Source organism: Nonomuraea glycinis (assembly GCF_014646515.1).
Lineage (GTDB): Bacteria > Actinomycetota > Actinomycetes > Streptosporangiales > Streptosporangiaceae > Nonomuraea > Nonomuraea glycinis.
This window is the reverse complement of record NZ_BMNK01000008.1, coordinates 1-56,179: the sequence shown is the minus strand read 5'-3', so window position 1 is coordinate 56,179 and position 56,179 is coordinate 1. Positions and strand designations below refer to the sequence as shown.

Genomic DNA, 56,179 nt, shown 5'->3' with positions numbered 1-56,179 from the left:
TCGCCCTGGCTCCCGGACCCGCCCGGATCGACGTCGCCACCGGCGAGGTCACCGACCTGCCCTCGCCCGCGCCGCGCCCGGAGGTGCCCGGCACGCTGACGGAGATCTCCGCGACGGCCGACGACGGCGCCACCGTCCGGGGCTGGCTCATCCTGCCCGAGACCGCCTCCGCCGCCGAGCCGGCGCCGTTCCTGCTGTGGATCCACGGCGGTCCGGTGGCCTCGTGGAACGACTGGCAGTGGCGCTGGCAGGCGTGGATCATGGCCCAGCACGGTTACGCCGTGTTGATGCCCGACCCCTGCCTGTCCACGGGTTACGGTCAGGACATGATCGACCGGGGCTGGGGCGACTGGGGCCCGCGCACCATGGCCGACCTCGACGCGATCGTGGACGTGGCGCTGGCCAGGGACGACCTCGACAGCGAGCGGACCGCCGCGATGGGCGGCTCGTTCGGCGGCTACATGGCCAACTGGGTGGCCGGCCACAGCGACCGCTACAAGGCGATCGTCACCCACGCCTCGCTGTGGAACCTCGACCAGTTCGCCGGCACCACCGACATGGCCGCCTACTGGCAGCGGGAGTTCGGCGCCCCCGGCTCCGAGCGCTACACCAAGCTCTCCCCGCACCACGGCCTGGACCGGATCAGCACCCCCATGCTCGTCATCCACGGCGACAAGGACTACCGGGTGCCGATCGGCGAGGCGCTGCGCCTGTGGTGGGACCTGCGCCGCTCCGAGGTCGAGTCGAAGTTCCTCTACTTCCCCGACGAGAACCACTGGATCCTCAAGCCCGGCAACACCGTCGCCTGGTACGAGACCGTCCTGGCCTTCCTCGGCCGGCACGTCCTCGGCCAGGAGTGGAAGCGCCCGGACTCGGTGGCGTGATGACCGACTTCGCGCGACTGGCCGAGGACATCGCCCGCGAGGCCGGCGACATGCTGCTCGCCAAGCGGCCCACCATGTCCGTGGCCTCCGCCGACGTGCTGACCAAGTCCAGCCCCACCGACGTGGTCACCGTGCTCGACAAGGCGTCCGAGGAGCTCATCAGGCAGCGGATCCTGGCCGTCCGGCCGGACGACCGCGTCCTCGGCGAGGAGGGCGGCGAGGCGCCGGGCGTGTCCGACGTCCGCTGGGTCGTCGACCCGATCGACGGGACCGTCAACTTCCTGTACGGCCTGCCCGACTGGGCGGTGTCGATCGCCGTCGAGGTGAACGGCCGGGTCGTGGCGGGTGCGGTGAACGTGGCGCCGCGCGGGGAGATGTTCACCGCGGCGCTCGGCGATGGCGCCTGGCTGGGCGGTGAGCGGCTGCGCGGCAACCCGGCCGTGCCGCTGGCGCAGGCGCTGGTGGCGACCGGGTTCGGCTACGACGCGGCCAGGCGGGCCGTCCAGGCGGAGGTGCTCACCGGCGTGCTGCCGAGGGTGCGCGACATCAGGCGGGGCGGCTCCTGCGCCGCCGACCTGTGCTCGGTGGCCGCCGGCCGGGTGGACGCCTACTACGAGCGGGGCATCAACTACTGGGACTACGCCGCGGCGGGTCTGGTGGCCAGCGAGGCCGGGGCCAGGATCGGCGGGCTGGACGGCAGGCCGTACAACAGCGAGCTGACGCTGTGCGCGGCGCCGGGCCTGTTCGAGGAACTGCACGACCTGCTCGCGTCGCTCGATCCCGAGCGGGACGCCTGACCCTGGCAGGACGGACGGCCGGAGCCCCGCACGGGGGCTCCGGCCGTGTCACGCTCAGCGGGGAAGGGGAATGCCGTGATCGTCGGCCAGGCGGCGCAGATCCTCGATCTCGGCGGTGAGGGTGTCGGCGAGGTAGTCGTCGCCGGTGCTCCGGGCCTCCCGAAGGCTCTTGTAAGCCTGGTCGAGGCGGCTTTCGATCGTGGTCGTGAACTCGCCCATCTCACCTACTCTCTCAGGGGTTCGTGCTCGTGCGGGGCGAAGAGTGGCCCATCGCCCGCGAACGCCGAAGCCGGCGTACGGGTCTTGGGTGTTTCGCAGGTGTACCCAGACTGTTCCGCTTCCGAAACATGAAATCTTCTGTGCCTTGTGGCACGGGAGTCAGGGCGCGGGTGAACATGCCTTACCGTGCGCTTATCGCTGCTGTGGGCAGAATTACTCAGTCAGAATCGGAGAGAGGTGTACCAGGGTGCGAGTGCTGGTGGTCGAGGATGAGCGGGTGCTCGCGGACGCGATCGCGACCGGACTGCGGCGCGAGGCCATGGCCGTGGACGTGGCCTACGACGGCGGCGGCGCGCTGGAGCGCACCTCCTACATCGACTATGACGTGATCGTCCTGGACCGCGACCTGCCGGTGGTGCACGGTGACGAGGTCTGCCGCCGCCTGGTCGAGCAGCGCACCTCCTCGCGGATCCTGATGCTGACCGCCTCCGGCGACGTGGACGACAAGGTGGAGGGGCTCGGCCTCGGCGCCGACGACTACCTCGCCAAGCCGTTCGTCTTCATCGAGCTGGTCGCCCGGGTGCGCGCGCTGGGCCGCCGCTCGGCCCCCGCCCTGCCGCCGGTGCTCGAACGCGGCGGCATCCGGCTCGACCCGGGCAAGCGGCTGGTGGAGCGCGAGGGCAAGGAGGTCGTGCTGACCAAGAAGGAGTTCGCGGTCCTGGAGGAGCTCATGCGGGCCGAGGGCGCCGTGGTCAGCCAGGAGGACCTGCTGGACAAGGCCTGGGACGAGAACATCGACCCGTTCACCAACGTGGTGCGGGTGACCATGATGACCCTGCGCAAGAAGCTGGGCGAGCCGCAGGTGATCGAGACCGTGCCGGGAGTTGGGTACAAGTTGTGACGGAAAGGCCGGACCGTGAGTCGGTGCCCACGCACCCGATGATCAGCCCGCACTCGGAGCGGAAGGCGGTGCGGGCCGGACAGGGGCCGCCGCCGCCCAGCGGGCCGCCCGTCTGGGACGGCCCGCCACCGCCGTCGCACCCGCCGGATCCGCGCGGCACGATGGAGCGCATGAGGGATCTCCCGGGCAAGGTGAGCATCCGCTGGCGGCTCGCGCTGACCTACAGCGGCATGTTCTTCCTGGCCGGGGCGCTGCTGCTGGTGGTGATCTACTTCATCGTGCGCTCGGTCCTCTACACGGGCTTCGTGTACGAACTGAAGCTGCCGAACGGCACCCCCTCCGACCTCGCCGCCTACCTGGAGACGCAGGTCAAGCTGCTGCGCGTGAACGGCATCAACGAGGTGCTGGACACCCTGGTCAGGCAGTCGATCCTGGGGCTGCTGGGCGTCGGCATCCTCGCCGTCATCTTCGGCTACTTCGTGGCCGACCGGGCGCTGCGGCCCGTCAGCCAGATGACCTCCACGGCCCGCAAGCTCTCCGAGAGCACCCTGGCCCACCAGCGCATCGACCTGCAGGGGCCGAACGACGAGCTCAAGGAGCTGGCCGACACCTTCGACGACATGCTGATCCGGCTCAACGTCGCCTTCGACGCCCAGCGCCGCTTCGTCGCCAACGCCTCGCACGAGCTGCGCACGCCGCTCACCATCAACCGGACGGTCCTGGAGATCGCCCTGTCCGACCCTGAGGCGTCCGAGGATCTCAAGGCGCTGGGCCGTACCCTCCTGGAGGTCAACGCGCGCAACGAGAAGCTCATCGAGGGGCTGCTGCTGCTCGCCAGGAGCGAGCGCGAGCTCGCGGTGCGCAAGCCGGTGGACATCATGGACGTCGCGCAGACGGCGGTGGAGCAGGTTACGCCTTTCGCGGAAGAGCACGGCGTCACGTTGACCACCGAACTGGTCAGCGCGCCTACCATCGGCGATCCCGTGCTCTTGGAGCGCTCCGTCAGCAACCTCCTTGAGAACGCCGTGAAGTACAACGTTCCCGAAAACGGAAAAGTATGGATCCGAACGGGAATGGCAGACGGCGCCTTGGTTGTTCAGGTGGCCAACACGGGGCAACATGTCCCGGCGTACGAGGTGAACAGCCTGTTCGAGCCGTTCAGGAGGCTCAATGCCGACCGCGTGGATTCGGCCAAGGGAGCGGGTCTCGGGCTGTCCATCGTCCGTGCGGTGGTGCAGGCTCACGGCGGCACCGTGAACGCGGTGCCCCGGGAGGGTGGAGGACTTGTCGTCACCATTAGGCTTCCCAGACGCTGATCGGCGTGTTGTCCCGGCGTGTTGTCCAACGGGGGGCGTCTCGTTCTCGTCGCACATGTGGTTGGATGTGCCGTCGAACACGGTGGCGCATGACGCCAAGGCTGTGGGTTTCGCCATATTTGGCTAACCATTGCCGACGGCAGCAGGCCCTGACGTGTTGGGAGGTTCGTGGTCAGTTTTCTTGGGGTACCGATGGGAAATCTCCCCGGCGGAACGGGCACAAGACGGACCTCCTGGACGTTAGAAGACGCGCGATGAGCGCGAAGACATATTGATGAGGGGGATGGAGTAATCACCATGGCTACCGACTACGACAGCCCGCGCAAGACAGACGACGATCTGGGGGAAGACAGCCTTCAGGAGCTTCAGGCGCGGCGCACCGACAAGTCCTCAGGCAGCATCGACATCGACGAGACCGACCTCGCCGAATCGCTCGAGCTGCCCGGTGCGGATCTGTCGAACGAAGAGCTCAGCCTGCGGGTCATCCCGCGCCAGGCTGACGAGTTCACCTGTTCACGATGCTTCCTCGTGCATCACCGTAGCCAGCTGGCCTCCGAGAGGAACGGTCAGCAGGTCTGCCGGGAGTGCGCCGCCTGACAAGGAGGCAGACGCGTGGCCACACCTGACAAGGATTCTCGACCAGGTGACGAGATCGCCACCTCCGAGTCGGAGGTCGGCGAGCTCGTAGGCAGGCTCACCGAGCCCGGTGAGCTTGAGCCGGCCGAGCGGCGCAGGCTGCTCGGCCGTCTAGCCCGCGCCCTGACGACGGGCGCGAGCAAGGCCAGGAAGAACGGCGCCGGTCGCGGCCGCTGGCTGGCGGACGTCTTCCTGAACATCGCACCCCGCATCCCGATCAGGGATCTGCACACACTTTCGCAGCATCACCAGGGACTGACCGGCGAGGAGCTCGCCGACGACCTCGTCCGCACCGCCCAGAAGGCCACGATGACCGTCGGGGCCATCGGCGGGGCGCTGGCGGCGGCCGAGTTCGCCGCTCCTCCCCTCCTGCTGTCGGCGCCCGCCCAGCTCGTCGCCGAGACCATCGTGGTGGCCGCCATCGAGGTCAAACTGCTGGCCGAGCTGCACGAGGTCTACGGCGTGCGCGTCCAGGGCACCGGCGCCCAGCGTGCCGTGACCTTCACCGCCGCCTGGGCCAAGCAGCGCGGCGTCGATCCGCTCGCCCCCGCCTCCGTGACCCTCGCCCTCGGCGCGGCCACCAAGACCGCGCTGCGCAACCGGCTGATGCGGACGCTCGGCCGGCACCTGACCACGCTCGGCCCGTTCCTCACCGGGGCCGTGGCCGGCGGCGCGCTCAACCGCATGGCCACCAAGAAGCTGGGCGAGACCATCCGTAACGATCTGCGCGTGAAGACTCCGCTGCCGCCCGGCGGGCGGGCTCCGGAGCTGGATGCCTAGCTAGCTCCGCAATCCGTCGAACATCATCGTGACCAGGAGATCGGCCAGGGCGTCCGCCGACCCCCCGGACGCCGGGCGATCCCACTCGGCGATCGAGCCGACGGCGCCGAACAGCAGCTTGGTCACCAGGGCCGGATCGAGGTCCGGCCGGATGCCGCCCTCGGCCGCAGCCTGCCCGACCAGGTGATGGACGAACGCGTCGAACTCCCGCCGCCGCTCCAGCGCGCCCTGCTCGGTCGTGCTGTTGCCGCGCACCCGCAGCAGCAACGTCACGTACGGCAGGCGGTCCACCAGGGTGCGCACGCACTGCCGGACGACCCACTCCAGCCGGTCGATCGCCGGGCCCGAGGTGGCGCGCTCGTCGCCGATCAGGACGAGCAGGCCGTCGAGCGCCCGGTCCAAGGCCCGTGCGAGCAGCTGTTCCTTGCCGGGTACGTGGTAGTAGATGGCGGACTTGGTGACGCCGAGCGCTCTGGCCAGATCCTCCATGCTCGTCCCGTCGTAGCCGCGCTCGTTGAAGACGCCGACGGCGATGGCGAGCACGGACTCCGGGTCGTGTCCGCGTCTCCGTTGCCGGGTTGGGGTGGACATATGGCCAAGTATCTCGCTTGTTGCTGATATTGCCGTCCGTCCCAGGTCAGGTTGGCGACACCGGCAGAGGGGTCTCTTGCCAACTGACCGAATGTTCGGTAGATACTGCAACCGTCCGGCCCGTTTTCTGTCTAGAGGGTGAACCCGATGTTCGAGCGCAATCGCCAGACCCTGGACGAGGCCCTGACCGCGATCGCCCAGCGCGGCTACTGGAGCGCCTATCCCGAATCGCCGAGCCCGCGCGTCTACGGGGAAGGGTCGGCCGAGCGCGGCAAACAGGCGTTCGAGGACCATCTCGGCAAGCCGTTCGAGCTCGACCAGCCGGCCACCGGGGCCTGGATCGGCGCTGAGCGCTCCCCGTACGGGATGGTCCTGGGTGTGACCTACCCCGAGCCGTGCCCGCCGGGGCTGGCCGCGGCCGCCAAGGCGGCGCTGCCCGCCTGGCGCGACGCCGGGCCCGAGGCCCGCGCGCTCATCTGCGTCGAGATCATCAACCGGCTCAACGAGCGCAGCTTCGAGATCGCGCACGCCGTGCAGCACACCACCGGGCAGGCGTTCGTGATGGCCTTCCAGGCCGGCGGGCCGCACGCGCAGGAGCGGGCGCTGGAGGCCGTCGCCTGCGCCTACGCGGCCATGACCGCCGCCGCCTCCGCCGTCCGCTGGGAGAAGCCGGGCAAGGGCGACCCTCTGGTGCTGGACAAGCGCTTCACCGTGGTGCCGCGCGGCGTCGGGCTGGTCATCGGCTGCAACACCTTCCCGACCTTCAACGCCTATCCAGGGCTGTTCGCCTCCCTGGTCACCGGCAACCCGGTGATCGTCAAGCCGCACGCCCGCGCCATCCTGCCGCTGGCGATCACCGTGCGGGTCGCCCGCGAGGTGCTGGCCGAGGCGGGCTTCCACCCGGCGCTGGTGCAGCTGGCCGCCGAGGAGGGCAGAGGGCTGGCGGTGGAGCTCGCCACCGACCCGGCCGTGCGCGTCATCGACTTCACCGGCTCCACCGAGTTCGGCGACTGGCTGGAGGGCAACGCCGGACAGGCCCTCGTCCACACCGAGAAGGCCGGGGTCAACACCGTCGTCGTCGACTCCACCGACTCCTGGCGCGGGATGCTCGGCAACCTGGCGTTCTCCCTGTCGCTCTACAGCGGCCAGATGTGCACCGCCCCGCAGAACATCCTCATCCCCGCCGGCGGGATCGCCACCGACGAGGGGCACAAGAGCTTCGACGAGGTGGCGGAAGGGCTCGCCGCCGCGGTCGGCGAGCTGCTCGGCGACGACGCGCGGGCGGTCGAGGTGACCGGCGCGATCGTCAGCCCGGACGTCCTGTCCCGACTGGACGGCGCCCCGAAGCTCGGCAAGACCGTGCTCGCCTCGCGCTCGCTGCGGCATCCGGACTTCCCCGAGGCGGTGATCCGCACCCCCGCGATCCTCCGGGTCGCGCCCTCGCGGAGCGACGTCCACGGCCGCGAGCACTTCGGCCCGATCTCGTTCGTCATCCCGACGGGCTCGACGGCCGAGAGCCTCGACGCGCTGCGCCGCACGACCGCCGAGCGCGGCGCGTTGACCGCCTTGGTCTACTCCACCTCGCCCGCGGTGCTGGAGGAGGCCGAACGGGCGGCGCTGGAGTCAGGCGTCAACCTGTCGTGCAACCTCACCGGCGGCGTGTTCGTCAATCAGGCGGCCGCGTTCTCCGACTATCACGGCACCGGTGCCAATCCCGCCGCCACGGCCTCGCTGACCGACCCCGGCTTCGTCGCCGGCCGCTTCCACCTCGTCCAGTCCCGCCGCCCCGCCTGATCCCGGGCCCATGACGGTCCCCGGCGTGCCGCTGCCCCGGGGGGGGCGGCTGCGCGAACTGTGCCGCGATGGATTCCTGCTGCTAGTGGGCGAAATGTGCGATTCGGGTTTGTTTGCCCAGGTCCTGGGCAAGGTCACTACGGCGCCGCTCGCCGTTCGCGGGCTCGCGGAGATGGACGGGACCGGCACGCTCGCTGAGAGGCTCGGCGCAGGCCCCGATGAGGCACGGCTCATCAGGCCGGATGCCCACATCGCCGCGATCATTCCCCATGCGGGGCCGGAACAGGTGAAGGCCGCTGTGAGACGCGCGTCGCGTCTTTCGAAAGAATGAGGCGAGGAGGACTTGGTGGTTGGCCGTAGCTCGTTTCTGATCGTCGCGAACCGGTTGCCGGTGGACCGGAACGTCGAGCAAGACGGAACGGCCTCATGGCGCAGAAGCCCCGGCGGACTGGTCACCGCCATCGCGCCTGTCATGCAACGCCGCCACGGAGCCTGGCTCGGCTGGCACGGCGCGGCGGACGAGGAGCTGGAGCCGTTCGAGCAGGACGGCATGAGCCTGATCCCGGTGCCGCTGTCGGCCACCGAGGTCGAGCTGTACTACGAGGGATTCTCCAACGCCACACTCTGGCCGCTCTACCACGACGTGGTCGCGCCGCCGGTCTTCGAGCGGCCCATGTGGGAGACGTACCGGGCCGTCAACGAGCGCTTCGCCAACGCGGCCGCCGAGGCCGCGGAGGAGGGCGCGGTCGTCTGGGTGCAGGACTACCAGCTCCAGCTCGTCCCCGCGATGCTGCGCAAGCTCAGGCCGGACCTGCGCATCGGGTTCTTCCTGCACATCCCGTTCCCGCCGGTGGAGCTGTTCTGGCGGCTGCCGTGGCGCAGGGAGCTGGTCGAAGGGCTGCTCGGCGCCGACCTGGTGGGCTTCCAGCTCCCGGGCGGCGCGGCCAACTTCCGGCGGCTGTGCCGCAGACTGCTCGGCGTGCCGTACAAGGGCAACGAGATCTTCCTGGAGGACCGGGTGGTCACCACCCAGGCGTTCCCGATCTCGGTGGACTTCGGCGAGCTGGACTCGATGGTACGCGAGCCGCAGGTGATCTCCCGGGCCAAGGAGATCAGGATGGAGCTCGGCGACCCCGAGCACGTGCTGCTCGGCGTGGACCGGCTTGACTACACCAAGGGCATCGGGCAGCGGCTGGAGGCCTTCGGCGAGCTGCTCAAGGAAGGACGGATCGGGCCCGGCGAGGCGGTGTTCGTCCAGATCGCCACCCCGAGCCGGGAGCGGGTGGATGAGTACCGGCGGCTGCGCGACGACATCGAGCTGCAGGTGGGCCGGATCAACGGCGAGAACTCCGTGCTGGGCAACCAGCCGATCCAGTATTTCCACCAGTCCTACGGCAAGCAGGAGCTCGCCGCGCTCTACCTGGCGGCGGACGTGATGCTCGTCACCCCCCTGCGCGACGGGATGAACCTGGTCGCCAAGGAGTATGTCTCCTGCCATCACGACCTGCACGGCGCGCTGGTGCTCAGCGAGTTCGCCGGGGCGGCGGACGAGCTGCGGCAGTCGTTCCTGGTCAACCCCTACGACGTGGAGGACGTCAAGCGGCAGATGCTGACCGCGATGCGGGCCACGCCGCACGAGCTGGCCCGGCGGATGCGCACGATGCGCCGCCGGGTCGCCACCTACGACGTGGACCGCTGGGCCAGCGAGTTTCTCACTGCTTTGGAGACACCTGCTTCAGCGCCCGCCACGAGTCATAGCGCTTCTTGGCGGTCCGGTTGACCACGATCTGCGCCACCGACATGCCCACGCCCATCACCACGGCATAACCGATCGCCTCACCCATGCTGACCTCGGGCGAGTCCGGGTCGAGAGGCGGCTCCTTGCCGGTCGCCTTCACCCAGGCGAGCCCGAGGAGCTTGCGCGCCCCCCATGCGGTCACCAGCCCCACCGCGGCGCCGATCACCCGCCAGGCGACGTCAGGCCTGTCATCCGCCATGAGAACTTCTCCCTTCCCCTAGATAACGAACCCTAGTCTCTAACGCTTGCCGGGCCCGGCAAGCCGTACCATAAGGAGGCATGACTGAACAGCGCCTACGCCATCCGCTCATGCCCGAGAAACCGACTCTCGACGGCCTGGAGCAGGTATGGGTAGCCCGCTGGGAGGAGCAGGGGACCTATCGGTTCGACCGGTCCCAGCCGCGTGAGCGGATCTACTCCGTCGACACCCCGCCGCCCACCGTCTCCGGATCCCTGCATGTCGGCCATGTCTTCTCCTTCACCCACACCGACATCATGGCCCGTTACCAGCGGATGCTGGGCAAGTCGGTGTTCTATCCGATCGGCTGGGACGACAACGGCCTGCCGACCGAGCGCCGCGTGCAGAACGTGTACGGCGTCCGCTGCGACCCGTCACTGCCCTACGACCCCGACTTTGTGCCACCGGACAAGCCCGGCAAACGCGATATTTCCATCTCGCGGCGTAATTTCGTGGAGCTCTGCCAAAAGCTGACGAAGATCGACGAGCAGGCGTTCGAGGAGGTGTGGCGGCGGGTCGGCCTGTCGGTCGACTGGTCGCTGCTCTACACCACGATCAGCGACGACTCGCGCCGCGTCTCGCAGCGGGCGTTCCTGCGCAACCTGCGGCGCGGCGAGGCCTACCTCGCCGAGGCGCCGACGCTGTGGGACGTCTCCTTCCGCACCGCCGTCGCCCAGGCCGAGCTGGAGGACCGGGAGTGGCCCGGCGCCTTCCACCGGATCTCCTTCTACGGCGAGAAGGGGCCGGTCTGGATCGAGACGACCCGGCCCGAGCTGATCCCCGCCTGCGTCGCCCTGGTCGCCCACCCCGACGACGAGCGCTACCAGGCGCTGTTCGGCACCTCGGTGCTGACGCCGCTGTTCGGCGTCGAGGTGCCGATCCTGGCCCACCACCTGGCCGAGCCCGACAAGGGCTCGGGCATCGCGATGATCTGCACCTTCGGCGACATCACCGACGTGACGTGGTGGCGCGAGCTCAACCTGCCCACCCGGCCCGTCATCGGCTGGGACGGCCGGCTGCTGCCCGAGCCGCCCGAGGGCGTCGAGCCGGAGCCGTACAAAGAGCTGGCGGGCAAGACCGTGCACAGCGCCCGCGAGCGGATCGTGGAGCTGCTGCGCGAGTCCGGCGACCTGGAGGGCGACCCGCGGCCCGTGCAGCGCACGGTGAAGTTCTACGAGCGCGGCGACAAGCCGCTGGAGATCGTCACCACCCGGCAGTGGTACATCCGCAACGGCGGGCGCGACGAGGCGCTGCGCGAGCGGATGCTGGCGCGGGGCGGCGAGCTGGCCTGGCACCCGCCGCACATGCGGGTGCGCTACGACAACTGGGTGCAGGGCTTGGCGGGGGACTGGCTGATCTCCCGGCAGCGGTTCTTCGGCGTGCCGTTCCCGGTGTGGTACCGGCTGGATGAGTCGGGCCTGCCGCGCTACGACGACCCGATCATGCCGGCCGAGGAGCTGCTGCCGGTCGACCCGTCCTCCGACACGCCGCCCGGCTACACACCGGAGCAGCGGGGGGTGCCCGGCGGCTTCGTCGCCGACCCCGACGTCATGGACACCTGGGCCACCTCGTCGCTGACCCCGCAGATCGCCGGGCGTTGGGGGACCGACGACGACCTGTTCCAGCGGGTCTTCCCGGCCGACCTACGGCCGCAGTCCCACGAGATCATCCGGACCTGGCTGTTCGCGACCGTGGTCAGGTCGCATCTGGAGTTCGGCGACGTGCCGTGGAGCGACGTCGCCATCTCCGGCTGGATCCTCGACCCCGACCGCAAGAAGATGTCCAAGTCCAAGGGCAACGTGGTCACCCCGATGGACCTGCTGGAGCAGCACGGCTCCGACGCGGTCCGCTACTGGGCGGCGGGCGGCCGCTACGGCGTCGACACCGCCTTCGACGCCGGTCAGCTCAAGATCGGCCGGCGGCTGGCGATCAAGATCCTCAACGCCTCCAAGTTCGTGCTCGGCATGGGCGAGGGCGGGGAGGTTCAGGGCGAGGAATCCCAGGGCGGGGAGTACCAGGGCGCGGTCACCGAGCCGGTCGACCTGGCGATGCTGGCGGCGCTGGCCGGCGCGGTGCGCGAGGCCGGCGAGGCGTTCGACGCCTACGAGCACACCCGGGCGCTGGAGGTGATCGAGCGGTTCTTCTGGTCGTTCTGCGACGACTACCTGGAGCTGGTCAAGGCCAGGGCGTACGAGCCCGGCCCGGCGGCGGCCTCGGCGCACGCGGCGCTGCGGCAGGCGCTCGACGTGCTGCTGCGGCTGTTCGCGCCGTTCCTGCCGTTCGTCACCGAAGAGGTGTGGTCCTGGTGGCGCACGGGCTCGGTGCACCAGGCGCGCTGGCCCTCGGCCGAGCCGGGGACCGGCGACCCGGCGGTGCTGGAGGCGGCCTCGGAGGTGCTGCGCCAGATCCGCCGGGCCAAGTCCGAGGCCAAGGTGTCCATGCGGGCCGAGGTCTCGTGCCTCAGGGTGATCTCTCCGCAGGCCGCGCTCGTCCGGCTCGCGCAGGACGACCTGTGCGCCGCGGGCAACGTCGAGGAGTTCGTACTGGAGCACGGCGAGACGACGGCGATCACGGTGTCGCTGACCTGACGCCGGCGGCAGGGCACGGCCGCAGCGCCGTGTCCTGCCGATACTCGATCATTCATCCGCGCGCGTCAGCGGCGATGACGTGCCAGTCTGGAACAGTGCTGAGCGACCGCGGAACCAAACTCGTGCCACCGGTGCTGGCCCGGATGGCCGCCTGGAGCGCCTGCCTGATCCTCGTCGGCATCGTGCTCTACTACTTCGCGGGAGCCGTGGCGAGGCTCAGCTTCGTGGCGCTGCCCGTGGCCATCGCCCTGCTGCTGACCGCGCTGCTCTTCCCGCTGACCAGGAGCCTGCGCCAGGCGGGCATGCGCTCCATCTGGGCCACCTGGCTCACCATGCTCGCCGCCCTCGCGGTGATCGCCGGCACCGGCTGGCTCGTCGGCGCGCGGGCCACCGAAGAGTTCCCCAACCTGGTCAAGCAGGTTCAAGCCACCGTCGCCGAGGTGCAGGAGTGGCTGGTCACCGGGCCGCTGCACCTGCAGCAGACGCAGATCACCTCCTACGTCAACAACGTCGTGTCGATGATCGACGCCCAGCGCACGGCCATCACCGGCACTGTGCTGAGCGCCGGAGCCGTCGCCGTCGAGGTGCTCGCGTCCATCGTGCTGCTGCTCTTCGTGACGTTCTTCCTGCTCAAGGACGGCGACCGGATCTGGGAGTGGTTCCTCAAGGGATTCGGCCGGATGTCGCCGCGGGTGGACCGGGCGGGGCGGGCCGCCTGGACGACCCTGTCGCACTATGTGCAGGGCAGCGTGATCGTCGCCGCCGTGCACGGCGTGGTCATGGGCATCGTGCTGGCGGGCATGGGCGTGCCGCTCTGGGCGCCGCTCGCCGTGCTCATCTTCTTCGCCAGCTTCATCCCGATCGTCGGCATCTTCTTCGCCGGCACCGTCGCCACCCTGGTCACGCTGGGTGCCAAGGGGATCGTCTACGCCCTGATCTTCGTCGGCATCCTGGTCATCGAGCAGCAGCTCGAGAACCACGTGCTCCAGCCGCTGATCGTCGGCAGGGCGCTCAGGTTCCACCCGCTCGCCATCATCCTCGTGCTGGCCATCGGCGGCATCCTGGCCGGCATCGCCGGAGCCGTGGTGGCCGTGCCGGTGGCCGCGGTGATCTACCGCGCGCTGCCGGAGCTGAGATCCGATCCACTGGCCCTGCCACCGCCGCCACACGCCGTGGCCATGCCACCCGGCCCGCCGGGCGGCGATGAGCCCGCCGACGATCGAGAATCCGGCGCCAAGGGCCGAGAAGGCGCTGACACGGAGTAATCTCGTCACCCGTGACCTGTTCCTTGGCGACCACTTCGCCGCCTGGCTTCGCACGGCCGATGGCGCACCGTTCTGTTCCCGGCGCGACACTCCACCCGACGGACGGGTGCATCGGGATCGCCGCTGGGAAGGCGTACCTTGAGGCAGACACCCAGGACCGCGAGGTGAGTCCGTGAGCGACGGAGCCATCGGGACCGACTCCGTGAGCGACGGAGCCATCGGGACCGACGTGGAGGTTCTCATCCAGCGGCTCGACCCCGAGCTGCCGGTGCCCTCCTACGCCCACCCGGGCGACGCCGGGGCCGACCTTTACGCGGCCGAGGACGCCGAGCTGCTGCCGGGGGAGCGGGCGATCATCCGCACGGGAGTGGCGATCGCGCTGCCCGACGGCTATGTGGCCCTGGTGCACCCGAGGTCCGGTCTGGCCGCGCGGCACGGGGTCACGCTGGTGAACGCGCCGGGCACGGTCGACGCCGGCTACCGCGGCGAGATCAAGGTCACAATGATCAATACCGATGCCAAGGAGTCGTTCCGGCTGCGCCGCGGCGACAGGCTGGCCCAACTCGTCTTCCAGCGAGTCGATCGGGCCGCCTTCCGCGAGGTGGAGAGCCTGCCGGCCTCCCCGCGCGGCACCGGCGGGCACGGTTCGACAGGACGTTGATATCAGGGAGAGTGAACGAAGTGTTCCGACGACGCCGTCGTGAGCAGGCCAAGCACGTGGCCGGGGAAACCGTCGCGGCTCCCACGCGCGAGTATGGGCCGTGGGACGCCGACGAGCCGCACCCGGACCACGACAGGATCGACCTGGGCGGGCTTCGCCTGCCCCACAACGCCGCGTTCGACGTCCGGCTGGCCTCCGTGGGGGACCAGCACGTCGGCGTCGTGGTGCTGTGGGAGGAGAGCTCCCTGCAGCTCCAGGCACTGGCCGCGCCCAAGTCGGGCGGCCTGTGGGAGGAGATCAAGACCAAGATCAAGAGCAGCGCGAAGACGCTGGAGGAGCGAGACGGCGTCTTCGGCACCGAGCTGGCCGGGCAGGTGACGGTCGAGGGGGCCACGAGGCCGGCCCGCTACATCGGCATCGACGGGCCGCGCTGGTTCCTGCTCGCCGTCGTCAACGGCAGGGCCGCGGTGGACGACCAGGTCGCCGAGGCGTTCCTCGACTTCGTCAAGGACATCGTGGTCGTCCGCGGCGACGAGCCGATGGCCCGTGAGGAGTCCATCCCGCTGCGCCGGCCCAGCGACCCGGCCGACGAGGTCGACGAGGAGCCCATCAACCCGTTCCGGCGCGGACCCGAGATCACCGAGACTCGCTGACGCGCCGCCATCACATAGGCTGATGCATCATGAGTACGGCAGAGCCTCCGAAACGCGGCGGATTGCGCGGCTTCTTCAGCCGGCTGGCCTCCAGCCAGTCCGAGATCGAGGCACAGGAGTTGCGTGAGGGCGCCGACGAGGCAGGCGCGACCCCGATCGCCTCGTGTGGCGGCCGCCGCCGGTTCTGCGTGGCCGGTACGCTGCGTACGGTGACGCTCCGCCCGCGTGGCGGCGCGCCCGCGCTCGAAGCGGAGCTTTACGACGGGTCGGACGTGATCGACCTGGTGTGGCTCGGCCGCCGCCGGATCGCCGGGATCGAACCCGGCCGTCCGGTCAAGGCCGAGGGGCTCGTCAGCATCCAGGACGGGCGCAAGGTGATGTTCAATCCTCGATACGAGTTGCGCCCAGGGAGTTGATCAGGTGAGTGCCGAGGCCGGAGAGGTCGTCCACGACACCGTCGAATCGGCGGTGCGAGCCCAGCTCGCCAAGGCGTTCGGCGGCTTTCGCGGCATCGTCGAGGCGGCGGTGCCGACGATCGCGTTCACGCTGACCTGGATCATCACCGAAGAGCTGCGCCTGTCGCTCATCATCAGCATCGCGCTGGCGGTGGTGCTCCTGCTGCTCCGGATCGTGCAGCGGTCGACGCCGCAGTTCGTCATCAACGCCCTGATCGGCATCGCGATCGGGGCGTTCTTCGCCAGCCGCACCGGCGACGCGAAGGACTACTTCCTGCCCGGCATCCTCTGGAACGGCGCCTACGCCGTCGCCATGCTGGTCTCCATCGTGAGCCGCTGGCCCGTCGTCGGGTTCCTGATCGGCTCGGTGACCAACGACCCGGTCGGCTGGCACAAGGATCCCGGCGTCGTCCGGCTCTGCGCCAAGCTGACCTGGCTGCTCATGATCCCCTGCGTGGTCAGGGTGGCCGTGCAGCTGCCGGTCTACCTCTACGGCGGCGACCAGGCCGTGGCCGCGCTCGGCTTCGCCAAGATCGCGATGGGCTGGCCGCTCCAGGTGGCTGCGCTGGCCGCGATGGTGTGGGTGCTCGGCAAGGGCCGCACCCCGATCAACTCACCGATCGCCCCAGCCTGACCTGCCTGGGCAGCCCGATCTGGCTGCCCAGTGCGACGTGCCGGACAAGCAGGAAGGGGCACGGATCCGCGGATCCGTACCCTTCGCCTGGGGGCCGCTGTCTCGCGGGCGGCCCCGTACGACGTCAGTGCTGGGAGAGCAGGTGCGCCAGCTCCTGCTCCATCTCCTGGTTGGCGACGAACAGCAGCTCGTCGCCCGCCTCCAGCGGATCGTCGGCGCTCGGCACCATCACCCGGCCCTCGCGCAGGATCGCCACCAGCGCCGTGTCCGTCGGCCACGGCACCGAGCCGGCGCGCTGACCCACCACGGGCGCGTCCTCGGCCAGCGTGAGCTCGACCAGGTTGGCCTGGCCCTGCCGGAACGTCATCAGCCGCACCAGGTCGCCGACGCTCACCGCCTCCTCGACCAGCGCGCTCAGCAGGCGCGGGGTCGAGACGGCCACGTCGACGCCCCACGACTCGTTGAACAGCCACTCGTTGTTCGGCTGGTTGATGCGGGCCACCACGCGCGGCACGCCGTACTCGGTCTTGGCCAGCAGCGACACCACCAGGTTGACCTTGTCGTCGCCGGTGGAGGCGACGACCACATGGCAGTTGCTCAGCCCTGCCTCGTCCAGCGACGCGATCTCGCAGGCGTCGGCCAGCAGCCACTCGGCCCGTGGCACGCTGTCGATCTTGATGGCCCGGGGATCGACGTCGATGAGCAGGATCTCGTGGCCGTTCTCCAGGAGCTCGGCCGCGATCGACCGGCCCACCGCCCCGGCTCCGGCGATGGCGACGCGCATCACTCGTCCTCTTCCGGTGCCGCGGCCAGCACCTTGTTGATCCGGTCCATGTCGCTCTCCGCGGCGACGACGTGCAGCACGTCGCCGTCCTGCACCATGGTGCTGCCCGTGATGACCACGGCCTCGCCCATGCGGTTGAGGAACGCGGCACGGATGCGCGCCCGCGCCTCCAGGTCCACCACCCGGGTGCCGATCCAGGCGGGGTTGACGGTGACCTCGGCCAGGACCACGGTGCCGGTCGGGTCCCGCCAGAGCGGCTCGGCCCCCTCCGGCAGGATGCGGCGCATGACCTGGTCGGCCGTCCACCGCACGGTCGCCACCGTGGGGATGCCCAGCCGCTGGTAGACCTCGGCGCGCCGGGGGTCGTAGATGCGGGCCACCACGTTGTCCACGCCGAAGGTCTCGCGGGCGACCCGGGCCGAGATGATGTTGGAGTTGTCGCCGCTGGAGACGGCGACGTACGCCGCCGCCGACTCGATGCCCGCGTCGATGAGCACACCCCGGTCGAAACCGACGCCGGTCACCCGGCGCCCACGGAACCCGGCCCGCAGGCGACGGAACGCCTGCGGATCCCGATCGATGATCGCTACCGAGTGGCCGTTGTCCTCGAGGATGTGCGCCAGGGTCGATCCGACCCGGCCACATCCCATGATCACAATATGCATACTCCCCCGCACTTTCGCGGTCGGCCGGTTGCTCGACACCAGTATGGCTTGCCAGGGGAGCGCCCCGTCTGATGTCGCACTTCGTACGGCTAGCATCTCGTTACGTGGTGAAGGGAACCGATCTCCTCAAACGGGTGCTTGTGGGCAGGGCGTTGCGTAGCGGCCAGCTCCACGAGCAACTGCTGCCCAAGCGCATCGCCCTGCCCGTGTTCGCCAGCGACGCGCTCTCCTCGGTGGCCTACGCGCCGCAGGAGATTTTGGTCATCCTCTCCCTGGCGGGCGTCTCCTTCTACGCCTACAGTCCGTGGATCGCGATCGCCGTCATCGTGGTCATGCTCACCGTCGTCGCCTCCTACCGGCAGAACGTGCACGCCTACCCCAGCGGCGGCGGCGACTACGAGGTCGCCACCACCAACCTCGGGCAAAACGCCGGGCTCACCGTGGCCAGCGCCCTGATGGTCGACTATGTGCTGACCGTCGCGGTGTCGGTGGCCAACGGCGTCGACTACGTCGGCGCCACCATCCCCTTCGTCGCCCAGCACAAACCCACGGTCGCCATCGGCATCGTGATCCTGCTGACCGTGGTCAACCTGCGCGGCCTGCGCGAGTCGGGCGCGGCCTTCGCCGTCCCGACCTACGCGTTCATGTTCGTGGTGCTCGGGATGATCGTCGTCGGCGGTTTCCGTACGGTCGTCTTCGGCGAGCAGTTGCACGCGCCCAGCGCCGACTTCTCGATCGTGGCCGAGCAGAGCGACCTGACGGCCTTCGCCGCGGCCTTCCTGATCCTGCGTGCCTTCTCCACCGGCTGCGCCGCGCTGACCGGCGTCGAGGCCATTAGCAACGGCGTGCCGGCCTTCCGCAAGCCCAAGAGCCGCAACGCCGCCACGACGCTGCTCATGATGGGCCTGATCGCGGTCACCATGTTCGGCGGCATCATCGCGCTGGGGCTGGCCTCCGGGGTGAAGGTGGCGGAGCCCTCCGTGGTGGCCACCGCCCTGCTGCGGGCGGACGGCACCCCCGTCGGCCCTGACTACCACCAGCAGCCGATCATCTCGCAGGTGGCCGACGCGGTCTTCGGCGGCGGGTCGATGCCGTTCGTGGTCATCTCGGGGGTCACCGCGCTCATCCTGTTCCTGGCGGCCAACACCGCCTTCAACGGCTTCCCGGTGCTCGCCTCCATCCTGGCCCAGGACCGTTTCCTGCCCCGCCAGCTGCACACCCGCGGCGACCGGCTGGCCTTCTCCAACGGCATCATCCTGCTGGCCCTGGCGGCCTGCCTGCTGCTGTGGGGCTTCCAGGCGGACGTCAGCCGGCTGCTGAACCTCTACATCGTCGGCGTCTTCGTCTCCTTCACGCTCAGCCAGACCGGCATGGTGATCCACTGGACCCGGCGGCTGAGGACCGAGGTGGACCTGAAGCCGCGCCACCAGATGCACCGCTCCCGCATGATCAACTTCTTCGGCGCGGTCATGACCGCGCTGGTGCTCGTCGTGGTGCTGGTCACCAAGTTCGTGGTCGGCGCCTGGATCGTGTGCATCGCCATGCCGATCCTGTTCCTGATGATGAAGGCCATCCGGAGGCACTACGACAACGTCGCGGCCGAGTTGGAGCTCAGCGAGGACTTCGACGAGTCGATGCTGCCCGCCCGCAACCACGCGATCGTGCTGGTGTCCAAGATCCACAAGCCCACCATGCGGGCCCTGGCCTACGCCCGCGCCACCCGGCCGTCGACACTGGAGGCGATCACCGTGGGGGTGGAGGGCCAGGAGGCGCGGGCGCTGCAGGAGGAGTGGGAGCGGCGCGGCATCCAGGTGCCGCTGAAGATGCTGGACTCGCCCTACCGGGAGATCACTCAGCCGATCCTCGACTACGTCAAGAGCCTGCGCCGCCGCTCCCCGCGTGACGTGGTGACCGTCTTCATCCCCGAGTACGTCGTCGGCCACTGGTGGGAGCACCTGCTGCACAACCAGAGCGCGTTCAGGCTCAAGGCGCGCCTGCTGTTCAAGCCGGGGGTGATGGTGACCAGCGTGCCGTGGCAGCTGCACTCCTCCGTCCGGCTCCAGGGCCGCCGCGAACCGCTCGTCCCGGGCCGGGGACGCCGCCCGCGCGACAACGGACGCGACGGCGCCGGCGGTGCCAGGCCGCGCTGATGTGAGCGCCTGCGTCAGGACACGCTGATGTACGCGTCGGCTCAAGGACGTGCTGATGTACGCGCCGGCGGTGTCAGGACGCGTCGATGTGGGTGCGCAGCCTCGTGGTGTCGGCCTCGGTCCAGCCCGGTGGCGCGGCGACCGCGGCCCAGCTGTTCACGATGATGGGCCCGTACCGGTGGCCGTGGCCGGGCGGGACGGACCGTGCGGCGATCATGTCGACCAGGACCTGCCAGAACGTCACCAGCGGGAACCAGTTCATCTGCGGGTTGACGCCGGGCGCGCGGGGCGGCTCCAGCCAGCCGGGCCGGTGGTAGACGAGCGCGGGCGACCACCAGACGACCGGGTCGGAGGCGTTCTGCAGGTAGACCACGCGGGGCGGCGGCCACGGGCCCGGCGGCCGCCACAGGTCGGCGGGCCGCTGCGCGAAACGCACCGTCCGGCCGGAGTCGTAGACGGGCCGCCACAGCGGGCTGCCCGGGTCGCGGCCGACGGTGAGGGCCCGCCAGATGGGGTTGGCGTTCGGCGGGCCGACGAACAGCGCGCCGTCGGTCCTGGCCGCCAGGTCGCCCAGGTCGCGGAAGGCGTGCTCCAGCTCGAAGGAGCCCAGGCTCTCACCGGAGATCACCAGCTTGGGCCGCGCGCCGGCGGGCAGCGCCGCCCACCTGGCGCGCACGGCCTCGAAGAGCGCCGCCCCGGCCCTCGCGGCCTTCCCCCTGTCGACCAGGAACGACACCCAGCTCGGCAGGTAGGAGTACTGCATCGCGACCATGGCCGAGTCGCCGTTGTACATGTACTCCAGGGTGTCGGCGATGCCCTGGTCGACCCAGCCGGTGCCGGTGGTGCCCAGCACGGCCAGCACCGGCCGCTCGAACGCGCCGGTGCGCTCCAGCTCACGTACGGCCAGCGCGGCCTGGTCGCGCGGTGACGAGGTGGCGTCCAGGCCGATGTAGACCCTGATCGGCTGGACCGCGCCGCCGCCGGAGAACGCGGTCAGCCTGGCGGGCGTGGTGGCGGTGCCGGTGAACGTGCGCCCCTCCCTGCCCAGGGACTCCCAGCTCACCAGCGACCCCGGCCCGCCGGACAGGGCAGCGGACGTCGGCCGCCGCACGTCGGGGCGGGTGCCGGAGTTGGCCACCGACGACACGTCGCTGATGGTGGTGACGAACCCGGAGAACAGCACGTCGTTGGCGAGGACCGCGACGAGCAAGGCGACGACCAGCACCCCCACCACCTGGCCGACGTAGGGCGGCACGAACAGGTCGAGCCAGGCGACGAGCGTGCGCACGCCCAGCCGGACCATCCGGGCCAGGAGCAGGAACACGGTGAAGAACGCGACGGTCACGGCCAGGATGACCGGCGGGAACCAGCTGATGGCGGGGTCCATGCCCATGAGCGAGCGCAGGTCGCGCTGCCAGTCGTAGCTGTACCACAGCGCCGCCGCCGTCAGGATCGCACCGCCGGTGAGCATGATCTGCCAGGCCTGCCGCCGCCACCGGAACTCCGGCACGCGGCCGCGCAGCAGCGCCCGGCAGCCCGCCCCGGCGACGGCTCCCAGCGCGTAGCCGAGCAGTGCCGTGATGCCGCCCATCAGGCCCTGATAGAGCCAGGTGCGCGGCAGCAGGGACGGCGTCAGCGAGGCGCAGAAGAACAGTGTGGCCAGCAGCGTCCCCCCGAACCCGAGCTGCCGCCCCACCACCTGAGCACCGTTCACGATCACTCAGAGTAGTCGATCGCCCGGGGAAAGTAGCCGGGCAGGTAGGCATAGGGTATCCGTGTGGAACAGGTATCTCTCGAGCTGACAGTAGGTCCGGTCGCCCATGGCGGCTGGTGCGTGGCGCGCCATGAAGGGCGGGTGGTCTTCGTCCGGCACGCCCTGCCGGGCGAGCGGGTCAGGGTCGAGGTGACCGAGGAGACCACCCGCTTCCTGCGGGCCGACGCCGTGGAGATCCTGGAGGCGTCCCCCGACCGCGTGGTGCCGCCCTGCCGCTACGCGGGGCCGGGGCGGTGCGGCGGCTGCGACTGGCAGCACGCGAGCCTGGACGCGCAGCGCCGGCTCAAGGGCGACGTGGTCGCCGAGCAGTTGCGCCGGCTGGCCCGCATCGAGCGGGAGGTCGTCGTGGAGGAGGTGCCGGGCGCCAAGGACGGGCTCGGCTGGCGCACCCGCGTCCAGTTCGCCGCGCTCCCCGACGGCCGGCTCGGCCTGCGTAAGCACCGCTCGCACGACATCCTGCCGATCGACGCCTGCCTGATCGCGCACCCCGAGGTGGAGGCCGTCGGGGCCGAGGGCCACGAGTGGCCGGGAGCCGCCGCGGTCGAGGTGATCGCCTCGGCCGGCGGCGACAGAGCCGTCGTGGTCGCGCCGCGGCCCCGCCGCAGCGTGGCCGTCCCCGATCTTGAGGCGGACGCCTCCATCCTGCTCGACCAGGGCAAGGGTCGCACCGTCCCGAGGCGTGGCTCGGGCGTGCTGCACGAGCGGGTCGGCGACCGCGAGTTCCGGGTGGCCGGCAGCGGCTTCTGGCAGGTGCATCCCGGCGCCGCCGAGATTCTCCTGGACGCCGTGCTGACCTACGCCGCGCCCGAGCCGGGGGAGTGGGCCCTCGACCTCTACTGCGGCGTCGGCCTGTTCGCCGCCGGGCTGGCCGAGGGCGTGGGGGCCGAGGGCGCGGTGTTCGGGCTGGAGTCCGAGGCCGCGGCCGTGCGCGACGCCCGCGCCAACCTGCGCGATCTGCCGCAGGCGCGGGTGGAGCGCGGGCGGGTGGAGGAGGCGCTCGACCGCTTCCAGATCGAGCGGGCCGACCTCGTGGTGGTGGACCCGCCCCGCACGGGGCTCGGCCGCGACGTGGTGGAGCGGATCGCCGCACTCACGCCGCAGCGGATCGTCTACGTCTCCTGCGACCCGGCCACCCTAGCCCGCGACCTGGCCTGGCTGGCCGAGCGCGGCTACCCCCTGACGGACCTGCGCGCGTTCGACGCCTTCCCGATGACGCACCATGTGGAGTGCGTGGCGCTACTGGTCAAGGGCTAGGTCACGGCTATGACCAGCACTGGGACGACAGCATGCGTCTCGGCGTGACTCTGGACATCCCAAGATCATGACGCGTGTGTGACGCACGATCATGAAACGCCCCGTCACCGGGTTCGGTGGCGGGGCGTACTCATGCCCGGGAACCTACTCGTCATCGTCGGGGTCGGGTCTCCAGATGGATGTCCACATCTGGCCAAGCCGATACAGCACGTAACGCCAACCATACGGTGCGTTGGCACGTCTCACGTCTTACCCGTCTCACAGACGATCGGAGACCCCCCATGTCGCAGCCTTACGGGCAAGACCCGCACGGATACCAGCCGCCGCAGTATCCGCCCCAGCACGGATACCCGACCCAGCAGATGTACGGGCCACCCCCGCGCCGGAAGAAGAGCAGCGCGCCGCTCATCCTTGTCGTCATCGGTGTGGTGATGCTCGTCATGTTCGGTGGCTGCGCGGTCCTGATCGCCGCGCTCGGCAACAGCGGGAACGAGCCGACCACCAGCGCGGTGGCCGGCCCCGCCGAGGACACCGAGGTCGGCACCGGCGGCAGCGCGAAGAAGACGACGAAGGAGCGGGTGGTGAAGACCGCCGGGATCGGCGACACCGTCCGCGACGGGAAGTTCGCCTTCACCGTGACCAAGCTGGAGAAGCGGACGTCCATCGGCACCGACTTTCTCGGCACCGAGGCCCAGGGCGTGTTCCTGCTCGTGCACGTCACCGTGGAGAACATCGGGGACGAAGGCCAGTCCTTCTTCGGAAGCGTGCAGAAGCTGCACGCCAACGGCAAGGAGTTCGACGTCGACAGCGGTGCCGCGATCTACCTGGAAGATTCCAAGTCGCTGTACGAGAAGATCAACCCCGGCAACAAGGTACGTGGCATCGTCGTGTTCGACGTGCCCAAGAGCGTGAAGCCAGACTCGATCGAGCTGCACGACAGCATGTTCTCCGGCGGCGTGCAGGTGGACCTGCGATGAGAACACGCACCGTCGCCGCCTGCCGCTCCTAGAGCCAGCCCATGCGCTGGGCGGTGCGGATGGCCTCCAGCCGGTTCTGGGCATTCAGCTTGGTCATCGCGCTCGACAGATAGTTGCGTACGGTGCCCTCGGTGAGGTGCAGTTCGGCGGCGATCCTGGAGATCGTGTGGCCGTCGCCCGCCAGCCGCAGCGCGTCACGCTCGCGGTCGGTGAGCGGGCTGTCGCCGGCCGCCATGGCGGCGGCGGCCAGCTCGGCGTCCAGGTAGCGGCCGCCGGACTGCACCTTGTGGATCGCCATGGCCAGCTCCTCGGCCGAGGCGTCCTTGCCGAGGAACCCGCTCACCCCCGCCGCCATCGCCCGGCGCAGATAGCCGGGCCGGCCCAGGCTGGTCAGGATCACGATCTTGCACAGGGAGCTGATCTGCTCGGCGGCGCTGAGCCCGTCCATGCCGGGCATCTCGATGTCCAGGACGGCCACGTCCGGCCGGTGTTCGGCGACGGCCGCCAGGACCTCGTCGCCCCTGCCGACCTGGGCGACGACCTCGATCCCCTCCTCCAGGTCGAGCAGCGCGGCGATCGCGCCACGGATGAGGTGCTCGTCGTCGGCCAGCAGCACGCGGGTGGTCATGCCGGCACCACGACCCTGAGCAGGTAGGCGCCCTCCGGTGTGGGCGCGGCGGAGAGCGCGCCGCCCGCGGTGCTGACGCGCTGCGCCAGGCCGCCCAGGCCGTTGGGTGCGTGCTCGCCCGCCGGGCCGGTGACGCCGTCGTTGGACATCTCCAGAATCCCCTCCTTGATCGTGATCGTGCAGTGCTCGGCCTTGCTGTGCTTGAGCACGTTGGTGGCTCCCTCGCGGACCACGGTGGCGAGCAGGGTGCGGGTCTCGGCGGTCAGCTCGCCCGTCTCGGCGTCCACGGTGCAGTGCACGTCGGCCGCCTCCAGCACCGCCCGCACACTGGCGAGCACCTCGCCGAGGTCGAGCGCCCGGTAGCTCTGCACGGTGAGGCGCACCTCACGTAACGTCTGCCTGGCCAGGTCGCGGACCTCGAACATCTCGCGGGCGGCGGCCTCCGGGTCGGCGCGCAGGGCCTGTTCGGCGTCCGCCGTCCGGGCCGAGATGTCGGTCAGGCTCTGCCCGAGCAGGTCGTTGAGGTCGCGGGCGAAGCGCAGCCGCTCCTCCGACACGGCCAGCAGGGCCCTGGCCTCCTCGCCCTCGTGCGCCTCTCTGGTGATCCGCCACAGCCACAGGTTCGCCAGCACGCCGCCGGCGACGATCATGGTGGCCACGACCTGGAGGATGAGCACCTGCGGGTTGAAGCCGTCGACCAGCGCCACGTACACGGTGACGAACGTGATGGAGGCGAGGGACAGCAGCAGCAGGGTGCGTCTGCGGACGAAGGGCGCCGCCATCGCCAGCCACACCGGCATCACCCACAGGATCGGGAACGCGGCCAGCAGCAGGACCATCGTCCCGGCCGCCGCCAGCATCCCGGTGGGCCGGGGCCCGCCTCTGACGGCGATCCTGAGCGAGCGGGAGGCCAGCACGATCACGATCACGACGAGCGCGACGGCGACGACGACCAGCGACGCCGGGACCCCCGCCAACCAGTGGTAATAGAGATCGATGACGCCGAGCAGGCCCAGTAGGAGAGCAAAGTCGGAGGAGTAGAGGATGAGCCATCGGACCTTGTCGAGCTTGCTGGCCTTCCTCATGCCGGCACCTCGGCCCGCAGCACGAACTCCCCGGCCGGCGTGGGTGTGGCGGAGAACGAGCCGCCCGCGGTGGACATCCGCTCGGCGAGCCCGCGCAGGCCGCTGCCCGCGCCGGCGGCCGGCGCTTTCACGCCGTCGTTACGCATCTCCAGCACCCCGCCGTCGATCATGATCGAGCACCGGGTCGCCCGGCTGTGCTTCAGCACGTTGGTCGCCCCTTCCCGGACCGCCCAGGCGAGCAGCGTACGGGCGGGGGGTGACAGCGCGTCGGCCCTGGCCTCGATCGTGCAGCGGGCACCGGCCGCCTCCAGCGCGGCGCGCACCCCGGCCAGCTCCTCGTCCAGGTCGAGCGAGCGATAGCCGTCCACGGCCACCTGCACCTCCGCCAGTGACTCCCCGGCCAGGCGCCGCACCTCCGACATCTCGGTGGCGGCCCTGGCGGCGTCCTTGGTGGCCATTTTGGCCGACAGCTCGCTCTTGAGGGTGATGACCGACAGGCTGTGGCCGAGCAGGTCGTGCAGGTCGCGGGCGAAGCGCAGCCGTTCCTCCGACACGGCGAGCCTGGTCTTGGCCTCCTGACCGTCATGCACGTCCCTGATGGTCCGCCACACCCAGCACCAGATCCAGGTCGCCGCGGGCCACAGCAGCGCGCTGACGGCGTAGCTCATCAGCGCGCCCTGCCACGACAGGGCGGTCATGGCCGAGGTGTAGACGGTGAACGCGGCGGTGAGGGTGGCGCCGAGGGTGAGGATCGACCAGAGCGGCAGGTACAGCGTGGCCGAGGCGAGCCAGATGAAGACGATCGACTCCGCGCCCTCGGTGCCGGCGGCCAAGCCCGGCACTTGCAGCGCCACCACGGCCGCCGCGAGCAGGGCGCCCGCGGTCAGCTTCAGTACGGGGAGCGGCCGGTCGTCGAAGGCGTCTTTGAGGATGAGGCAGTAGAGCACCAGCACGCTCGCCGTGCCGGCCAGGGAGGTGAGCATGGCAGGCGGAGAGGTGTGGCCCTGCACGGTGGCGGTGACGGTGGATCCCGCGAGGAAGCACCCGAAAAGGGCCATCGAGCCGTACATCCAGTAGAGAAGGATCTTCTTCGCCGTTTCCGGCCTTGTGGCCACCCGGCATCCCCCTAATGGATCAAAAGCTGCCCCTTACTCAGGAAATCCTATAGTTCGCGTGGGTGCGCGCCGCAGAATTCCCTCGACGCCGGGTTTGGGATCCGCCCCGCGCGCGGACAGCCAGGCCAGCCCGTAGCGGTCGGCGAAGGCCGTCAGCTTGCGGGCGTCGGTCTCGCTCAGATCGTCCGGATCCTTCAGTACGCAGGTCAGTGCCAGCCGCCGCCAGGCGTGCTCCGGATCGGCCAGGTCGTGCGCCCGCGCGAGCTGGGTGCGCGCCGCGTGCAGGGCCAGCGCCACCCGCTGCATCCGCCCCTCGGCGGCGGTGTGCGGCTCGATGTCGGCCAGCAGGTTGACGGCCCCGATGTCGGCTCCGGCCTTGCGGGTGAGGCGCAGCGTGTCCAGGTCGCGGGTGGCGATCCCGTACGGGCGCAGCGGCAGCGTGAAGCTGACCCGCAGCCGCCGCTCCTGCTGCATCGCCCTGATGGCTCGCGCCCGCCGCACTGCCGTCGCCGCGTGATCTTCACTGTCGGTACGGAGGTCGAAGTCGATGTAGTCGGCGTCGAAGGCGCCCACGACACGGCGGTAGGCGGCGGCGAGGGCGCCCGGCCTGGTGCAGGTGGCCGCCGGCTCACCCCCGTCGGGACCACCGAAGATCAGCCCGGCGTCGCCGCCCCTGGCGCGCAGGCCGCCGATCCGCTTGGCCACCGGGTCGTGGCCGAAGTCCAGCCGTCCGGCCCATCGCGAGGTGCACCCGTCGGGGCCCGCGACCAGGTGGCCGAGTGCGTACCAGCGCACGCCGCTGCGGCGCGCGTCGGCCGGCAGGTCGAAGCCCGGCTCCGCCGCGGTGTCGACGAAGCGGACGTAGGTGGACCGTCCCAGCAGCGCGGCCGGGGCCGGCCCGGCCGACGACGGCGCCGGCCTGGGGACGGTGAGCTGGAGGGTGGCCCGCGCGGGCAGCAGCGAGATCGCCACCGCGGTGGCCCCGGCCAGGGCCAGCGCAAACAGGACCGCGAAAGGGCGCGGGAGCATGCCCGGACGCCTCTTACGCCGTGATGCCGACATAGGTCACTCCGGGTGTTCGAGCGGCTACAGAGTGCGCTTGGGGGTGGACGCTAGCAAGCGTTCGCGGTGTCGCGGGGGCAATCTCCGGATGGCGTCCGTTATGAGCGGATAATGGCGTCATGAAGTTGCGAATCTTCACCGAGCCCCAGCAGGGGGCCACCTATAACGATCTCCTCGCCGTGGCCAAGGCCGCCGAGCGCCTGGGGTTCGACGCGTTCTTCCGGTCCGACCACTACCGGCGCATCGGGGAGGGCGACCCGGGTCCCGGCTCCACCGACGCCTGGATCACCCTGGCCGGGCTGGCCAGGGAGACGTCCACGATCAGGCTGGGCACCCTGGTGAGCCCGGCCACGTTCCGGCTGCCGGGCCCGCTGGCGATCAGCGTGGCCCAGGTGGACCAGATGAGCGGCGGCCGGGTGGAGCTGGGCATCGGCGCGGGCTGGTTCGACGCCGAGCACACCGCCTACGGCATCCCGTTCCCGCCGTCGGGGGAGCGGTTCGGCCGCTTCGAGGAGCAGGTCGAGATCGTCAAGGGGCTCTGGACGGCCGAGAAGTCGTTCTCCTACGACGGCCGCTACTACCGGCTCGTCGACTCGCCCGCGCTGCCCAAGCCGGCCCAGCGGCCCAACCCGCCGATCATCATCGGCGGCGTCGGCGCCAAGCGCACGCCCCGGCTCGCCGCGGCCTTCGCCGACGAGTACAACGTGCCGTTCCGTACGCTCGACGCCACCGGCGAGGCCTTCGGCCGGGTACGGCAGGCGGTCCAGGAGACCGGCCGTACCGTCACGCTGTCGGCGGCGCAGACCGTCTGCGTCGGCCGCGACCAGGCGGAGCTCGAGCGGCGTGCGGCCGCCATCGGCACGGACCTGGCCGAGCTGCGCGAGAACGGCCTGGCCGGCAGCCCCGCCGAGGTGCTGGAGAAGATCGGCCGGATCGCCGAGCTCGGCGCCGAGCGCGTCTACCTCCAGGTGATGGACCTGGCGGACCTCGACCACCTGGAGCTGATCGCCGCGGAGGTGCTGCCGCACGTGTAGTGACTAATACGATGGCGGCCCTTTGTCCGGCTGGGGCAGACTTGGGCGGTGCTTCTGACGATCTCCACGACGGCCCGGCCCGCCACCGACCTGGGTTTCCTGCTGCACAAACATCCCGACAAGGTGCAGCGGTTCGGGCAGTCGTTCGGGGAGGCCACCGTGTTCTACCCCGAAGCCGGCGACGAGCGCTGCACCGCGGCGCTGCTGCTGGACATCGACCCGGTGGCACTGGCCCGGTCGCGGGGCAAGGGCTCGCCCGACTTCAGCCTGTCCCAGTACGTGAACGACCGGCCCTACGCCGCCTCCTCGCTGCTGGCGGTGGCGCTGGCCGATGTATTCAGGACCGCGCGGGCCGGGCGGTGCGCCTCCCGGCAGGAGCTGGCCGACACGCCGCTACCGCTGGAGATCCGGCTGCCCGCGCTGCCCTGCCGAGGCGGGCCCGAGCTGGCGGAGCGGCTGTTCGCGCCGCTCGGCTGGCGGGTCGAGGCGCAGCCGGTGCTGCTCGACGAGGGCTTTCCCGAGTGGGGCGACTCGCGCTACGTCCGGCTCGCGCTGAGCGGCACCGTCCGGCTCGCCGACGCGCTCAACCACCTGTACGTGCTGCTGCCCGTGCTCGACGACGGCAAGCACTACTGGATCGCCTCCGACGAGATCGACAAGCTGATCCGGGCCGGTGAGGGCTGGCTGCGCGACCACCCGGAGCGCGCCATGATCACCCGGCGCTACCTCGGCCGCCGCTGGGCGATGGCGCGCACCGCGCTGGCCCGCCTGGCCGAGCTGGGCGACGAGCCCGAGGAGCGGCTGGAGCCCGCGGTGTCCGAGGAGGCCCCGGCGGAGGAGACGGCCGCCGACGAGGCGGCGGCGGCCGAGGCCGAGGCCCAGGCGGAGCAGCCCGAGGCCCAGGCGGAGCAGCCCGAGGCCCACGCGGAGCAGCCTGAGGCCCAGGCGGAGCGGCCCGAGCCTGGAGCCGCCGGGCCGGATGCCACAACGTCCGAGGCCCAGCAGGAGACGCCCGAGTCCGATGGCGCCGAGTCCGATGGCGCTGATCTTGAGGGTGCCGGGGTGGTGAAGCGGGCGCCGCTCAACCTGCAGCGGCGGATCGCCGTACTGGAGACGCTGGAGGAGCTCGGTGCGACCAGCGTGATCGACCTGGGCTGCGGGAAGGGCGAGTTGGTCGGCGCGCTGCTGTCCAGGCCGAGGTTCGCCCGCGTGGCCGGGATGGACGTCTCGTCGATGGCGCTCACCATCGCCGCCCGCAAGCTCAAGCTGGACCGGATGCCCGACGGCAAGCGGGCCAGGCTCACCCTCTTCCAGGGCGCGCTCACCTACACCGACAAGCGGCTGTCCGGCTATGACGCGGCCGTGCTCATGGAGGTCGTCGAGCACGTCGACCCGCCCCGGCTGGCCGCGCTCGAACAGGTCGTGTTCGGGCATGCCAGGCCCGGTCACGTGCTGGTGACCACGCCGAACATCGAGTACAACGTCCGCTACGAGTTCCTGACCGGGCTGCGCCACCCCGACCACCGTTTCGAGTGGACCCGCGCCGAGTTCGCCGCCTGGGTGGCCCGGGTGGCCGGTCGGTACGGCTACCGTGCCACCGTCAGGCCCGTGGGCGAACCAGATCCTGACCTCGGCCCGCCCACCCAGATGGGAGTGTTCGTCCGTGATTAGCATCCCCGAGCTCTCCCTCGTCGTGCTCGTCGGCGTCTCCGGCAGCGGCAAGTCGACGTTCGCCGCCAGGCACTTCAAGCCGACGCAGATCATCTCGTCGGACTTCTGCCGCGGCCTGGTCTCCGACGACGAGAACGACCAGTCGGCCACCCCGGCGGCGTTCGACCTGCTCCACCACATCGTCGGCGTGCGCCTGTCCAGGGGCCTGCTCACCGTGGTCGACGCCACCAACGTGCAGTACGCCGCCCGCAGGAGCCTCATCGACCTGGCCAAGAAGCACGACGTGCTGGCCGAGGCGATCGTCCTGGACGTGCCGGAGGAGGTGGCCGTCGAGCGCAACTCCACCCGCCCCGACCGCGACTTCGGCGCCCGGGTGGTGATCCGCCAGCGCAAGGACCTGCGCCGCTCGCTCGGCAAGATCTCCCGCGACGGCTTCAGGAAGGTGCACGTCCTGCGCGGCGTCGAGGAGATCGACCGCGCGGAGATCGCGTACGAGAAGGGCTGGACCGACAAGCGCGAGCTCACCGGCCCGTTCGACATCATCGGTGACGTGCACGGCTGCCGCGCGGAGCTGGAGTCGCTGCTCGCCCGGCTCGGCTGGGAGGGCCTCACCCACCCCGAGGGCCGCACGGCCGTGTTCGTCGGCGACCTGGTGGACCGCGGCCCCGACTCGCCCGGCGTGCTGCGCCTGGTCATGAGCATGGTGGCGGCCGGCACGGCGATCTGCGTGGCGGGCAACCACGAGGCCAAGCTGGCCCGCGCCCTGCAGGGCCGCAAGGTCACGGTGGCGCACGGCCTGCGCGAGTCGCTCGACCAGCTCGCCGCCGAGCCGCCGGAGTTCGTCGCCCGGGCACTCGCCTTCATGGACGGCCTGCTCAGCCACTACGTGCTCGACGGCGGCCGGCTCGTGGTCGCGCACGCCGGACTCAAGGAGGCCTACCACGGCCGCGCGTCCGGCCGGGTCCGCGCGTTCGCCCTGTACGGCGACACCACCGGCGAGACCGACGAGTACGGCCTGCCGGTCCGCTACCCGTGGGCCGAGGAGTACCGCGGCCGGGCCATGGTCGTCTACGGCCACACGCCCACCACCCGGCCCGAGTGGGTCAACAACACGATCTGCCTCGACACCGGCTGCGTCTTCGGCGGCAGCCTCACCGCGCTGCGCTACCCCGAGCGGGAGCTGGTCCAGGTGCCCGCCGAGAAGGTCTGGTACGAGTCGGTCAAGCCACTCGCCGGACCGGCCCGTGACCCGGCGCTGCTGGACATCGGCGACGTGCGGGGCACCCGGCACATCGAGACCAGGTTCGCCGGGCGGATCAAGGTGCACGAGGAGAACGCGGCCGCGGCCCTGGAGGTCATGAGCCGGTTCGCGGTGGACCCGCGCTGGCTGGTGTACCTGCCGCCGACCATGGCGCCGGCCCAGACGTCCGCGCTCGACGGCTACCTGGAGCACCCGGACGAGGCGTTCGACGAGTTCGCCGCGGCCGGGGTCGGTGAGGTGGTGTGCGAGGAGAAGCACATGGGCTCGCGGGCGGTGGCCGTACTCGCCCGGACTCCCGAGGCGGCGCTGAAGCGGTTCGGCGTCGCCGGCGGCGGCGCCGTCTACACCCGCACCGGCCGGCCGTTCTTCACCGACCTGGAGCCGCTCGTCGAGCGGCTGCGCGAGGCGTGCGAGCCGCTGTGGGAGGCGCTCGGCACCGACTGGGTGGTGCTCGACTGCGAGCTGCTGCCCTGGTCGGCCAAGGCGGGCGAGCTGATCAGGAGTCAGTACGCCTCCGTCGGGGCCGCCGCGCGGGCCGCGCTGCCCGAGGCGGTGTCGGCGCTGGAGGCGGCGGCCGGGCGCGGGCTCGACGTGGGCGGGCTGCTGGCACGCACCCGGCAGCGGGCCGGCAACGCCGCCCTGTTCCGGGACGCGTACGCACGCTACTGCTGGCCGGTCGACGGCCTGGACGGGGTGCGGCTGGCGCCGTTCCAGATCCTGGCGTGCGAGGGCAGGGCCACGGCCCTGGAGCCGCACGCCTGGCACCTGGAGACGCTGGCGCTGCTCGACTCGCCCATGATCACGCAGACCCGGCACGTCGTCGTCTCCCTGGACTCCGCGCGGTCGCGGGCCGAGGCGGTGGCGTGGTGGGAGTCCATGACCGCGCAGGGCGGCGAGGGCATGGTGGTCAAGCCCGCCGCGCACGTGGGCGGGCGGGTCCAGCCGGGCGTCAAGGTCCGGGGCAGGGAGTATCTGCGGATCATCTACGGCCCTGACTACACCGAGTCGCTGGACGTACTGCGCAGGCGTTTTCTCGGCAAGAAGCGCTCGCTCGCGCTGCGCGAGCACGCGCTCGGCCTGGAGGCGCTCGCGCGGCTGGCCGAGGGGGAGGCGGGCTGGCGGGTGCACGAGCCGGTCTTCGGGGTGCTGGCGTTGGAGTCCGAGCCCGTGGATCCGCGCCTGTGACCGCCGACCGGCACCGCCCCGGGTACCTCCGCCGTCGCCTCGTCAGGGCCCTGCTCCTCTACGGGCTGGCGCTGGCGGTGGCGGCGGTGGCCGTCGCGGTCTTCTGGATCACCCGCTGAGATCGGGTGATCGGGACATCACGCACGGTGTCCAGGGGTAGGCCCTTCTCTCCGGGGAAGGGATCGGTATGGCTACTGATCATGTGCGCCAGGAGAATCTGCGCCACGTCGTCTTCATCGCGGCCTCGGCGGCCATGGGCGGATTCCTGTTCGGTTACGACAGTTCGGTGATCAACGGCGCCGTCGTCGGTATCCAGCGTCATTTCCAGGTGGGCCCGGTGGAGATCGGTGTGGTGGTCGCCATCGCGCTGCTCGGCTCGGCCGTGGGCGCGTGGATCGGGGGCGGGCTCGCCGACCGGTGGGGGCGGACCAAGTCGATGCAGGCGGCGGCGATCCTGTTCGCCGTCAGCTCGATCGGGCAGATGCTCCCGTTCGCCGTCTGGGACCTGACCGTGTGGCGGCTCCTGGCGGGGTTCGCGATCGGGATGGCGTCCGTGCTCGGTCCCGCCTACATCGCCGAGGTGGCGCCCGCCGCCTACCGCGGCAGGCTGGGCTCGTTCCAGCAGCTCGCGATCGTGCTCGGCATCGCCTGCTCCCAGCTGGTCAACTATGTGCTCGTCCGGGTGGCGGGCGGGGACGTGAACAACGTGCTGTGGGGGCTGCAGGCCTGGCAGTGGATGCTGGGGGCGTGCGTCGTGCCGGCTCTGCTCTACCTCCTGCTGGCCTCGGTCATCCCCGAGTCGCCCCGCTATCTCGTCATGGCCGGCCGGCACGAGCAGGCTCGTCAGGTGCTGAGCCAGGTCGAGAACGCGGACGTGGACGTCGACGCCCGCGTGCAGGAGATCAGGCACGTGCTCAGGACCGAGGACCGGCCGACGGTGAAGGACCTGCGCGGGCCCGCGCTCGGACTGCTGCCGATCGTCTGGATCGGCATCGTCCTGTCGGTCTTCCAGCAGTTCGTGGGCATCAACGTGATTTTCTACTACTCGTCGGTGCTGTGGCAGTCGGTGGGCATCAACCAGGCCGACTCCCTGCTGATCAGCTTCTCCAGCTCGGTCATCAACATCATCGGCACCTTCATCGCCATCGCCCTGGTCGACCGGATCGGCCGTAAGCCGCTGCTGCTCATCGGCTCCGCCGGGATGGCGATCTCGCTGGCCACCGCCGCCTTCGCCTTCAGCTCCGCCAGGACCGTCGGCGGGGAGGTCTCGCTGCCCGATGTGCAGGGCCTGGTCGCGCTGATCGCCGCCAACGCGTTCGTGCTGTTCTTCGCGCTGTCGTGGGGCGTGGTGGTCTGGGTGCTGCTAGGCGAGATGTTCCCCAACCGGATCCGAGCCGCCGCCCTGGGTGTCGCGGCGGCGGCTCAGTGGGTGGCGAACTGGCTGATCACGGTGACCTTCCCGGCGCTGTCGGCGTGGAACCTGCCGCTCACCTACGCCATGTACGCGCTCTTCGCCGTGCTCTCCTTCCTCTTCGTGGCCAGATGGCTCAAGGAGACCAAGGGCCGGCGGCTCGAAGAGATGGGGTGACACTCAGTCCCGGCGGTGGCGGTGCAGGCGCCGGCTGACGAAGGTGAAGATCATCGCCGATATCCAGACGAAGAACAGCACCTTGAACACGCCGGCCCCGCCGAAGATCAACCCCAACATCACCAGGACGAACAGGAACGGCAGGATCGGGCCGGGGCCGTGGTGACCACGCCAGGGGGGACCCGGCCGGCCGCGGTGGTGCGCCTCCCGGTGCTGGTGGTGCAGCGCCCGCATCTGCTTGCGCTGCGCGCGCATCGCCTCCCGCCAGTCGTTCGCGTCGTGCGGCGCGGCCGGCTCGCGGTAGCCCGGCACCTGGCTGCCCGGCAGGTCGGCCGTCACGTGGACCAGTTCGCCGACGGTGCGCGCCGCCAGGGTCTGGTCCAGGCGCTCGTCGAGCTCCTCGTGGTTCAGGCGGCCTGCCGCGAAGTGCTCGCGCAGGGCGGCCATGGTCTGCTCGCGCTCGGCGTCGCCGATGCGGAGATCGTTAGGGTCCATGCCGGATTGATTCCTCTCTCCGAGCCCGCCTGCCAGTGCGGCACTGGTCACGCCGGTCACTCCTCGCCCGGGTCGCCGTCGGCCAGGATCTGGTAGAGCTTGCGCCGGGTCTCACCCAGAGTCTTACGCGCTTCGCGGATTTGTGCGTCACTTCCGGTCTGCAGAATCTGCATCATCGCGAACGCGGACTGCCGGGCGGTGTCCCACAGGTCCGCCGTGTTGTCGTCGATGTCGGGCCGCATGTCGTCCCACGGGGCGCTGACCTCGTCGGCGTGCGCGTCGATGTAGGCCTGGCCGGACTCGGTGAGCCGGAACGTCTTGCGGCCTTCGTTCTCGACGGAGATGACCAGGCCCTCGTCGGTGAGCTGCTGCAACGCCGGGTAGACGGCGCCGGGGCTGGGCTTCCAGCCGCCTTCGCTGCGCTCGGCGATCTCCTGGATGATCTGGTAGCCGTTGCGCGGCTCCTCGGCCAGCAGTGCCAGGATCGCGGCGCGGACGTCGCCCCGCTTGGCCTTGCGCGGCCTGCCGCCCCAGCCTCGGTGCCCGCCGAACGGTCCGGGCCCCCAGGGGCCTCGCCCGAAGTCGAACGGGAACTGGCCGGGCCCGCGCCTGCCGCGGTGCCGGTGCTCGTGCGGGCCGCCGTGGTGGTGCTCGCGTCCCTGCTCGAAGGCGCCGGCCACGGCGTTGATCGCCTCACGGGCGGCCTTCTTGAACTCGTGCTTGTCGGGCCAGGGCCCGCCCGCCGCTTGTGCGTACGTCATCTGAGGTTCTCCTTCTGAGACTGTTCTCGACTCTTCAAAGATATATCTTTGGCATGTCGTTGGCAATGCGATCCGGCAAGTGAGACAGATCACCAAAAACTTCAGGAATCCGGGAACAGGATGGGGTGGGGGGCCGTTGTTCAGAGCAGACGAGGTCGTTCCGCGTCGGCAGGGCTGGGGGGTGCTGTCGCCGCGGAGACGACCTCGTCTGCGTTTCCGGCGAGTTTGGCGTACAGTCCGATCATGATGGGCCACACTCATGCGCTCACGGGGGCCATCGCCTGGCTGGGCCTGGCGCCGCCGTTGGCCGCGTTACCGCTGCTGAACGAGTCCTCACGCTTCATCGAGACCGGGATCATGGCCGCCGCCCTGGGCCCGACCGAGCTCATCGCGGGAGCGATCATCTGCGCGGGCGCCGCGATGCTGCCCGACCTCGACCACCCCAGCGCCACGATCGCCCAGACGTTCGGGCCGGTCACCTGGATGCTGAGCAAGGCGGTGTCCTGGGCGAGCGGGGGGCACAGAGGCGCCACGCACTCGCTGGCCTTCGCGGTGGCGATCGGGTTCGGCGCGCACTTCCTGGCCAACACCTATCCGATCGGCCGCGACATCATGGTCGTGCTGCTCATCGGGCTGGCCCTGCGCGCGCTCGGCATCGGCATCCCGGGCAAGAAGATCGCCTCCGCGCTGGTCAACATCGGGCTCACCGCCGGGCTCTACGCCGTCTTCATGTCGCAGGGGGTGGGCTACGCCTGGCTGGGGCTGGCCGTCGGGATCGGCAGTTTCGCGCACGTGGTGGGCGACTGCCTGACGGAGCGGGGCTGTCCGGTGCTCTGGCCGCTGTCGGTCAAGTTCCTGCTGCCGTGGAAGATCGGCATCAAGACCGGCAAGAAATTCGAGCAGAAGATCCTCGCCCCGGTGCTCTCGGTCGCCATCGTCGGCCTGCTGTTCTGGCGGCTGGCACCGGTTTAACTTGATGTCGAGATACTTTTCGAGATATCTTGACATCGAGACATCCGCCGCGACCTGGACTTAGGGTCACCTAATGTGCTGATCGTTTCCGAGGTGCGGCAGGATTCACTTAGCAACTGTCTATGGAGGAGGCGAACCACCGTGTCCGCGAACAGCTTCGGCAGCCGTGACACGCTACGCGTCGGTGACGCGAGTTATGAGATCTTCCGGCTGGATGCCGTCGAGGGCGCTGCCCGCCTCCCGTACAGCCTGAAAATCCTGCTGGAGAACCTCCTCCGCACCGAGGACGGCGCCAACATCACCGCCGACCACATCCGCGCGCTCGGCGGCTGGGACCCCACGGCCGCGCCGAGCGTGGAGATCCAGTTCACCCCCGCCCGCGTCATCATGCAGGACTTCACCGGCGTGCCCTGCGTGGTCGACCTGGCCACCATGCGCGAGGCCGTCCGCGACCTGGGCGGCGACCCGGCCCGCATCAACCCGCTGGCCCCCGCCGAGATGGTCATCGACCACTCGGTCATCGTCGACTACTTCGGGCACCCGGACGCTTTCCGGCGCAACGTCGAGCGCGAGTACGAGCGCAACCGCGAGCGTTACCAGTTCCTTCGCTGGGGCCAGACGGCCTTCGACGAGTTCAAGGTCGTCCCGCCCGGCACCGGCATCGTCCACCAGGTCAACATCGAGCACCTGGCCCGCGTCGTGATGACCAGGGACGGCAAGGCCTACCCCGACACCTGCGTCGGCACCGACTCCCACACCACGATGGAGAACGGCATCGGCGTCCTCGGCTGGGGCGTCGGCGGCATCGAGGCCGAGGCCGCGATGCTCGGCCAGCCGATCTCCATGCTGATCCCGCGCGTCCTCGGCTTCAAGCTCAGCGGCAAGCTGCCCGCCGGTGCCACCGCCACCGACCTGGTGCTGACCATCACCGAGATGCTGCGCAAGCACGGCGTGGTCGGCAAGTTCGTCGAGTTCTACGGCGACGGCGTCGCCTCCGTGCCGCTGGCCGACCGCGCCACGATCGGCAACATGAGCCCCGAGTTCGGCTCCACCTGCGCCATCTTCCCCGTCGACGGCCAGACCATCGACTACCTGCGCCTGACCGGCCGCTCCGAGGAGCAGATCGCGCTCGTCGAGGCCTACGCCAAGACCCAGGGCATGTGGCTCGACCAGTCGGCGCCCGAGCCGGTCTTCTCCGAGTACATCGAGCTCGACCTCGGCACCGTCGTGCCGTCGATCGCCGGCCCCAAGCGCCCGCAGGACCGCATCGCGCTGTCGGACGCCAAGCGCGCCTGGCGCGCCGCCGTCAAGGACTACGCGCCGGCCGACCTGGGCCCCGTCGACGAGGCGTCCGACGAGTCCTTCCCGGCCTCCGACTCCCCGGCGATCAGCCACAACGGCGCCGGCGACCAGCCGCACGCCGCCCACCTCAACGGCTCGCGGCCGCACAAGAAGGTGCCGGTCACGCTGGCCGACGGCACCTCCTTCGAGATCGACCACGGCATCGTCTCCATCGCCGCGATCACCTCGTGCACCAACACCTCCAACCCGTACGTCATGCTCGGCGCGGCCCTGGTGGCCCGCAACGCCGTCGAGAAGGGCCTGACCCGCAAGCCGTGGGTCAAGACCTCGCTGGCGCCCGGCTCGCAGGTCGTCACGGGCTACTTCGAGCGCTCCGGCCTCCAGCCGTACCTCGACAAGATCGGTTTCAACCTCGTCGGCTACGGCTGCACCACCTGCATCGGCAACTCCGGCCCGCTGGAGCCGGAGATCTCCGAGGCGATCCAGGCCAACGACCTCGCGGTCACCGCCGTGCTGTCCGGCAACCGCAACTTCGAGGGCCGGATCAACCCCGACGTCAAGATGAACTACCTGGCCTCGCCGCCGCTCGTGGTCGCCTACGCGCTGGCCGGGACCATGGACCTCGACCTCGACACCGAGCCGCTCGGCACGGGCGCCGACGGCAAGCCGGTCTACCTGCGCGACATCTGGCCGTCGCCCGAGGAGATCACCGAGGTGGTGCACTCCTCGATCGGGCGCGACATGTTCGTGCGCGACTACGCCGACGTCTTCGAGGGCGACGACCACTGGCGCTCGCTGTCCATCCCGACGGGCGACACCTTCGAGTGGGACCCCGACTCCACCTATGTGCGCAAGGCCCCCTACTTCGAGGGCATGCCGGTGGAGCCGGAGCCCGTCACCGACATCGCCGGCGCCCGCGTGCTGGTCAAGGTCGGAGACTCGGTCACCACCGACCACATCTCGCCGGCCGGCTCCATCAAGGCCGGCACCCCGGCCGCCGAATACCTGCGCGAGCACGGCGTCGAGGTCAAGGACTTCAACTCCTACGGCTCGCGGCGCGGCAACCACGAGGTGATGATCCGCGGCACCTTCGCCAACATCCGCCTGCGCAACCAGGTCGCGCCGGGCACCGAAGGCGGCTACACCCGCGACTTCACCCAGGCCGACGCGCCGGTGTCGTTCATCTACGACGCCTCGGCCAACTACGCCTCGGCGGGCACGCCGCTGGTCGTGCTGGCCGGCAAGGAGTACGGCTCCGGCTCCTCGCGCGACTGGGCGGCCAAGGGCACCGCGCTGCTCGGCGTCCGCGCCGTCATCGCCGAGTCCTACGAGCGCATCCACCGCTCCAACCTGATCGGCATGGGCGTGCTCCCGCTGCAGTTCCCCGAGGGGGTCACGGCGGAGTCGCTCGGGCTGACCGGCGAGGAGACGTTCGAGATCAGCGGCGTCACCGCGCTCAACGAGGGCGGCATCCCGCGGACCGTGCACGTCAAGGCCGGCGACGTGGAGTTCGACGCGGTGCTGCGCATCGACACCCCCGGCGAGGCCGACTACTACCGGCACGGCGGCATCATGCAGTACGTGCTGCGCGGCCTGCTCGCCAAGTCCTGACCGCGCGTCCAGGCGTCCCGGGCCCACGCTCCGGCCATGAGCCGGGGCGCGGGCGCCGGGGGCCCGGCCGCCTGGCGGCAGGGCACGGGCGCGATCCTCAGCCGCCCGCATCGGGGGCAGCCCATCACCCGGTCAAGGGGAGCCGCCAGGCGGACATCACCGCCTGGCGGCTCTTTGGCGTCCCGGCGGTGGCGCGCTCGGGAGCTCCCCAATTCGGGGGTCGCGGCGCGCTCGGACGGACGCCGCGGGACGTTCCGGGCGAGGGGCGTCTTCCGGCATGTTCCGCCTGATGGTGGCGTTGAGGTGCCGCAGGGTGTGGCTGGTTCAGGAGAGTGCGCGGGAGGGGGCCGACCAGGTGTCGCAGGCGCTGGGGGAGAGCGTCTGGTAGCCGCGCTTGAGCCAGCGGGCGCGGGTGGCGCCGCTGCCGTGACCGCGGTGGCCGTCGGCGTCGTCCCCGCTCGCCCTGGTCGCCTCCAGCAGCGCCGCCCAGTCGCGGTCCGTACGGTCCAGTGAGCGCCATACGCTGCCCAGGAACACGCCGGACAGGCAGTCGGCCTGCAGCTCGTAGCGACGGCTCAGCTCCGCCTGAGGCTCTTTCCCGGCCCGGACGGCGGACTCGTAGCGAGCCCTGATGCCGGTCAGGCTCTGAACGTGGTGGCCGTACTCGTGGGCGGCGACCTTGAGCGGGTAGAGGTCCGCGCGGTCCTCGATCCAGTGACCGGTGAGCGGGAAGACCAGCCTGCCCCGGTTCGTGCAGTAGAAGGCGGCGGCATCCTGCGGCCACAGAACGCCGCACACCCGGTGCTCGGGAGCCTCGTAGAAGCGTACGGCGGGCTTGCGGAAGGGCAGCCGGGCTCGGGCCAAGTGCGCCGACCACGATTTATCCAGACATTTCAGGACCGCCGTCAGGTATTCGCGGGTCCGAGGGATGCCGCCCTGGATGATCTCCGGTTCGGCGCACGAACCCGTGGCCAGCTTGCCGGTCCCCACCAGCGGATCCCGGTACGGTGCCGCCTGCGCGACCGCCGCCGGCAGAAGGACGGCCAGACGCGTGACCACCATGAGCATGCCCCAAGCCGGTCCGCCCTTGCGCGCGCCCCAAGCCGGTCCGACCTTGGGCGTGCTCTGAGCCGACTTGGCCCTCCGCTCCCGAACGTGGCCCCAGCCCCAAAGTAGCTATGTGAGACATCACGATTGCGGTTCGTGGTCGTCACGGGTGGGTGAATGAAGCTGATTGGTCTGGGTTTCTGCTTGATCGTGTTGGTGTCGGAGGCGGTCGGGTGGAGGGCGGTTCGGGTGCGTCGGGAGTGGGAGCCAGAGGATCTGATCGCGGCGTGGACGCTGCTGGACGGCGACTGGGAGCTGGTGGGGAACAAGTCCGGGGCGACGCGTCTGGGGTTCGGTCTGCTGCTGAAGTTCTTCGAGCAGGAGGGCCGGTTCCCGCGGCATGCGGGCGAGGTCCCGAAAGCCGCCGTTGACTACGTGGCGGGGCAGGTGAAAGTCGATCCGGACCTGTTCGCGGAGTACCGGTGGTCAGGGTCGACGATCGAGTACCACCGCAAGCAGGTGCGGGAGGCGCTGGGGTTTCGAGAGGCGACCCGGGCGGATGAGGATGTGCTGGCCGAGTGGCTGGCGGACAAGATCTGCCCGATGGTGTTCGCCGACGAGGGCCTGCGGGCGGCGCTGCTGCGACGTTGCCGGACGTTGAAGATCGAGCCGCCGGGCCGGATCGACCGGATCGCAGGCGCGGGCCGGGTGCGGTTCGAGCGGGAGTTCTGCCTGCATGTGCTGAACGGGTTGTCGGCGAACTCGGCGCGGTCGCTGCGGGAGCTGGCCACGGGTGAGGACGGGTTCTTGTTGGAGTTGAAGTCCGACCCGGGCCGGTTGGGGCTGGAGACGCTGCTGGAGGAGATCGTCAAGTTGCGGCGGGCGAAGGCGCTCGGCCTGTCGGCGGATCTGTTCGGCGGGTACTCCGATCGGCTGGTGGCCTCCTGGCGGGCGCGGGCGATGGCCTCGCACCCGCGTCGGACTTCGCGGCGATGCAGCCGCCGGTCCGGTTGACGTTGGTGGCCGCGCTGGCGTGGTCGCGGACGACGGAGATCACCGACGCGCTGGTCGATCTGTTCATCGGCCTGGTATCGAAGTTCAACACTCGGGCGGAACGGAAGATCGAGAAGGCGATCGAGGCCGAGGCCAAGAAGGTGCACCGCAAGACCGAGAAGCTGTTCTCGATCGCCGAGGCCTCGCTGCGGACGCCGGAGGGCACGGTCCGGCAGGTGGTGTTCCCGGCTGTGCCGGGAGGGGAGGCGACGCTGCAGGCGCTGGTCGCCGAGGCGAAGGCGGACGCCAAGGCCTATAAGGCCCGGGTGCGGACGGTGCTGACCAGCTCGTATTCGAACTACTACCGGCGGATGCTCCCGAAGCTGCTGGCGGCGATTGAGTTCAAGTGCAACAACACCGCCTACCGGCCGCTGATGGACGCTGTGGACCTGCTGCAGCGCTACGCCGACATCCCCAACGCCACCCGCAACTACGACGCCTCGGAGAACGTCCCGATCAAGGGCGTGGTGCCGGACGGCTGGCTGGAGGCGGTCGTCGACGAGAACGGGATCATCGAGCGGGCCTCGTATGAGCTGTGCGTGATCGTGTCGCTGAAGGACGCGCTGCGCCGCCGCGAGATCTACGTCGCCGGGGCCCGCCGCTGGCGCAACCCCGAGGAGGACCTGCCGACGGACTTCGAGGACAACCGGGACGTCCACTACGAGGAACTGCGTCAGCCGCTGGACGCCGGCGTGTTCATCGCCACGCTGCAGGAGGCGATGCGCGCGGCGATGGCGGCGTGCGGGGAGGCGGTCCGCAGGAACCGCTCGGGCGGGACGAAGGTGAAGACGCTGCGCGGCGAGGCGCGCTGGCATATCCCCGACTTGGGCAAACTTCAGGTTCCGGAGAACCTGCGTGCCCTGCACACCGAGGTCGCCGCCCGGTGGGGGATCATCGACCTGCTGGACTTCCTGAAGGAGTCGGACTTCGTCACCGACTTCACCGACGCGTTCACCACGGTCGCCACGAGGGAGGCGACCCCGCGGGAGGTGATCCGCAAGCGGCTGCTGCTGGTGCTGTACGCGCTCGGCACCAATGTGGGGATCAAACGGGTCGCTGACGGCGGCCGCCACGGCGAGACCGAGGCCGCGCTGCGCGCGACCCGGCATCTGTTCGTCAACCGCGACAACCTCCGCGCGGCGATCGCGACCCTGGTCAACGCCACCTTGAAGATGCGGGATCCGCTGTGGTGGGGCAACGGCACCGCCTGCGCCAGCGACTCGAAGAAGTTCGGGTCGTGGTCGTCGAACCTGATGACCGAGTATTCCCCTGGGGTCGCTGGCCTGTTGCGTGATGTTGCATAGTCCTCCCGGTTGAGGGTTTTGCAGCGCTTCTCCTAGTGTGTGGCTCTTGTGGCTGGTGTTGTTCTGATGCCAGTTGGAGCGAGGAGATCGATGCGGGCGTTCCCGGTGAAGTTGCCGTCTGGGGTGCGGTATTGGACGGTGCTGAATGAGGACCTGGTCGTGATCGAGGGCGCGGACGCGTTCTTGCGGCAGGTCAGGTTCGGGCGCGACGGCGCCGAGTCGACGAGCAAGGCGTACGCGGGCGGAATCGCGCTGTTCCTGCGGTGGTGCCGCAGGACGGGGCGGGATTGGCGGACGGCGGCCGCGGACTTCGGCCTGTTCATGACGTGGCTGCGGCACGCACCGAAGGAGGTCAGCGGTCTGAACGCCGACCCTGTGGGCGCGGAGGTGCTGGCCGGGCCCGGCCGGGAACCGGTCCGCGGTGCCCGGCGGATCAACGCGGTGCTGACCGCGGTCCGCGGCTTCCTGGTCCACGCGGTCACTGCGGGCGAGGCGCCCCAGCAGGTGCTGGCGCAGATCTATGAGCTGGCCGATGATCTGGATCTGCCGCTGGAGGCCCGCGGTGAGGACGCCGGCATGTCGTGGCGGATGCGAGCGCGACACCGGCTGCACGAGCCGGAAGAACCGGTCGATCGGGCCAGCGATGAGGAGATCGTCGCCCTGCTACACGCCTGCTTGTCGGCCCGTGACCGGCTGATCGTGCTGCTGATGGCGCGGGCGGGACTACGGCGCGGCGAAATGTGCGGGCTGCGACGCAGCGATCTCCACCTGATGCCGGACTCACGGCCGCTGGGCTGCGAAGCCCAGGGCGCCCATCTGCACGTCATCCGCCGCGACAACCCGAACGGGGCGTGGGCCAAATCGCGTCGTCAGCGCGCAGTGCCAGTCGACTTCCTGCTGGTTCAGGCCTATGACCAGTACGTGTTCGAGCGGGCGGAGATCCCGCAAGCCCAGGCCAGCGACTTCGCGTTGATCAACCTGTTCCGCGGGCCGGTCGGGGCGCCGATGCGGCCGGACGCAATCAACGATCTGATCACCGCGCTGTGCTCGCGGGCTCGGCTCGATCGCCAGGTCACGCCGCATCAGCTCAGGCACGCTTATGGAAGTAACGTCGTGGACGCCGGCGGCACCATCGACGAGGTCCAGGAACTGCTCGGGCACGCCTCCATGCGGTCGACCCAGGTCTACCTGCATCCCGACCCCGCCCGGCTGCGGGCCGCGGTCGAGCGCGTTCCTAGCCCGCGGCGGATGGACGGGGCCGCCTGGTGACCGCCCTCCTCACCGCGGCGGCCGTCCCCACGGCCGCCGCGCAGCTCGGGCTGCCCGATGCCGTCCTCGACGAGGCCGCTCTGCGGCTCGTCCCGCTGCTCGACGCGGCCTTCCTGGCCGAGATCCGCTGGGACTCGGCCCTGCGGATCTTCCACATGCCCGCAGATCACCCGCTGCTGGGCTGGCCGGCCTGCCGCGTCGGCGGCTGCCAGAACCGAGCCGGTGGAGCGGCCCGGATCTGCACCTCGTGCCGCCGTAGGCTCCCCAAGCACGGGCTGAGCGAGAACGACATCCACCTACTTCCTCCTCCTGCGAGGGTCGTGCGGCTGGAGACCTGCGCGGTGACCGGCTGCCCGCGGATCCGGATCTCCTCACGGCGGCCGCTCTGCAACTCCCACTCCTGGGAACAGCAGGAGATCCGCAAGCTGACCTTGGAGGAATTCCTGGTCCACCCCGAGGCGCGGCCGCGAGAGAGCTTCGGGCCCTGCGCGGTGGTGGCCTGCCTGCGCGATCGGATCAGCAGCCTGTGCTCCTACTGCGACGCCCACTACAAAAGGATGCTCGCCCTGCAGAAGACCGGCCAGGACGTGGACGAGCCGCACTGGCAGGCGACCGAGCCGCCGATCCCCGAAGCCGGGATCGTCAACCTGCGCGGCCTGACGCCGCTGGCGGTCCTGCAGGTTCTCTATGGGCTCCAGCAACGCACGCGCGACGGAGTGAAGACCAAGCCCGAGATGATCCGGATCGTCATCGACGACCTGCGCCGTTGCCAGGTCACCTCGGTCGCCGATCTCTCCGAGCCGACCGACAAGGGCAAACGGTCGATCTCCAACTCGATCGCCCGGCACGTCTATCGAGCCTTCCTCGACCCCGAAGCGGAGAGGACCAAGGACATCTGGGACCTGGCGGCGTTCGGGTTCGGCGGACGCCTGAACTTCACGAAGATCTCCCAGTGGTGGCTGCGCGAGGCCATCAAACAGTGGGCTCTCGACGACCTGCCCAAACGCCGCGGCGACGGCGCCCGCGGCTTCGTTCAGCACCACGTGAACTGCGCGGTCTTGCTCTCGGCGAGTCTGCGCGCCGTCCGCGACGACCACGGCGAGATCCCCTCCCAGCTCGGCCGCGCCGACATCGAGAGCTACCTGCACCGGCTCGCCTACCAGGAGGCGAACGACAAGCTCACCCACAAAGCGCGGGCTCGGATCGTCCGCCAACTCAAGCGGATGCTGGCCCGCGTCCGCAGCCTCGGGCTGACCCGCCCCGGGCAGGCCGCCGCCGGCCTGCCCGACGACTTCGTGCTCTTGACCAGCGACGTTCCGCAGGAACCCGAGGACGACGAACCCGGCCGAGACCTTCCACCGGAGATCATGCGGCAGCTCTGCGAACACCTGCCGCAGTTCGAGGAGCTGGCCAGGACCAGCCGCGAGGTCCGCGTCGCCGTTGAGCTGGCCATTGACACCGGCCGTCGCCCCGATGACATCTGCGAACTGCCGTGGGACTGCCTGGACCGCGACGACAATGGCGACCCCGTACTCATCTACGACAACCGCAAACGCAACCGGCTCGGCCGCCGCCTGCCGATCCCCGAGGTCACCGCCGAGCTGATCACACAGCAGAAGAAGCACGTCCGAGAACGGTATCCCGACATCCCGATCGCCGAACTGAAGCTGCTGCCCTCACCCCGCAAGAACCCCGACGGCACCCGCCCGATCGGCGACTCCAGCATGAGCGAACGACACCGGCTCTGGGTCGACAACCTGCCGCCGCTGCTGCTGACCGACGGCACCGAGTTCGACAAGGCCCAAGTGGTGCCCTACGCATATCGTCACACCTACGCCCAACGCCACGCCGACGCGGGCGTCCATGTCGACGTGCTCCGTGAACTCATGGATCATCGGCTGCTGGACACGTCGAAACGGTATTACCGCGTGGGCGAGACGCGGCGCCGCGAGGCCGTCGACCGGGTCGCCACGCTGCAGTTCGACCGGCACGGCAACCGCATCTGGCAGCAGGCCAAGGCGCTGCTGGACTCCGAACACGCCCGCCGCGCCGTCGGTGAGGTCGTCGTCCCGTTCGGTGTCTGCGGCGAGCCGTCCAACGTCAAGGCCGGCGGGCACTCCTGCCCGTTCCGGTTCCGCTGCGTGGGCTGCGACCACTTCCGCACCGACGTCTCCTACCTGCCCGACCTGCAGGCCTACCTCGACGACCTGCTACGCAACCGGGAACGGCTGCTGGCCGCCGCCGACGTCGACGAATGGGCCCGGGCCGAGGCGATGCCGTCGCACGAGGAGATACGCCGAGTCCGCCGGCTCATCAACCGGATCAAGGACGACCTCGGCGAACTGACCACCAAGGAACGCGCCGAGATCGACCAGGCCGTCGCTGCCGTCCGGCGACATCGCACCGTGATGCTCGGCATGCCTCGCATCCGCCAACCCCTGCCCGACGTCCGCCCGGAGCGCTCAGCATGACCACCTCGTCCCCCGAAACCGTCGACGCCCGCACCACCTCGTTGGCCGAAGGCCGCCGGGCCGACTCCGCCCGACGCCGCCAGCGGGTGCTCAAGGCCCTCAACGAGGCCGCCGCCTCCGGCGAGGAGATCAGCGTCTCGGCGATCGCCCGCAGGGCAGGTGTCGACCGCACCTTCTTCTACCGGCACCGCGACCTGCTCGAACAGCTCCACGCGCTGGAGGCCCAACCGCCCAACACTGCCGGAGTCGGCCCCACCGTCAGCAGGGCCTCGCTACAGGCCGACCTGGCCAACGCCCAAGCCCGCTGCACCCGGCTGGCCGGACGCGTCCACCAGCTCGAGAAACGGCTGTCGGAGATCCTTGGTGAACAGGCCTGGCGCGAGTCCGGCCTCGGGGCCCCCGACGACATCGAACAGCTCAAAGCCCGCATCACGACCCTGGAACAACAGGTCGTCGACATGCGACTCCGCAAGGAGGAACTGACCGACGAACTCGACGCCGCCCGCGCAGCCAATCGCGAGCTAATTGCTCGCGTCAACAGCTCCAATGGCCATCGTTGATGGCTTCCCAGGCTGTCGGCTCGTCAACCGTGCAGCCTGGGTATGTCCACCATCCTCCGCATAGGCCAACAGAGGCGGCTTAGTGAAGCAACTAACGAGGTGGGGTTTTCGCGAAGCGAAGCATGATCACCGTTCTCGGCGCCCCCAGCACAAGGCTGGTAACGAACCTGGCGCGAGCGCGATCTCCCGGTATCGCAGCCAACTCTGCCATCAGCTCCTCAGCAAATCGGTCTCGCTTGTCCCTGCCTAGAAGCGACGCCACGGCGAGCACGAACCATTGGTGCGCGGGATGGACCAGTTCGCTGGGCAATTGCCGTTGTTTGGCCCACCCCCGGAAGGAGATGGTGACTGCCAGCCGGGAGAACGCCCGGAACACGTCTGCGAGGATGAAGACCGACGGCTTCGCCATGCGCCATACGGACGGAAGATTGAGCGTGAGCCTCTCAGGGGGCACGATGGCGCTCAAAGCGAGCCACAGCGCGCTGAGGAGCTTGAAGATCGTGGGCGGGCCATGCTCAAGATCTTCGAGCCAGTCGGCAGTGTGGTCGATGCCTGATCGCTTCTCCCAGCACCGAGCGGCCCAGCGCACGATGCATCGGGAAAGCCGGTGGGTGCCTCCCAAGATTTCGTTGACCACGAGCGCGAGCGCGATGGTGAGAATGATCTGCTGTGTTGTCACAGATCACCACCGGCATCGCTCGCCATGCCGAGTCTCGACGATGGGATGCGCCCCCATGCGATCAACAACTTTTCCACCTGGGTGCGACCTTCGGGCGTGAGCTCGAAGGTCTGTCGTGGTGGACGACCCGGAGTCGGGTTGCGAAGTTCGAAGCTGCCGATGGCCCACCCCAGCCCGGTGAGCCGATCGAGGTTGTTATAGACGGTCGGGGCCAGGCGCATGGTCTGCTTTTTGATCTCGTAGCCGTGGAGCCCATGCGGAGATCTCCAGAGGACCTCGGCCACGTCGATGAACGGCTCAGTTAGCCGCTCGGGCATCGTCATACCCAAACATTACTATAAAAAGCACCTTGCATATTAAAAATAAGGAGGTCCTAGGCTGCACCAGGAGCGGGTTGCCGCAAGGGTCCCAGACGAAGTCGCGCCGCGCGAGCGGCCAACGCAACTCTGGCCGACTCCTCCCCGACAGCCGTCAGGCGGTAGTACCGACGTCGGGGACGACCTTCAGCGCGAGGGTCGACTTCTTCCCAGGAGCTCTCCAACCAACCAGCCTCCTCGAGGCGCATCAGGATCGGATACAGAGTGCCAGCCTCCAAGCCGGCCACCTGGACAAGTTCGAAGCCATAGCGCTTTTCTCGGGGGTCTGCGAGGAAGGCTTGCAAGACCAGGAGCGTTGGCGTCGTGAACCTCATGCTCGTATTCTACATAGGTACATTAGCGAACTCTATATAGGGTCGACGTCAGCTGCTGCTTGATGAGCGGTGCCTTGACGGCAATCTCCGCAGAGTCGGCCCGAAGAGCATCAGCCCCTTGCACCACAGGCGTTGCATCAACTACTCTCAGCAACAAGGCCGTTGAGCTGCGCGCATGAACGACAATCAGCGCCTCCGGCCAGCGTCACCCCCGGAGAACGAGTGCCACGCCCGGTACGGCGGTCACGGCGTCATGATCTACTGGCACGTCGACCGGAAATCGGTGTGCGTCTACTCCCAGCTTCGCTCCTGCAACGCCTCCGAGGTCGCCGCGATGATGGAGGGCGTGCTGCGGCACTGCACGGACGCCACTATCGATCGCCAGTACACCGATACCCACGGCCAGTCCCTGGTCGGGTTCGCGTTCTCTCACCTGCTGGGGTTCAAGCTGCTGCCGCGGATGAAGAACATCGCCCGCCAGAAGCTGGCGCGGGCCGACGCCGATGACCAGGTCCCGGCTTGCCTGACCGGCATGGTCGCCGACAAGCCGTCGACTGGGAGATCATCGCCCAGCAGTACGACCAGATGGTCAAGTACGCCACCGCCCTCCGGTTGGGCACGGCCGAGGCTGAGCAGGTGCTGCGCCGCTTCACCCGCGGAGGCCCCAAACACCCCACCTACAAGGCCATCGAGGAACTCGGCAAGGCGGTCAAGAGCATCTTCGTCGCCGATTACATCGCCTCGCAGGAACTGCGCCGCGAGATCCACGAGGGCCTGCAGGTCGTGGAGAACTGGAATTCGGCCAACACCGACCTGTTCTACGGCAGCGCCGGCACCATCCCCGGCAGCGACAAGGAGCACCAGGAGGTCTCCATGCTCAGCCTCCACCTGCTCCAGTCCGCACTGGTCTTCATCAACACCCTGCTCGTCCAGTCCGTCCTCAAGGACCCCGCCTGGCAGCAGCGACTGACCGACGCCGACAAGCGAGGACTTTCGCCCCTGTTCTGGTCCAACGCCAATCTGTACGGCACCATCGACATCGACATGGGCCGCCGCCTCGACCTCGGCCTCGCGGCCTGACCGATCCCGCTCTCTCGATTACGTGGCGGCGGTGGAGGCGTTCGCGGCGAACAACGCGGTCATCTTGGCGTTGGCCGAGGAACTGGCCGCAGGCACAATCGAGGCGACGCTGGCCACGTCGGACCTGGACTTGGGTGTGAAAACCATGATGGGGGTGCATTCCCCCCGAGGTGGCACGGTGAGGTAAACGGTGCCGCGTACCAAGCTGTCGCGCTCCAGAGCGCACAGCGTCCCGGTAAGGACCATCTACGTGACGCCGTCAAGACGAGATCGTAGCTCGGTGAACCTCAGCGGATGCTCCTGCAGCTCGCCTTACGGAGACTTTGCGACTGTCTCAGAGCGCCGGCGTCGCACCAGGAGGAAACGGGCCACGACGAAGCCAATACTCACGGCAGCCGCCATCCACACGACCGTCTTGCCGATGGCCTCGATCACCTCGTTCCTGCCGGGCAGGAGCACGACCATCTGGACAGCGGCGCCGACCGGCACCGTCAATCTGGCGAGCAAACCAATCACGCCCGGCCGCCTGACGCATGCACCAACGCAACCCAAAGGCCCTCCGAAGGTTACGCTGGCGAACCACCGCACAACTTCGGACTCATACCAGGGGAACCGCCCGCCGCTACGGATGGTGTCCACGATGCTGTAGGCAGCCGTGGCCGCGAGCAGGGCCAGCACTCCAGCGGCGGCGCCTTGCGCCAGTGCCACGGGCCGACTCTCTTCGGTGCGTGTGACCAGCCACCCCGCTGCTACCGCCAAACCCGCCCAAGCCCAGCCGGAGTCGAGCAGTGTGCTCGCGATTTCCGCACCTGACCACCCGCTGGTGGTGTAGGCACGGCTTTCAAGGTCGGCGAAGCTGCCGGAGATGGCGTTGACGAGGGAGGTCGCCGCACCGAATCCCCCTCCGACCGCCAGGACACTCACCACGATCCCCGCAAGCCGGGTCACATACGAGCGGTCCCGCCGTCGACGGCCATGTCGCTGATCGTTAGTCATACACGGTGCCTTCCTATTACACAAAGCATGATGTGCGGCAGCTGGCCAGCTCGTTCGAGTTGGCCAACCCACCGGCTGATCGTAAGATCTACTTCCACTGCCGAAGCTTCGTGGACACTGACTCGCCATTACCCAGAGCTACTTTGGCCTCATCGTGCGGACCCGAGTGGAAGGCCACCTGGCAGCCATTCACCAGGCCGCTTCTATCGCCGGCGGCGAGGAGTTCGAGAGTTGTGGATCTGAAGGTCCCTGGTAGAGCAAGGGGGTGACCCGTCCGTCGTCCAGCCTGCTTAGCGGGTAGAAGTTCCCCACGACCAGCAGGTGGCGCCCGGTAGCGTCATAGCGGATCAGGTTCCACCAGGCGCTGGTCTTGCCGTGGCGGTCCACGCTGAGCAGCGTGCGAATCTTGCGGCCGTCTGTGACGGAATATTCATCAATGGTGTAGCGATGCGGTTGCCGGCCGTCGGACAGATGGGTGCGGCCGATCAGCATGCTTCGCCCATCCGGGCTGATCGCTGAGGCCTTGGCCTCCTGTCCTCGGGCCACGACGCGGCTGATGGCGAGCGTGGTGCCGGCGGCGGCGGCGTCCAGGACCCGGGCCTCGGATTTCACCACGAAACCGAGCACGCGGCGATCAGCCGCCCATGAGAGGTTCCTGATCTGTCCCGCGGCGTCCGTCGTCCAGGTGCGTCTCGTCCCTGCGGGCAGATCGACGACTGTGAGCTGGGCCCCGGGGCAGAAGCGCAACATTTTACCTTGACCGCACACCTTGCCGTCGAGGCTGTAGGCAAGTCGAGTGCCGTCACTGGTAAGGGCAAGAGAGCTCGCTGTCGTACCGATCACCTTAGGGATCACATCGCGAACCAACTCGGCTGGTTTCCCTTGTTCATCGACCCGAGCTCGGTAGAACCTCGTGCTGCTTACCTGTGTCTCGCGGGACATCACGCTCTGGGCAATATAAAAGGTCGCACCGTCGCCGGCGCCTGCGAGCAGATATCCACCGGGCTCCCGGAAGCTTCCCTCCGGGGTCGGGGGCAGCCCGAGTCGACTCGCGACCTTCCCGGTGCGGGCGTCGTGGACCGTCACGCCGTCATTGCCGGCGATCAGCAGGAAACGCGGACCACCAAGGGTTTGCGTTGCAGGCCCGGTTGGGGTCGTGCCGCCTGTTCCGGCCACCATGGCGGCGACTGTGCCAATGAGCACGACGACAAGTGCGGCCGCGAGCGGAACCGCCAGGGCGAACCGGCGCCTGGGAACGATGGTCTTTGTTCGCGCCGCCTGTTCGGCAGGGCGCAAGTTTTCCGGGCGAACCTGCTCCGCGTCGGCGGTGAGGGCATCACGGAGCTGATCTTCGAGCCATGACGTCATCGATTTCCCTCCAGTTTGACGGTGAGTGCCTTCAGGGCTCGAAAGACGGTCGATTTCACCGTGCCACGGCTGATTCCCATGGCTTCGGCGGTTTCTGCCTCGGACAGGTCGAGGTAGTAACGCAACACCACGGCTTCTCGCTGGCGGCGAGGTAAGGCGCGTACTGCCTCCGACACCTCCCGGCGTGTCTCTCCGAGCAACGTGGCAGCCTCCGCCGACCGAAATGGCATCTGCCTATCGCCGGTGAACCTGCTCATGATGGACCGGCGCCGGTGAACCATGCGGCATCCGTTCACCACACTCGCCCGAAGGTAGGGCAGTAATCGATCACGGTGGGTCAACCTGCTCCACCGGCGGTGCAGTGCCGCAAAGGCGTCCTGGACGACGTCCTCGGCCGTTTCCTGATCGCCCACCAGCAGGAACGCCAACCGGACCAGGCCCAGCCGTTGAGTCAGGAACAGTTCGGCCACGACAGCCTCATCCATGGCCGCAGCAGGCGGCACTCCCTGCGGCGGTGGCGCTGGTTCTTCCACCGCTCGTTGAATCGCGAATCGCATACCTCTTCCATGCATATTCGCTGTCCAGGTTGCCTTGTGAGACGGAAGTCACATTTGCTGAGAAGCTGGTCCAGCAAAAGCTCTGGATCGCCCGGCGGCATCGCCCCCAAGGCCGCGGAAAGATGGTCGAGTAGTTGGCGTCCTTCGGGCAGCAGATGATAGCGGAGCAGCGTTGGCAGGGCGTCCGACGACCCATGCAGCCTGGGCTGACGACCTTTCGCCGGGCCGATTCTCTTCAGGAAAGAGCCCTTCCGTGAAGTAACCTGGCTCCATGCTGTCCTCCACCCCCAGCTCGGCGTCTCTGCTCGCCGGGCGGGATCACGCCGAAATCAGTTCACGAAAGGTGGTCGGGCTCTCCGAACGCCTCGATCCGGCCGACGACAGCCTCACAGCCTGGACGGAGCGCTACCTTGATCTGGCCGTGCGCGGAGTCCGCTCAGCGGAGGTCACCACCAAGATCTCCCGGCATCTGGAGCGCTTCGGCGCCTGGATCACGGGCGGTCTCGGGCATGACCGGCTCTCGGCCGTCACCCCGCGTGAGGTCGCCGCCTGGCGCGACCACCTGGCCACCGCCGGCAACCGCCGCCGCGACAACACGTCCGCGCCGATGGCGCCGGCGACCGTCAACAACCACCTCGCGCACCTGTCGGCGCTGTTCACCTGGATCACCGCGCACGCCCCCGAAGGGCTGCTGCGCCAAGGCGACCCGACCAAGAAGGTCGTCCCGCTACCCCTGCCCGCCCCGCAGCCGCGAGCGCTGGCCGCCGCCCAGGTGCGCACTGTCAAGAACGTCGTGGACCGGATCGAGACCTTCCACGAGCTCAAGGGCCGCCGTCACCGCGGAGCCGCCACGCCCCGGGCGCACGCTCACGCCCGCCCGCTGCGCGACCGGGCCATCATCTACCTGCTGTTCGGCACCGGGCTGCGCCGCGCGGAGCTGGTCGGCCTGAACCTGGATCAACTGGAACCGGCCGACCCCGAGCGACTGCGCCAGGCCAAGAAGGCGCACCTGGTCAGCGTGCGCGGCAAGGGCCGCACCAGCCGCACCGTGTTCCTGGGCCGCGACGCCCGCCAGGCGCTGGCCGGCTACCTCGACCAGGAGCGGCCCGGCGACGCGGCCGCCAGCGCCGGCCCGGCCGCGCTGCTGCTGTCGGCCGCCTCCATCGCCGCCCGCCGCCCCGACGGCCGCCTGTCACCCCGCTCGATCAACACCATCGTCGGCGAGATCGGCCGCCTGCACGACGCCCAGACCACCGACCCTGACCGCAAACTCGGCACCCTGCGCCCGCACGACGCCCGGCGCACCTTCGCCTTCCAGCTCTCCCAAGCCTCCGGCCACAACCGCGCCGAACTCGAACGCCGCCTCGGCCACGCCAACGACCGCTACCTACGCCTGTACACCAACCCACCCGACGACATCGCCGCCGACTACGTCGAAGACCTATGACCGCGAGACCTAGGTGAGCGCCCTGTCGGGAAACCATCCAATCCCGACACTTCCACGACGGCGCCGTAGCGCGATCAAGGCCTACCTGGCGGCTGGGAACACGTTCGGGAGCAGGAGGTCAACCACACACAGTCACCAACGTCACCCAGGGCTACTTTGGGGCTGGGGCCACGTTCGGGAGCAGAGGGCCAACTTGAGCGGTGTGGCCGAAGGAGAACCGGGCGGCACGGTTCGGGCGGAGCCGAGCGGCGTGGTCGCAGCGGATCCAGACCGACGGGTGGCCGGCGTGAGCAGTGGCCAACTGCGGGGGATGAGGACGCGCACGATCACGCAGCTTAGAGGAGCGAGGGCTTGTGCCACCGGCGGGTGACGGACGGTCTCCTGTGGCAGGATGAGGCTGCCACCCGGCGAACCAACATTTCGCCGGGTGGCAGAAGTCCCGCTAGATCATGTCGGTGATCCAGTCGGTGACCTCGTGGATGACCTCATCGGAAGCGATGCCGATCCTGCTGCTGAACCGCTGAGGGGAGACACTGCGAACGTGCTCCACCATGGCCCAGCTCGGCTTGTCCAGGCCGGTGCCCTCACAGCCGATCGGGATGTGGTTGTCCCACCCCCGATTCGTCGTGGTCAGCGGGACAATGATCTTCACAGGGGTCGCCGTGTTGAAGTCGTCGTTGCTGATGACGAGCACCGGGCGACGGTAGCCCTGCTCGCGACCACTCGGCTCGCCCAGGTTAGCGAGCCAGATCTCGCCCTGGATTACCCTCATCGCTCTCCTCGGGAAACGTGATGAGCCCCTCCCACTCGGGCGCGATGCGCCTGGAGCGGGGAAGCGGCCCTTGAACCAGCTGGGATTCGGCTAGATAGTCGGCCCACCCTTGTGGGTCCGTCCTCTGGGTGTGCTCGATCTGCTCCGCGACGTGCTGCCAGCGGTGCTTCTTCTCCATCTCCCGGATGGCCTGGTCGATGATCGCGGTCATGGGTTCACCTGCCTTTCTCGCCAGTGCTGCGATCCTGTCTCTGGTCTGGACGCTGACGCGAATCGTCGTGGCCTTCGGTTTCATCTGCATACTCCCAAAGCTACGTCAACGTCTGTGGGCGAACCCTACATCCACTCAGTTACCCTCGCAGCATGTATGGCAACAGAGAGTAAAGATGATTGACTCGCCTGCATGGCTAACGAGGCATTGATCCTGATCATCGGTGGTTTAGCCGTTTTCGTGGGGGCGATCGTCCAGGGGGCCGTGGGTTTCGGGCTCGGGCTGGTCGCCGTGCCGGTGCTGGTGCTGCTGGAGCCGGCCGTGATGCCCGGTGCGATCCAGGTGGTCAACATGACGTTGCCGCTGTTCACCCTGGCTGCGGAGTGGCGGCGGGTGGACTGGCGGGGGATCGGTTTCGCGGTCGCGGGAAGGCTGCCGGGGAGCGCCATCGGTGCATTCATCGTGGTCTACATTTCTGTCTACACCTTAGGTGTCCTCGTCGGCGTCATGGTGCTCGTGGCAGTGGGGCTCACGGCCCGCGCGGTGAGCCTGCCGCGCAACGGGTTCACGATGACCGGGGCCGGGTTCGTCTCGGGGATCACCGGCACGGCGACGGGCATCGGCGGGCCGCCGATCGCGCTGATCTACCAGACGGCCAAGGGGCCGGAGATCCGGGCGACGCTGGCGATGTTCTTCTTCCTGAGCGCCGCCCAGTCGCTCGCCATCCTGGCCCTGGTCGACCACCTGCCGGCTCGGGCGCTCGCCGTCGGCGCCTGCCTCATCGTGCCGATGATCGCCGGATTCCTGGTGTCCGGGCCGCTGCGCCGTTATCTGGACGGCGGCAAGGTGCGGGCGGCCGTCCTCGTGGTGGCCTCCCTCTCGGCCCTGATCCTGATCGTCCAGAGCCTCGTATCCTGATCGTCCAGAGCCTCACGTTCTGAAAACTCTGTACGGCAGGCCAGGTTCGGCCACCCGCCGCACGTGGCCGAGGACCTCCAGAGAAACGGCCGCTGACCGGACCGCCGCCCTAGGAGCTGTTTAGAGTTCGGATCATGTGGTTGAGGTGAGGAGTTTCAGCCACATGATCGAG

At 69.4% G+C, this 56,179-nt stretch carries 55 protein-coding genes and 1 pseudogene (1 of these 56 cut by a window edge); 34 read left to right on the top strand and 22 right to left on the bottom strand.

Features of this window, described 5'->3' with window-relative positions:
* On the top strand, positions 1-884 hold the final stretch of the coding sequence (locus IEY87_RS22895) for a S9 family peptidase (protein ID WP_189140802.1). The gene continues 1,093 nt to the left of window position 1, outside the view; the window shows 884 of its 1,977 coding nt (coding positions 1,094-1,977); its start codon lies beyond the left edge, outside the window; its stop codon occupies positions 882-884.
* Positions 884-1,681 (top strand): inositol monophosphatase family protein, encoded by a 798-nt coding sequence (locus IEY87_RS22890; protein WP_189140801.1) that lies wholly within the window; start codon positions 884-886, stop codon positions 1,679-1,681. The genes IEY87_RS22895 and IEY87_RS22890 overlap by 1 nt, the downstream gene beginning before the upstream one ends.
* 54 nt (positions 1,682-1,735) lie before the next feature.
* Here IEY87_RS22890 and IEY87_RS22885 read toward each other — a convergent pair whose 3' ends face one another.
* A complete protein-coding gene (locus tag IEY87_RS22885; RefSeq protein WP_189140800.1) occupies positions 1,736-1,900 on the bottom strand; it encodes a hypothetical protein in 165 nt (54 codons plus the stop codon).
* 247 nt (positions 1,901-2,147) lie between these two features.
* Between IEY87_RS22885 and IEY87_RS22880 the strand changes: the two genes are divergently transcribed.
* The 4 genes from IEY87_RS22880 (at position 2,148) to IEY87_RS22865 (ending at position 5,533) form a co-directional block, all read left to right on the top strand.
* Positions 2,148-2,801 (top strand): response regulator transcription factor, encoded by a 654-nt coding sequence (locus IEY87_RS22880; protein WP_189140799.1) that lies wholly within the window; start codon positions 2,148-2,150, stop codon positions 2,799-2,801.
* Positions 2,802-2,839: 38 nt separating this feature from the next.
* Positions 2,840-4,117, top strand: a complete 1,278-nt coding sequence (locus IEY87_RS22875; protein WP_189141087.1) for a sensor histidine kinase — start codon at positions 2,840-2,842, stop codon at positions 4,115-4,117.
* Positions 4,118-4,414: 297 nt separating this feature from the next.
* The gene (locus tag IEY87_RS22870) at positions 4,415-4,714 is read left to right on the top strand and encodes a DUF4193 domain-containing protein (RefSeq protein ID WP_090929286.1); all 300 of its coding nucleotides are present in this window, start codon (positions 4,415-4,417) and stop codon (positions 4,712-4,714) included.
* A gap of 15 nt (positions 4,715-4,729) precedes the next feature.
* The gene (locus IEY87_RS22865; RefSeq protein WP_225277559.1) at positions 4,730-5,533 is read left to right on the top strand and encodes a hypothetical protein; all 804 of its coding nucleotides are present in this window, start codon (positions 4,730-4,732) and stop codon (positions 5,531-5,533) included.
* Here IEY87_RS22865 and IEY87_RS22860 read toward each other — a convergent pair whose 3' ends face one another.
* A complete protein-coding gene (locus IEY87_RS22860; RefSeq protein ID WP_189140798.1) occupies positions 5,534-6,124 on the bottom strand; it encodes a TetR/AcrR family transcriptional regulator in 591 nt (196 codons plus the stop codon). It abuts the gene before it with no gap.
* Between the two features lie 147 nt (positions 6,125-6,271).
* Here IEY87_RS22860 and paaN point away from each other — a divergent pair, with 147 nt between their 5' ends.
* Genes paaN through IEY87_RS22845 form a run of 3 tightly spaced genes read left to right on the top strand, consistent with a single transcriptional unit; the run spans position 6,272 to position 9,698 of the window.
* Positions 6,272-7,918, top strand: coding sequence for a phenylacetic acid degradation protein PaaN (gene paaN / locus IEY87_RS22855; protein WP_189140797.1), 1,647 nt, complete (start codon positions 6,272-6,274; stop codon positions 7,916-7,918).
* Positions 7,919-7,928: 10 nt separating this feature from the next.
* Complete coding sequence (locus IEY87_RS22850) at positions 7,929-8,249, top strand: hypothetical protein (protein ID WP_189140796.1); 321 nt, start codon at positions 7,929-7,931, stop codon at positions 8,247-8,249.
* 15 nt (positions 8,250-8,264) lie between these two features.
* The gene (locus IEY87_RS22845) at positions 8,265-9,698 is read left to right on the top strand and encodes an alpha,alpha-trehalose-phosphate synthase (UDP-forming) (protein ID WP_189140795.1); all 1,434 of its coding nucleotides are present in this window, start codon (positions 8,265-8,267) and stop codon (positions 9,696-9,698) included.
* Here the strand turns inward: IEY87_RS22845 and IEY87_RS22840 are convergent.
* Positions 9,631-9,915 carry a DUF4235 domain-containing protein gene (locus IEY87_RS22840; protein WP_189140794.1) on the bottom strand — a complete coding sequence of 95 codons (285 nt, stop codon included), beginning with the start codon at positions 9,913-9,915 and terminating at the stop codon, positions 9,631-9,633. The genes IEY87_RS22845 and IEY87_RS22840 overlap by 68 nt on opposite strands.
* Before the next feature lie 80 nt (positions 9,916-9,995).
* Here IEY87_RS22840 and valS point away from each other — a divergent pair, with 80 nt between their 5' ends.
* The 6 genes from valS (at position 9,996) to IEY87_RS22810 (ending at position 16,210) form a co-directional block, all read left to right on the top strand.
* The gene (gene valS, locus IEY87_RS22835) at positions 9,996-12,542 is read left to right on the top strand and encodes a valine--tRNA ligase (protein WP_225277560.1); all 2,547 of its coding nucleotides are present in this window, start codon (positions 9,996-9,998) and stop codon (positions 12,540-12,542) included.
* Between the two features lie 95 nt (positions 12,543-12,637).
* Positions 12,638-13,807 carry an AI-2E family transporter gene (locus tag IEY87_RS22830; RefSeq protein ID WP_189140793.1) on the top strand — a complete coding sequence of 390 codons (1,170 nt, stop codon included), beginning with the start codon at positions 12,638-12,640 and terminating at the stop codon, positions 13,805-13,807.
* 217 nt (positions 13,808-14,024) lie between these two features.
* Positions 14,025-14,468: a dUTP diphosphatase gene (gene dut / locus IEY87_RS22825; protein ID WP_189141084.1), complete on the top strand. Its 444-nt coding sequence runs from the start codon at positions 14,025-14,027 to the stop codon at positions 14,466-14,468.
* Between the two features lie 20 nt (positions 14,469-14,488).
* Positions 14,489-15,121 carry a DUF3710 domain-containing protein gene (locus tag IEY87_RS22820; RefSeq protein WP_225277561.1) on the top strand — a complete coding sequence of 211 codons (633 nt, stop codon included), beginning with the start codon at positions 14,489-14,491 and terminating at the stop codon, positions 15,119-15,121.
* 29 nt (positions 15,122-15,150) lie between these two features.
* Positions 15,151-15,537 (top strand): OB-fold nucleic acid binding domain-containing protein, encoded by a 387-nt coding sequence (locus IEY87_RS22815; protein WP_189140792.1) that lies wholly within the window; start codon positions 15,151-15,153, stop codon positions 15,535-15,537.
* A gap of 4 nt (positions 15,538-15,541) precedes the next feature.
* Positions 15,542-16,210, top strand: coding sequence for a DUF3159 domain-containing protein (locus IEY87_RS22810; protein WP_225277562.1), 669 nt, complete (start codon positions 15,542-15,544; stop codon positions 16,208-16,210).
* 124 nt (positions 16,211-16,334) lie between these two features.
* On the opposite strand, the gene IEY87_RS22805 is transcribed toward IEY87_RS22810, so the two are convergent.
* Both IEY87_RS22805 and IEY87_RS22800 read right to left on the bottom strand, forming a co-directional pair.
* Positions 16,335-16,994: a potassium channel family protein gene (locus tag IEY87_RS22805; protein WP_189140791.1), complete on the bottom strand. Its 660-nt coding sequence runs from the start codon at positions 16,992-16,994 to the stop codon at positions 16,335-16,337.
* Entirely contained in the window at positions 16,994-17,659 is a 666-nt protein-coding gene (locus tag IEY87_RS22800; RefSeq protein WP_189140790.1) for a potassium channel family protein, read from the bottom strand. The genes IEY87_RS22805 and IEY87_RS22800 overlap by 1 nt, the downstream gene beginning before the upstream one ends.
* Before the next feature lie 104 nt (positions 17,660-17,763).
* Between IEY87_RS22800 and IEY87_RS22795 the strand changes: the two genes are divergently transcribed.
* Positions 17,764-19,809 (top strand): APC family permease, encoded by a 2,046-nt coding sequence (locus IEY87_RS22795; protein WP_189140789.1) that lies wholly within the window; start codon positions 17,764-17,766, stop codon positions 19,807-19,809.
* 73 nt (positions 19,810-19,882) lie between these two features.
* Here the strand turns inward: IEY87_RS22795 and IEY87_RS22790 are convergent, their stop codons facing one another.
* Positions 19,883-21,523, bottom strand: a complete 1,641-nt coding sequence (locus IEY87_RS22790; RefSeq protein WP_225277563.1) for an alpha/beta hydrolase — start codon at positions 21,521-21,523, stop codon at positions 19,883-19,885.
* Between the two features lie 63 nt (positions 21,524-21,586).
* Here IEY87_RS22790 and IEY87_RS22785 point away from each other — a divergent pair, with 63 nt between their 5' ends.
* Both IEY87_RS22785 and IEY87_RS22780 read left to right on the top strand, forming a co-directional pair.
* A complete protein-coding gene (locus IEY87_RS22785; RefSeq protein WP_225277564.1) occupies positions 21,587-22,837 on the top strand; it encodes a class I SAM-dependent RNA methyltransferase in 1,251 nt (416 codons plus the stop codon).
* A 281-nt stretch (positions 22,838-23,118) separates the two neighbouring features.
* Positions 23,119-23,814, top strand: a complete 696-nt coding sequence (locus IEY87_RS22780; protein WP_189140787.1) for a DUF4352 domain-containing protein — start codon at positions 23,119-23,121, stop codon at positions 23,812-23,814.
* A 28-nt stretch (positions 23,815-23,842) separates the two neighbouring features.
* Here the strand turns inward: IEY87_RS22780 and IEY87_RS22775 are convergent, their stop codons facing one another.
* From IEY87_RS22775 to IEY87_RS22760, 4 genes are read right to left on the bottom strand one after another with little or no spacing between them, the layout of a single operon-like run.
* The gene (locus IEY87_RS22775) at positions 23,843-24,442 is read right to left on the bottom strand and encodes a response regulator transcription factor (protein WP_189140786.1); all 600 of its coding nucleotides are present in this window, start codon (positions 24,440-24,442) and stop codon (positions 23,843-23,845) included.
* Positions 24,439-25,527, bottom strand: coding sequence for a sensor histidine kinase (locus tag IEY87_RS22770; protein ID WP_189140785.1), 1,089 nt, complete (start codon positions 25,525-25,527; stop codon positions 24,439-24,441). The genes IEY87_RS22775 and IEY87_RS22770 overlap by 4 nt, the downstream gene beginning before the upstream one ends.
* Positions 25,524-26,642, bottom strand: a complete 1,119-nt coding sequence (locus IEY87_RS22765) for a sensor histidine kinase (protein ID WP_189140784.1) — start codon at positions 26,640-26,642, stop codon at positions 25,524-25,526. Before IEY87_RS22765 ends, IEY87_RS22770 begins: the two co-directional genes overlap by 4 nt.
* 33 nt (positions 26,643-26,675) lie before the next feature.
* Complete coding sequence (locus IEY87_RS22760; RefSeq protein ID WP_189140783.1) at positions 26,676-27,671, bottom strand: glycoside hydrolase family 18 protein; 996 nt, start codon at positions 27,669-27,671, stop codon at positions 26,676-26,678.
* Between the two features lie 152 nt (positions 27,672-27,823).
* Between IEY87_RS22760 and IEY87_RS22755 the strand changes: the two genes are divergently transcribed.
* From IEY87_RS22755 to IEY87_RS22740, 5 genes are all read left to right on the top strand, one after another.
* On the top strand, positions 27,824-28,738 hold the full coding sequence (locus IEY87_RS22755) for an LLM class F420-dependent oxidoreductase (protein WP_189140782.1): 915 nt from the start codon (positions 27,824-27,826) through the stop codon (positions 28,736-28,738).
* A gap of 48 nt (positions 28,739-28,786) precedes the next feature.
* Positions 28,787-30,409: a 3' terminal RNA ribose 2'-O-methyltransferase Hen1 gene (locus IEY87_RS22750; protein WP_189140781.1), complete on the top strand. Its 1,623-nt coding sequence runs from the start codon at positions 28,787-28,789 to the stop codon at positions 30,407-30,409.
* Positions 30,402-32,855 carry a polynucleotide kinase-phosphatase gene (locus IEY87_RS22745; RefSeq protein WP_189140780.1) on the top strand — a complete coding sequence of 818 codons (2,454 nt, stop codon included), beginning with the start codon at positions 30,402-30,404 and terminating at the stop codon, positions 32,853-32,855. Before IEY87_RS22750 ends, IEY87_RS22745 begins: the two co-directional genes overlap by 8 nt.
* On the top strand, positions 32,852-32,974 hold the full coding sequence (locus IEY87_RS46740) for a hypothetical protein (RefSeq protein WP_263652528.1): 123 nt from the start codon (positions 32,852-32,854) through the stop codon (positions 32,972-32,974). The genes IEY87_RS22745 and IEY87_RS46740 overlap by 4 nt, the downstream gene beginning before the upstream one ends.
* Positions 32,975-33,042: 68 nt before the next feature.
* Positions 33,043-34,443 carry a sugar porter family MFS transporter gene (locus tag IEY87_RS22740; protein WP_189140779.1) on the top strand — a complete coding sequence of 467 codons (1,401 nt, stop codon included), beginning with the start codon at positions 33,043-33,045 and terminating at the stop codon, positions 34,441-34,443.
* A gap of 3 nt (positions 34,444-34,446) precedes the next feature.
* On the opposite strand, the gene IEY87_RS46735 is transcribed toward IEY87_RS22740, so the two are convergent.
* Both IEY87_RS46735 and IEY87_RS22730 read right to left on the bottom strand, forming a co-directional pair.
* Complete coding sequence (locus IEY87_RS46735) at positions 34,447-34,938, bottom strand: DUF1707 SHOCT-like domain-containing protein (RefSeq protein ID WP_189140778.1); 492 nt, start codon at positions 34,936-34,938, stop codon at positions 34,447-34,449.
* 56 nt (positions 34,939-34,994) lie between these two features.
* Positions 34,995-35,699: a PadR family transcriptional regulator gene (locus tag IEY87_RS22730; protein ID WP_189140777.1), complete on the bottom strand. Its 705-nt coding sequence runs from the start codon at positions 35,697-35,699 to the stop codon at positions 34,995-34,997.
* 243 nt (positions 35,700-35,942) lie between these two features.
* Between IEY87_RS22730 and IEY87_RS22725 the strand changes: the two genes are divergently transcribed.
* The gene (locus tag IEY87_RS22725; protein WP_189140776.1) at positions 35,943-36,671 is read left to right on the top strand and encodes a metal-dependent hydrolase; all 729 of its coding nucleotides are present in this window, start codon (positions 35,943-35,945) and stop codon (positions 36,669-36,671) included.
* Positions 36,672-36,812: 141 nt separating this feature from the next.
* A complete protein-coding gene (acnA, locus tag IEY87_RS22720; protein ID WP_189140775.1) occupies positions 36,813-39,584 on the top strand; it encodes an aconitate hydratase AcnA in 2,772 nt (923 codons plus the stop codon).
* Between the two features lie 324 nt (positions 39,585-39,908).
* Here acnA and IEY87_RS22715 read toward each other — a convergent pair whose 3' ends face one another.
* Complete coding sequence (locus IEY87_RS22715) at positions 39,909-40,646, bottom strand: neutral zinc metallopeptidase (RefSeq protein WP_225277565.1); 738 nt, start codon at positions 40,644-40,646, stop codon at positions 39,909-39,911.
* Positions 40,647-40,880: 234 nt separating this feature from the next.
* Here IEY87_RS22715 and IEY87_RS22710 point away from each other — a divergent pair, with 234 nt between their 5' ends.
* The 5 genes from IEY87_RS22710 to IEY87_RS22690 all read left to right on the top strand — a co-directional run bounded on the left by IEY87_RS22710 (position 40,881) and on the right by IEY87_RS22690 (position 47,288).
* A complete protein-coding gene (locus IEY87_RS22710) occupies positions 40,881-41,645 on the top strand; it encodes a DUF4158 domain-containing protein (RefSeq protein ID WP_189140773.1) in 765 nt (254 codons plus the stop codon).
* Complete coding sequence (locus tag IEY87_RS22705) at positions 41,624-42,988, top strand: Tn3 family transposase (protein WP_189140772.1); 1,365 nt, start codon at positions 41,624-41,626, stop codon at positions 42,986-42,988. Before IEY87_RS22710 ends, IEY87_RS22705 begins: the two co-directional genes overlap by 22 nt.
* 90 nt (positions 42,989-43,078) lie before the next feature.
* On the top strand, positions 43,079-44,257 hold the full coding sequence (locus tag IEY87_RS22700; protein ID WP_189140771.1) for a tyrosine-type recombinase/integrase: 1,179 nt from the start codon (positions 43,079-43,081) through the stop codon (positions 44,255-44,257).
* The gene (locus IEY87_RS22695) at positions 44,254-46,728 is read left to right on the top strand and encodes a tyrosine-type recombinase/integrase (RefSeq protein ID WP_189140770.1); all 2,475 of its coding nucleotides are present in this window, start codon (positions 44,254-44,256) and stop codon (positions 46,726-46,728) included. The genes IEY87_RS22700 and IEY87_RS22695 overlap by 4 nt, the downstream gene beginning before the upstream one ends.
* Positions 46,725-47,288, top strand: coding sequence for a DUF6262 family protein (locus IEY87_RS22690; RefSeq protein ID WP_189140769.1), 564 nt, complete (start codon positions 46,725-46,727; stop codon positions 47,286-47,288). The genes IEY87_RS22695 and IEY87_RS22690 overlap by 4 nt, the downstream gene beginning before the upstream one ends.
* 91 nt (positions 47,289-47,379) lie before the next feature.
* On the opposite strand, the gene IEY87_RS22685 is transcribed toward IEY87_RS22690, so the two are convergent.
* The 3 genes from IEY87_RS22685 to IEY87_RS22675 are packed head-to-tail and all read right to left on the bottom strand — an operon-like array spanning position 47,380 to position 48,658.
* On the bottom strand, positions 47,380-47,967 hold the full coding sequence (locus IEY87_RS22685; protein ID WP_189140768.1) for a hypothetical protein: 588 nt from the start codon (positions 47,965-47,967) through the stop codon (positions 47,380-47,382).
* On the bottom strand, positions 47,964-48,290 hold the full coding sequence (locus IEY87_RS22680; protein ID WP_189140767.1) for a PadR family transcriptional regulator: 327 nt from the start codon (positions 48,288-48,290) through the stop codon (positions 47,964-47,966). The genes IEY87_RS22685 and IEY87_RS22680 overlap by 4 nt, the downstream gene beginning before the upstream one ends.
* Before the next feature lie 50 nt (positions 48,291-48,340).
* Complete coding sequence (locus tag IEY87_RS22675) at positions 48,341-48,658, bottom strand: PadR family transcriptional regulator (RefSeq protein ID WP_189140766.1); 318 nt, start codon at positions 48,656-48,658, stop codon at positions 48,341-48,343.
* Positions 48,659-48,833: 175 nt separating this feature from the next.
* Between IEY87_RS22675 and IEY87_RS45905 the strand changes: the two are divergent.
* Together IEY87_RS45905 and IEY87_RS22665 are read left to right on the top strand one after the other, a co-directional pair.
* Positions 48,834-49,115 (top strand): annotated as a pseudogene (locus IEY87_RS45905) (Tn3 family transposase); the annotation flags it as partial.
* A 62-nt stretch (positions 49,116-49,177) separates the two neighbouring features.
* Positions 49,178-49,738, top strand: coding sequence for a Tn3 family transposase (locus IEY87_RS22665; RefSeq protein ID WP_189140765.1), 561 nt, complete (start codon positions 49,178-49,180; stop codon positions 49,736-49,738).
* Between the two features lie 18 nt (positions 49,739-49,756).
* Here the strand turns inward: IEY87_RS22665 and IEY87_RS46730 are convergent, their stop codons facing one another.
* From IEY87_RS46730 to IEY87_RS22650, 4 genes are all read right to left on the bottom strand, one after another.
* Positions 49,757-49,885 (bottom strand): hypothetical protein, encoded by a 129-nt coding sequence (locus IEY87_RS46730; RefSeq protein WP_263652529.1) that lies wholly within the window; start codon positions 49,883-49,885, stop codon positions 49,757-49,759.
* 165 nt (positions 49,886-50,050) lie between these two features.
* Positions 50,051-50,734 (bottom strand): hypothetical protein, encoded by a 684-nt coding sequence (locus IEY87_RS22660; RefSeq protein ID WP_189140764.1) that lies wholly within the window; start codon positions 50,732-50,734, stop codon positions 50,051-50,053.
* Positions 50,735-50,923: 189 nt separating this feature from the next.
* A complete protein-coding gene (locus IEY87_RS22655; protein ID WP_189140763.1) occupies positions 50,924-52,102 on the bottom strand; it encodes a hypothetical protein in 1,179 nt (392 codons plus the stop codon).
* Positions 52,099-52,659, bottom strand: coding sequence for a SigE family RNA polymerase sigma factor (locus tag IEY87_RS22650; RefSeq protein ID WP_225277567.1), 561 nt, complete (start codon positions 52,657-52,659; stop codon positions 52,099-52,101). The genes IEY87_RS22655 and IEY87_RS22650 overlap by 4 nt, the downstream gene beginning before the upstream one ends.
* A 271-nt stretch (positions 52,660-52,930) precedes the next feature.
* Between IEY87_RS22650 and IEY87_RS22645 the strand changes: the two genes are divergently transcribed.
* The gene (locus IEY87_RS22645; RefSeq protein ID WP_189140762.1) at positions 52,931-54,106 is read left to right on the top strand and encodes a tyrosine-type recombinase/integrase; all 1,176 of its coding nucleotides are present in this window, start codon (positions 52,931-52,933) and stop codon (positions 54,104-54,106) included.
* A gap of 442 nt (positions 54,107-54,548) precedes the next feature.
* On the opposite strand, the gene IEY87_RS22640 is transcribed toward IEY87_RS22645, so the two are convergent.
* Positions 54,549-54,878 carry a type II toxin-antitoxin system PemK/MazF family toxin gene (locus tag IEY87_RS22640; RefSeq protein ID WP_189140761.1) on the bottom strand — a complete coding sequence of 110 codons (330 nt, stop codon included), beginning with the start codon at positions 54,876-54,878 and terminating at the stop codon, positions 54,549-54,551.
* Positions 54,844-55,089, bottom strand: coding sequence for a hypothetical protein (locus tag IEY87_RS22635; RefSeq protein WP_189140760.1), 246 nt, complete (start codon positions 55,087-55,089; stop codon positions 54,844-54,846). Before IEY87_RS22635 ends, IEY87_RS22640 begins: the two co-directional genes overlap by 35 nt.
* Positions 55,090-55,281: 192 nt before the next feature.
* Between IEY87_RS22635 and IEY87_RS22630 the strand changes: the two genes are divergently transcribed.
* Positions 55,282-56,007 carry a sulfite exporter TauE/SafE family protein gene (locus IEY87_RS22630; protein ID WP_225277568.1) on the top strand — a complete coding sequence of 242 codons (726 nt, stop codon included), beginning with the start codon at positions 55,282-55,284 and terminating at the stop codon, positions 56,005-56,007.
* Positions 56,008-56,179: the final 172 nt, after the last annotated feature.

Bases quoted from the DNA above. Each gene is read 5' to 3' on its own strand.
- IEY87_RS22890 (WP_189140801.1), top strand. From the start codon at position 884: ATGACCGACTTCGCGCGACTGGCCGAGGACATCGCCCGCGAGGCCGGC.
- IEY87_RS22885 (WP_189140800.1), bottom strand. From the start codon at position 1,900: ATGGGCGAGTTCACGACCACGATCGAAAGCCGCCTCGACCAGGCTTAC.
- IEY87_RS22875 (WP_189141087.1), top strand. From the start codon at position 2,840: ATGATCAGCCCGCACTCGGAGCGGAAGGCGGTGCGGGCCGGACAGGGG.
- IEY87_RS22870 (WP_090929286.1), top strand. From the start codon at position 4,415: ATGGCTACCGACTACGACAGCCCGCGCAAGACAGACGACGATCTGGGG.
- IEY87_RS22860 (WP_189140798.1), bottom strand. From the start codon at position 6,124: ATGTCCACCCCAACCCGGCAACGGAGACGCGGACACGACCCGGAGTCC.
- paaN (WP_189140797.1), top strand. From the start codon at position 6,272: ATGTTCGAGCGCAATCGCCAGACCCTGGACGAGGCCCTGACCGCGATC.
- IEY87_RS22850 (WP_189140796.1), top strand. From the start codon at position 7,929: ATGACGGTCCCCGGCGTGCCGCTGCCCCGGGGGGGGCGGCTGCGCGAA.
- IEY87_RS22840 (WP_189140794.1), bottom strand. From the start codon at position 9,915: ATGGCGGATGACAGGCCTGACGTCGCCTGGCGGGTGATCGGCGCCGCG.
- valS (WP_225277560.1), top strand. From the start codon at position 9,996: ATGACTGAACAGCGCCTACGCCATCCGCTCATGCCCGAGAAACCGACT.
- IEY87_RS22815 (WP_189140792.1), top strand. From the start codon at position 15,151: ATGAGTACGGCAGAGCCTCCGAAACGCGGCGGATTGCGCGGCTTCTTC.
- IEY87_RS22805 (WP_189140791.1), bottom strand. From the start codon at position 16,994: ATGCGCGTCGCCATCGCCGGAGCCGGGGCGGTGGGCCGGTCGATCGCG.
- IEY87_RS22800 (WP_189140790.1), bottom strand. From the start codon at position 17,659: ATGCATATTGTGATCATGGGATGTGGCCGGGTCGGATCGACCCTGGCG.
- IEY87_RS22780 (WP_189140787.1), top strand. From the start codon at position 23,119: ATGTCGCAGCCTTACGGGCAAGACCCGCACGGATACCAGCCGCCGCAG.
- IEY87_RS22775 (WP_189140786.1), bottom strand. From the start codon at position 24,442: ATGACCACCCGCGTGCTGCTGGCCGACGACGAGCACCTCATCCGTGGC.
- IEY87_RS22770 (WP_189140785.1), bottom strand. From the start codon at position 25,527: ATGAGGAAGGCCAGCAAGCTCGACAAGGTCCGATGGCTCATCCTCTAC.
- IEY87_RS22760 (WP_189140783.1), bottom strand. From the start codon at position 27,671: ATGCTCCCGCGCCCTTTCGCGGTCCTGTTTGCGCTGGCCCTGGCCGGG.
- IEY87_RS22755 (WP_189140782.1), top strand. From the start codon at position 27,824: ATGAAGTTGCGAATCTTCACCGAGCCCCAGCAGGGGGCCACCTATAAC.
- IEY87_RS22740 (WP_189140779.1), top strand. From the start codon at position 33,043: ATGGCTACTGATCATGTGCGCCAGGAGAATCTGCGCCACGTCGTCTTC.
- IEY87_RS46735 (WP_189140778.1), bottom strand. From the start codon at position 34,938: ATGGACCCTAACGATCTCCGCATCGGCGACGCCGAGCGCGAGCAGACC.
- IEY87_RS22730 (WP_189140777.1), bottom strand. From the start codon at position 35,699: ATGACGTACGCACAAGCGGCGGGCGGGCCCTGGCCCGACAAGCACGAG.
- IEY87_RS22725 (WP_189140776.1), top strand. From the start codon at position 35,943: ATGATGGGCCACACTCATGCGCTCACGGGGGCCATCGCCTGGCTGGGC.
- IEY87_RS22715 (WP_225277565.1), bottom strand. From the start codon at position 40,646: ATGGTGGTCACGCGTCTGGCCGTCCTTCTGCCGGCGGCGGTCGCGCAG.
- IEY87_RS22705 (WP_189140772.1), top strand. From the start codon at position 41,624: ATGCAGCCGCCGGTCCGGTTGACGTTGGTGGCCGCGCTGGCGTGGTCG.
- IEY87_RS22700 (WP_189140771.1), top strand. From the start codon at position 43,079: ATGCGGGCGTTCCCGGTGAAGTTGCCGTCTGGGGTGCGGTATTGGACG.
- IEY87_RS22690 (WP_189140769.1), top strand. From the start codon at position 46,725: ATGACCACCTCGTCCCCCGAAACCGTCGACGCCCGCACCACCTCGTTG.
- IEY87_RS22680 (WP_189140767.1), bottom strand. From the start codon at position 48,290: ATGACGATGCCCGAGCGGCTAACTGAGCCGTTCATCGACGTGGCCGAG.
- IEY87_RS22675 (WP_189140766.1), bottom strand. From the start codon at position 48,658: ATGAGGTTCACGACGCCAACGCTCCTGGTCTTGCAAGCCTTCCTCGCA.
- IEY87_RS46730 (WP_263652529.1), bottom strand. From the start codon at position 49,885: ATGGTTTTCACACCCAAGTCCAGGTCCGACGTGGCCAGCGTCGCCTCG.
- IEY87_RS22660 (WP_189140764.1), bottom strand. From the start codon at position 50,734: ATGACTAACGATCAGCGACATGGCCGTCGACGGCGGGACCGCTCGTAT.
- IEY87_RS22655 (WP_189140763.1), bottom strand. From the start codon at position 52,102: ATGACGTCATGGCTCGAAGATCAGCTCCGTGATGCCCTCACCGCCGAC.
- IEY87_RS22650 (WP_225277567.1), bottom strand. From the start codon at position 52,659: ATGCGATTCGCGATTCAACGAGCGGTGGAAGAACCAGCGCCACCGCCG.
- IEY87_RS22645 (WP_189140762.1), top strand. From the start codon at position 52,931: ATGCTGTCCTCCACCCCCAGCTCGGCGTCTCTGCTCGCCGGGCGGGAT.
- IEY87_RS22640 (WP_189140761.1), bottom strand. From the start codon at position 54,878: ATGAGGGTAATCCAGGGCGAGATCTGGCTCGCTAACCTGGGCGAGCCG.
- IEY87_RS22635 (WP_189140760.1), bottom strand. From the start codon at position 55,089: ATGACCGCGATCATCGACCAGGCCATCCGGGAGATGGAGAAGAAGCAC.
- IEY87_RS22630 (WP_225277568.1), top strand. From the start codon at position 55,282: ATGGCTAACGAGGCATTGATCCTGATCATCGGTGGTTTAGCCGTTTTC.